The sequence below is a fragment of the Variovorax sp. 10N412 genome, from assembly GCF_056394985.1.
The window spans coordinates 1-55,286 of the sequence record NZ_JBFTIO010000005.1 but is presented as its reverse complement, the minus strand read 5'-3'; the positions used below and the strand labels follow the sequence as shown (position 1 = coordinate 55,286).

The 55,286-nt window shown below is 66.3% G+C and carries 57 protein-coding genes (1 of these 57 running past the window's edge); 21 read left to right on the top strand and 36 right to left on the bottom strand.

Features of this window, described 5'->3' with window-relative positions:
• On the bottom strand, positions 1-572 hold the 5' portion of the coding sequence (locus tag AC1DJH_RS14310; protein ID WP_472116020.1) for a LysR family transcriptional regulator. Its footprint begins 352 nt before the window's first position; the window shows 572 of its 924 coding nt (coding positions 1-572); it begins with the start codon at positions 570-572; its stop codon lies off the left edge, out of view.
• Between the two features lie 93 nt (positions 573-665).
• On the opposite strand from AC1DJH_RS14310, the gene AC1DJH_RS14305 reads away from it, so the two are divergent.
• The 3 genes from AC1DJH_RS14305 (at position 666) to AC1DJH_RS14295 (ending at position 2,376) form a co-directional block, all read left to right on the top strand.
• Entirely contained in the window at positions 666-1,091 is a 426-nt protein-coding gene (locus AC1DJH_RS14305; RefSeq protein ID WP_435441771.1) for a (R)-mandelonitrile lyase, read from the top strand.
• A gap of 81 nt (positions 1,092-1,172) precedes the next feature.
• Positions 1,173-1,625 (top strand): (R)-mandelonitrile lyase, encoded by a 453-nt coding sequence (locus AC1DJH_RS14300; RefSeq protein ID WP_472116163.1) that lies wholly within the window; start codon positions 1,173-1,175, stop codon positions 1,623-1,625.
• A gap of 49 nt (positions 1,626-1,674) precedes the next feature.
• Positions 1,675-2,376, top strand: a complete 702-nt coding sequence (locus tag AC1DJH_RS14295; RefSeq protein WP_472116166.1) for a carboxymuconolactone decarboxylase family protein — start codon at positions 1,675-1,677, stop codon at positions 2,374-2,376.
• Positions 2,377-2,824: 448 nt separating this feature from the next.
• Here the strand turns inward: AC1DJH_RS14295 and AC1DJH_RS14290 are convergent, their stop codons facing one another.
• Together AC1DJH_RS14290 and AC1DJH_RS14285 are read right to left on the bottom strand one after the other, a co-directional pair.
• Complete coding sequence (locus AC1DJH_RS14290; RefSeq protein ID WP_472116023.1) at positions 2,825-3,487, bottom strand: tRNA-uridine aminocarboxypropyltransferase; 663 nt, start codon at positions 3,485-3,487, stop codon at positions 2,825-2,827.
• Between the two features lie 174 nt (positions 3,488-3,661).
• Positions 3,662-4,306, bottom strand: a complete 645-nt coding sequence (locus AC1DJH_RS14285; protein ID WP_472116025.1) for a hypothetical protein — start codon at positions 4,304-4,306, stop codon at positions 3,662-3,664.
• Positions 4,307-4,501: 195 nt separating this feature from the next.
• Between AC1DJH_RS14285 and AC1DJH_RS14280 the strand changes: the two genes are divergently transcribed.
• Entirely contained in the window at positions 4,502-6,295 is a 1,794-nt protein-coding gene (locus AC1DJH_RS14280) for an ATP-binding response regulator (protein ID WP_478186112.1), read from the top strand.
• A 175-nt stretch (positions 6,296-6,470) separates the two neighbouring features.
• Entirely contained in the window at positions 6,471-7,016 is a 546-nt protein-coding gene (locus AC1DJH_RS14275) for a hypothetical protein (protein WP_472116031.1), read from the top strand.
• Positions 7,017-7,613: 597 nt separating this feature from the next.
• Here the strand turns inward: AC1DJH_RS14275 and AC1DJH_RS14270 are convergent.
• Both AC1DJH_RS14270 and AC1DJH_RS14265 read right to left on the bottom strand, forming a co-directional pair.
• Positions 7,614-8,102: a hypothetical protein gene (locus AC1DJH_RS14270; RefSeq protein WP_478186111.1), complete on the bottom strand. Its 489-nt coding sequence runs from the start codon at positions 8,100-8,102 to the stop codon at positions 7,614-7,616.
• A 113-nt stretch (positions 8,103-8,215) separates the two neighbouring features.
• The gene (locus tag AC1DJH_RS14265) at positions 8,216-8,590 is read right to left on the bottom strand and encodes a hypothetical protein (RefSeq protein WP_472116036.1); all 375 of its coding nucleotides are present in this window, start codon (positions 8,588-8,590) and stop codon (positions 8,216-8,218) included.
• A 267-nt stretch (positions 8,591-8,857) separates the two neighbouring features.
• On the opposite strand from AC1DJH_RS14265, the gene AC1DJH_RS14260 reads away from it, so the two are divergent.
• Positions 8,858-9,148 (top strand): DUF1330 domain-containing protein, encoded by a 291-nt coding sequence (locus AC1DJH_RS14260; RefSeq protein WP_435485434.1) that lies wholly within the window; start codon positions 8,858-8,860, stop codon positions 9,146-9,148.
• Positions 9,149-9,291: 143 nt separating this feature from the next.
• Positions 9,292-9,492, top strand: coding sequence for a hypothetical protein (locus tag AC1DJH_RS14255; RefSeq protein ID WP_472116042.1), 201 nt, complete (start codon positions 9,292-9,294; stop codon positions 9,490-9,492).
• On the opposite strand, the gene AC1DJH_RS14250 is transcribed toward AC1DJH_RS14255, so the two are convergent.
• Positions 9,489-10,328 carry a tRNA-uridine aminocarboxypropyltransferase gene (locus tag AC1DJH_RS14250; RefSeq protein WP_472116044.1) on the bottom strand — a complete coding sequence of 280 codons (840 nt, stop codon included), beginning with the start codon at positions 10,326-10,328 and terminating at the stop codon, positions 9,489-9,491. The genes AC1DJH_RS14255 and AC1DJH_RS14250 overlap by 4 nt on opposite strands.
• Positions 10,329-10,414: 86 nt before the next feature.
• Positions 10,415-11,302 (bottom strand): LysR family transcriptional regulator, encoded by an 888-nt coding sequence (locus tag AC1DJH_RS14245; protein WP_472116046.1) that lies wholly within the window; start codon positions 11,300-11,302, stop codon positions 10,415-10,417.
• A 96-nt stretch (positions 11,303-11,398) separates the two neighbouring features.
• On the opposite strand from AC1DJH_RS14245, the gene AC1DJH_RS14240 reads away from it, so the two are divergent.
• The gene (locus tag AC1DJH_RS14240) at positions 11,399-12,736 is read left to right on the top strand and encodes an aspartate aminotransferase family protein (RefSeq protein ID WP_472116049.1); all 1,338 of its coding nucleotides are present in this window, start codon (positions 11,399-11,401) and stop codon (positions 12,734-12,736) included.
• A 31-nt stretch (positions 12,737-12,767) separates the two neighbouring features.
• On the opposite strand, the gene AC1DJH_RS14235 is transcribed toward AC1DJH_RS14240, so the two are convergent.
• From AC1DJH_RS14235 to AC1DJH_RS14225, 3 genes are read right to left on the bottom strand one after another with little or no spacing between them, the layout of a single operon-like run.
• Positions 12,768-13,175 (bottom strand): VOC family protein, encoded by a 408-nt coding sequence (locus AC1DJH_RS14235; protein ID WP_472116052.1) that lies wholly within the window; start codon positions 13,173-13,175, stop codon positions 12,768-12,770.
• Positions 13,172-13,663, bottom strand: coding sequence for a helix-turn-helix transcriptional regulator (locus AC1DJH_RS14230; RefSeq protein WP_435485428.1), 492 nt, complete (start codon positions 13,661-13,663; stop codon positions 13,172-13,174). Before AC1DJH_RS14230 ends, AC1DJH_RS14235 begins: the two co-directional genes overlap by 4 nt.
• A 28-nt stretch (positions 13,664-13,691) precedes the next feature.
• Positions 13,692-14,585 carry a LysR family transcriptional regulator gene (locus AC1DJH_RS14225; RefSeq protein WP_435485427.1) on the bottom strand — a complete coding sequence of 298 codons (894 nt, stop codon included), beginning with the start codon at positions 14,583-14,585 and terminating at the stop codon, positions 13,692-13,694.
• A 141-nt stretch (positions 14,586-14,726) separates the two neighbouring features.
• On the opposite strand from AC1DJH_RS14225, the gene AC1DJH_RS14220 reads away from it, so the two are divergent.
• On the top strand, positions 14,727-15,935 hold the full coding sequence (locus AC1DJH_RS14220; RefSeq protein WP_472116054.1) for an MFS transporter: 1,209 nt from the start codon (positions 14,727-14,729) through the stop codon (positions 15,933-15,935).
• A 128-nt stretch (positions 15,936-16,063) separates the two neighbouring features.
• Here the strand turns inward: AC1DJH_RS14220 and AC1DJH_RS14215 are convergent, their stop codons facing one another.
• A complete protein-coding gene (locus tag AC1DJH_RS14215; protein WP_472116056.1) occupies positions 16,064-16,258 on the bottom strand; it encodes a hypervirulence associated TUDOR domain-containing protein in 195 nt (64 codons plus the stop codon).
• A 206-nt stretch (positions 16,259-16,464) separates the two neighbouring features.
• Between AC1DJH_RS14215 and AC1DJH_RS14210 the strand changes: the two genes are divergently transcribed.
• Positions 16,465-16,911: an SRPBCC family protein gene (locus AC1DJH_RS14210; RefSeq protein ID WP_472116059.1), complete on the top strand. Its 447-nt coding sequence runs from the start codon at positions 16,465-16,467 to the stop codon at positions 16,909-16,911.
• Between the two features lie 39 nt (positions 16,912-16,950).
• On the opposite strand, the gene AC1DJH_RS14205 is transcribed toward AC1DJH_RS14210, so the two are convergent.
• The 7 genes from AC1DJH_RS14205 to AC1DJH_RS14175 all read right to left on the bottom strand — a co-directional run bounded on the left by AC1DJH_RS14205 (position 16,951) and on the right by AC1DJH_RS14175 (position 25,880).
• Positions 16,951-18,162 carry a DUF1501 domain-containing protein gene (locus tag AC1DJH_RS14205; protein ID WP_472116061.1) on the bottom strand — a complete coding sequence of 404 codons (1,212 nt, stop codon included), beginning with the start codon at positions 18,160-18,162 and terminating at the stop codon, positions 16,951-16,953.
• Between the two features lie 296 nt (positions 18,163-18,458).
• Entirely contained in the window at positions 18,459-20,024 is a 1,566-nt protein-coding gene (locus tag AC1DJH_RS14200) for a DUF1800 domain-containing protein (protein ID WP_478186306.1), read from the bottom strand.
• A 32-nt stretch (positions 20,025-20,056) separates the two neighbouring features.
• Positions 20,057-20,542, bottom strand: a complete 486-nt coding sequence (locus AC1DJH_RS14195) for a hypothetical protein (protein ID WP_478186110.1) — start codon at positions 20,540-20,542, stop codon at positions 20,057-20,059.
• 124 nt (positions 20,543-20,666) lie between these two features.
• The gene (locus AC1DJH_RS14190; protein ID WP_472116068.1) at positions 20,667-21,341 is read right to left on the bottom strand and encodes a DsbA family oxidoreductase; all 675 of its coding nucleotides are present in this window, start codon (positions 21,339-21,341) and stop codon (positions 20,667-20,669) included.
• A gap of 50 nt (positions 21,342-21,391) precedes the next feature.
• Positions 21,392-22,807, bottom strand: coding sequence for an MFS transporter (locus AC1DJH_RS14185; protein ID WP_472116071.1), 1,416 nt, complete (start codon positions 22,805-22,807; stop codon positions 21,392-21,394).
• Between the two features lie 48 nt (positions 22,808-22,855).
• Positions 22,856-24,739: a bifunctional sugar phosphate isomerase/epimerase/4-hydroxyphenylpyruvate dioxygenase family protein gene (locus AC1DJH_RS14180; protein WP_472116073.1), complete on the bottom strand. Its 1,884-nt coding sequence runs from the start codon at positions 24,737-24,739 to the stop codon at positions 22,856-22,858.
• 160 nt (positions 24,740-24,899) lie between these two features.
• The gene (locus tag AC1DJH_RS14175; RefSeq protein ID WP_435495122.1) at positions 24,900-25,880 is read right to left on the bottom strand and encodes a Bug family tripartite tricarboxylate transporter substrate binding protein; all 981 of its coding nucleotides are present in this window, start codon (positions 25,878-25,880) and stop codon (positions 24,900-24,902) included.
• A gap of 148 nt (positions 25,881-26,028) precedes the next feature.
• On the opposite strand from AC1DJH_RS14175, the gene AC1DJH_RS14170 reads away from it, so the two are divergent.
• The 4 genes from AC1DJH_RS14170 to AC1DJH_RS14155 are packed head-to-tail and all read left to right on the top strand — an operon-like array spanning position 26,029 to position 29,744.
• The gene (locus tag AC1DJH_RS14170; protein WP_478186109.1) at positions 26,029-26,586 is read left to right on the top strand and encodes a VOC family protein; all 558 of its coding nucleotides are present in this window, start codon (positions 26,029-26,031) and stop codon (positions 26,584-26,586) included.
• Positions 26,579-28,075 carry a bifunctional 3-(3-hydroxy-phenyl)propionate/3-hydroxycinnamic acid hydroxylase MhpA gene (mhpA, locus tag AC1DJH_RS14165; protein ID WP_472116079.1) on the top strand — a complete coding sequence of 499 codons (1,497 nt, stop codon included), beginning with the start codon at positions 26,579-26,581 and terminating at the stop codon, positions 28,073-28,075. The genes AC1DJH_RS14170 and mhpA overlap by 8 nt, the downstream gene beginning before the upstream one ends.
• A 27-nt stretch (positions 28,076-28,102) precedes the next feature.
• The gene (locus tag AC1DJH_RS14160; protein WP_435440006.1) at positions 28,103-28,858 is read left to right on the top strand and encodes an IclR family transcriptional regulator; all 756 of its coding nucleotides are present in this window, start codon (positions 28,103-28,105) and stop codon (positions 28,856-28,858) included.
• 37 nt (positions 28,859-28,895) lie between these two features.
• Entirely contained in the window at positions 28,896-29,744 is an 849-nt protein-coding gene (locus AC1DJH_RS14155) for a fumarylacetoacetate hydrolase family protein (RefSeq protein WP_472116085.1), read from the top strand.
• Between the two features lie 20 nt (positions 29,745-29,764).
• On the opposite strand, the gene AC1DJH_RS14150 is transcribed toward AC1DJH_RS14155, so the two are convergent.
• From AC1DJH_RS14150 to AC1DJH_RS14125, 6 genes are read right to left on the bottom strand one after another with little or no spacing between them, the layout of a single operon-like run.
• A complete protein-coding gene (locus AC1DJH_RS14150; RefSeq protein ID WP_472116088.1) occupies positions 29,765-30,529 on the bottom strand; it encodes an alpha/beta fold hydrolase in 765 nt (254 codons plus the stop codon).
• The gene (locus AC1DJH_RS14145; RefSeq protein ID WP_478186108.1) at positions 30,526-31,779 is read right to left on the bottom strand and encodes a multidrug effflux MFS transporter; all 1,254 of its coding nucleotides are present in this window, start codon (positions 31,777-31,779) and stop codon (positions 30,526-30,528) included. The genes AC1DJH_RS14150 and AC1DJH_RS14145 overlap by 4 nt, the downstream gene beginning before the upstream one ends.
• Positions 31,776-32,243: a carboxymuconolactone decarboxylase family protein gene (locus AC1DJH_RS14140; protein ID WP_435485411.1), complete on the bottom strand. Its 468-nt coding sequence runs from the start codon at positions 32,241-32,243 to the stop codon at positions 31,776-31,778. The genes AC1DJH_RS14145 and AC1DJH_RS14140 overlap by 4 nt, the downstream gene beginning before the upstream one ends.
• Positions 32,240-33,454: a 3-carboxy-cis,cis-muconate cycloisomerase gene (gene pcaB / locus AC1DJH_RS14135; protein ID WP_472116093.1), complete on the bottom strand. Its 1,215-nt coding sequence runs from the start codon at positions 33,452-33,454 to the stop codon at positions 32,240-32,242. The genes AC1DJH_RS14140 and pcaB overlap by 4 nt, the downstream gene beginning before the upstream one ends.
• A 16-nt stretch (positions 33,455-33,470) precedes the next feature.
• Entirely contained in the window at positions 33,471-34,304 is an 834-nt protein-coding gene (locus tag AC1DJH_RS14130; protein WP_472116095.1) for a shikimate dehydrogenase family protein, read from the bottom strand.
• Positions 34,305-34,331: 27 nt separating this feature from the next.
• Positions 34,332-35,255 (bottom strand): shikimate dehydrogenase family protein, encoded by a 924-nt coding sequence (locus AC1DJH_RS14125; RefSeq protein ID WP_472116098.1) that lies wholly within the window; start codon positions 35,253-35,255, stop codon positions 34,332-34,334.
• A gap of 197 nt (positions 35,256-35,452) precedes the next feature.
• On the opposite strand from AC1DJH_RS14125, the gene AC1DJH_RS14120 reads away from it, so the two are divergent.
• From AC1DJH_RS14120 to AC1DJH_RS14090, 7 genes are all read left to right on the top strand, one after another.
• On the top strand, positions 35,453-36,259 hold the full coding sequence (locus tag AC1DJH_RS14120; RefSeq protein WP_478186107.1) for an IclR family transcriptional regulator domain-containing protein: 807 nt from the start codon (positions 35,453-35,455) through the stop codon (positions 36,257-36,259).
• 73 nt (positions 36,260-36,332) lie between these two features.
• The gene (locus AC1DJH_RS14115) at positions 36,333-37,337 is read left to right on the top strand and encodes a Bug family tripartite tricarboxylate transporter substrate binding protein (RefSeq protein ID WP_472116101.1); all 1,005 of its coding nucleotides are present in this window, start codon (positions 36,333-36,335) and stop codon (positions 37,335-37,337) included.
• 26 nt (positions 37,338-37,363) lie between these two features.
• A complete protein-coding gene (locus AC1DJH_RS14110) occupies positions 37,364-38,029 on the top strand; it encodes a response regulator (RefSeq protein ID WP_435485405.1) in 666 nt (221 codons plus the stop codon).
• Between the two features lie 108 nt (positions 38,030-38,137).
• Complete coding sequence (locus AC1DJH_RS14105; protein ID WP_472116172.1) at positions 38,138-39,547, top strand: sensor histidine kinase; 1,410 nt, start codon at positions 38,138-38,140, stop codon at positions 39,545-39,547.
• 13 nt (positions 39,548-39,560) lie between these two features.
• Positions 39,561-40,574, top strand: coding sequence for a Bug family tripartite tricarboxylate transporter substrate binding protein (locus AC1DJH_RS14100; protein WP_472116104.1), 1,014 nt, complete (start codon positions 39,561-39,563; stop codon positions 40,572-40,574).
• Positions 40,575-40,703: 129 nt separating this feature from the next.
• Entirely contained in the window at positions 40,704-40,874 is a 171-nt protein-coding gene (locus AC1DJH_RS14095; protein ID WP_435485403.1) for a hypothetical protein, read from the top strand.
• A gap of 188 nt (positions 40,875-41,062) precedes the next feature.
• Positions 41,063-41,704: an FHA domain-containing protein gene (locus AC1DJH_RS14090; RefSeq protein WP_472116107.1), complete on the top strand. Its 642-nt coding sequence runs from the start codon at positions 41,063-41,065 to the stop codon at positions 41,702-41,704.
• Positions 41,705-41,713: 9 nt separating this feature from the next.
• On the opposite strand, the gene AC1DJH_RS14085 is transcribed toward AC1DJH_RS14090, so the two are convergent.
• The 12 genes from AC1DJH_RS14085 to AC1DJH_RS14030 all read right to left on the bottom strand — a co-directional run.
• A complete protein-coding gene (locus AC1DJH_RS14085; RefSeq protein WP_472116110.1) occupies positions 41,714-42,862 on the bottom strand; it encodes an ATP-binding protein in 1,149 nt (382 codons plus the stop codon).
• A 123-nt stretch (positions 42,863-42,985) separates the two neighbouring features.
• Positions 42,986-44,212, bottom strand: coding sequence for an ROK family transcriptional regulator (locus AC1DJH_RS14080; RefSeq protein ID WP_478186106.1), 1,227 nt, complete (start codon positions 44,210-44,212; stop codon positions 42,986-42,988).
• On the bottom strand, positions 44,205-45,002 hold the full coding sequence (locus AC1DJH_RS14075; RefSeq protein ID WP_435485399.1) for an ATP-binding cassette domain-containing protein: 798 nt from the start codon (positions 45,000-45,002) through the stop codon (positions 44,205-44,207). Before AC1DJH_RS14075 ends, AC1DJH_RS14080 begins: the two co-directional genes overlap by 8 nt.
• The gene (locus AC1DJH_RS14070) at positions 45,002-45,964 is read right to left on the bottom strand and encodes an ABC transporter permease (protein WP_472116116.1); all 963 of its coding nucleotides are present in this window, start codon (positions 45,962-45,964) and stop codon (positions 45,002-45,004) included. Before AC1DJH_RS14070 ends, AC1DJH_RS14075 begins: the two co-directional genes overlap by 1 nt.
• Positions 45,965-45,990: 26 nt before the next feature.
• Complete coding sequence (locus AC1DJH_RS14065; RefSeq protein WP_472116118.1) at positions 45,991-47,028, bottom strand: substrate-binding domain-containing protein; 1,038 nt, start codon at positions 47,026-47,028, stop codon at positions 45,991-45,993.
• 480 nt (positions 47,029-47,508) lie between these two features.
• Positions 47,509-47,865 carry a hypothetical protein gene (locus tag AC1DJH_RS14060; protein WP_478186105.1) on the bottom strand — a complete coding sequence of 119 codons (357 nt, stop codon included), beginning with the start codon at positions 47,863-47,865 and terminating at the stop codon, positions 47,509-47,511.
• A 141-nt stretch (positions 47,866-48,006) separates the two neighbouring features.
• On the bottom strand, positions 48,007-48,402 hold the full coding sequence (locus AC1DJH_RS14055) for an Imm50 family immunity protein (RefSeq protein WP_435485396.1): 396 nt from the start codon (positions 48,400-48,402) through the stop codon (positions 48,007-48,009).
• 78 nt (positions 48,403-48,480) lie between these two features.
• The gene (locus AC1DJH_RS14050; RefSeq protein ID WP_472116124.1) at positions 48,481-48,771 is read right to left on the bottom strand and encodes a hypothetical protein; all 291 of its coding nucleotides are present in this window, start codon (positions 48,769-48,771) and stop codon (positions 48,481-48,483) included.
• Positions 48,772-48,973: 202 nt separating this feature from the next.
• Positions 48,974-49,429, bottom strand: a complete 456-nt coding sequence (locus AC1DJH_RS14045; protein ID WP_472118006.1) for an SUKH-3 domain-containing protein — start codon at positions 49,427-49,429, stop codon at positions 48,974-48,976.
• 388 nt (positions 49,430-49,817) lie between these two features.
• On the bottom strand, positions 49,818-50,444 hold the full coding sequence (locus AC1DJH_RS14040; RefSeq protein ID WP_472118009.1) for an RHS domain-containing protein: 627 nt from the start codon (positions 50,442-50,444) through the stop codon (positions 49,818-49,820).
• Positions 50,431-50,907: a hypothetical protein gene (locus AC1DJH_RS14035; protein ID WP_472118012.1), complete on the bottom strand. Its 477-nt coding sequence runs from the start codon at positions 50,905-50,907 to the stop codon at positions 50,431-50,433. Before AC1DJH_RS14035 ends, AC1DJH_RS14040 begins: the two co-directional genes overlap by 14 nt.
• Positions 50,904-55,286 (bottom strand): RHS repeat-associated core domain-containing protein (locus tag AC1DJH_RS14030; protein ID WP_478186104.1); only part of this gene is annotated, 4,383 nt, incomplete at its 5' end. The genes AC1DJH_RS14030 and AC1DJH_RS14035, both read right to left, overlap by 4 nt.

Here is a 55,286-nt window from a genome sequence, read left to right as displayed (position 1 = left end):
CGGTGTTCGGTCAGGTCCTGCGGCTTCTTCGGCGATGTCTTGCCCGCCAAGTACTCAGGGGAGGCAGCCACCGACATCCGCATGTCGGGCGAAATGCGCACGGCCACCATGTCCTTGTCGATCCGGTCGCCGACTCGCACGCCGGCGTCGAAGCGCTGCGCCGCGATGTCGGTGAAGCCGTAGTCGACGCTGAACTCGATCTGGATGTCGGGGTACTGCTTGAGCAAGGGCATCAGGCGCGGCCAGAGCGCGGTGCCGATGGCGTGGTCGTGTGCGGTGATGCGCACCGTGCCGGCCGGCTTGTCGCGCATCGCGCTGAGCTGACCTAGTTCGGCCTCGATCTCCTGCAGACGCGGCGCCACCGTGTCGAGCAGGCGCGCGCCGGCTTCCGTGGTCGAAACGCTTCGGGTGGTTCGCGTTAGAAGCCGCACGCCCAGCCGCGCTTCCAGCGCCAACATCGCGTGGCTCAACGCCGAGCGCGAAAGACCAATTTGCGCTGCCGCTCGGGTGAAGCTCCGCTCGCGAGCGACCACCACAAATGCTTGCAGATCGTTCAGGTTTTCTTTGGCCATTGGTGATTGATTTGCACAAGTGCATGCTGATTTTGCAGTCTTCTCGGAAAACCGGCGCAGAAATACAGTGGGGCGAATGCAAAGGCCACTCCTATGAAACTCATCCGTCCCGGCACTCAAGCATCCGCCAAGGGCCCTGCTGAATGCTTCACTGGCTCCGTCCGCATCGACTTGCTGAACAACCCGCCGCCGCCTGCGCGCACGTCGTGCGCCAGCGTTACCTTCGAGCCCGGTGCGCGTTCGGCTTGGCATACCCATCCACTGGGCCAGACACTGATCGTCACGGCGGGCTGCGGGTGGACCCAATGCGAAGGCGAGCCGATCGTAGAGATTCGTGCGGGAGATGTCATCTGGTGCCCGCCCGGCCACAAGCACTGGCACGGCGCGACCGCCACAACTGCGATGACGCACATTGCCGTGCAGGAAGCGCTCGACGGCAAGAACGTTGAATGGCTGACGCACGTTACCGATGCAGAGTATTTCGCAGGCCCGGCGGCCACTGCGACAACGCATGGCTGAGCTATTTCGTTGAGCTGGTTTCAGATCAATAAGGAGTCCCATTTGAACCACCGTCTTCGCGCCTTGGGCGCATGTTTTTGGATGGCGCAGGCCTGCGCGGCTTACGCCGTGGAACCCGCCGTGCCCATCACAGCCCAGCAGATTTTTCGCGCGGGAGCCACGCCATCCGTGGCTGGTCCTGAGGCGACCTTCACCGGTCGCGTCAGGGTCGATCAGCTCTGGCCCGCCACCAGCGGGATTACCGCAAGCGGCGGCTACGTTACTTTTGAGCCGGGTGCACGTTCTGCGTGGCACACCCATCCTGCCGGACAGCGGCTGGTCGTCATTTCAGGTGCAGGCCGCACACAGGAGTGGGGCAAGCCCGTTCAGGAGCTACGAGCCGGGGATGTCGTCTGGTGCCCGCCGGGTGTGAAGCATTGGCACGGTGCATCGCCTGCAGTGGCGATGACACATCTTGCGGTGACAGGAATGCTCGATGGAAAGAACGTCGAATGGATGGAGAAAGTCAGCGATGAACAGTACACAACACGTTAAGCGCTTCTCGAAGCTTGCCCTCGGCCTGGCAATCGGCGCTGTGGCCATGATGGAGCATGCGCCCTCGCATGGACAGACCTCAGCGGCGACGCAGCGGGAGTCTGCGTCCGAGACCCTCTCAATGCGCCAGCAGGCCATCGTTCCGATCGCGGCGTTCGGCGCTTCTGGTGACATGGCCCGGCTCGCTATCGCGCTCGATCAGGGCCTGGACGCCGGGTTGACCGTCAACGATGCGAAGGAAGTGCTCATACAGCTCTACGCCTACGCAGGATTTCCGCGCAGCTTGAACGCTTTGAACGAACTGATGAAGGTCGTCGAAGCACGCAAGCAACGCGGCATACAGGATGCACAAGGGCAGCTGCCTGGAAGGCCCATTCCAACCGGCGAAGCGCTGCTCGCGGCCGGCACCGCGAACCAGACCAAGCTGCTGGGCGGTCCCGCAAAGGGCGCCATCTATGACTTCGCGCCAGTGGTGGATCAGTACCTGAAGAGCCATCTGTTTGGTGCCATCTTCGAGCGCGATAACTTGGATTGGCAAAGTCGCGAGCTCGCAACCGTCGGGATGTTGTCGGCGTTGCCGGGGGCTGACGCGCAACTGCAGGCACACATGGGCTTCAGCATGAATGTGGGCATCACGGCGGGCCAGCTGGATCAGTTAACGAAGGTATTGGCCGCGAAGGTGGATGGGCAAGCTGCAACGCGGGCTCACGATGCGCTTGCGCGCCAACTGGCGTCGCGGACAAAGAGCTGAGTGAATCGTTGAGGTTGGTTTGTAGCAAGGATGGAAATCGTCGCTCTGCATGCGCTACCCCGAGCAGACCGTCATCCACCTTGAAAAAGTATCTATCGCGCTTCCATTTCGCCGGGCGCGTGCAAAGCGTTTAGCTGCAACGGCTGCTTTGCAGGGCGGAGCAGCCTTTCGCTGGCGGACTTCGGGCGGCCGCAATCGCTGCGAAGCAGCGCTTCGGCGAGGTCCAGCAACGGACCGCCCCGGGCCCTGCGCCGCCGGCAGTGCTCTGGCTAGAGTCGGGCATGAGAGGCCATCCAGCAAAGTTCTGGCACCAGTCATCCGATAGCAACCCATATCCGAACTTGACTGCTTTCCGGCGTCCGACCGGAGCAACCTGATGTCCCAACCGGCCCGGTGGCGTCGACTCCCTTCGACTCCAGTCGGCCAAAACCAGCGATTGGCTGGTCACCTAAATGAACCCCGCAACCCTTGGTCGAGGGCAGGACTTGTCAGTTTGCGCGTTTCGCTGCCCGCCAGCCTGCTCCAAGTACTCTACAAACCCGTCGAAGGCATCCAACAAGGGCTGGAACCGCGCCGCACCGCCTTCCAGTTGGCCCAAGGCGTAGCAGGTCGCCTCCAGCGTGGACAGTTGGTCAGGCCCATGGGCTTTGCGGATACGGTAGTGCGAAGGCGGCAGGTTGCGCAGCGCCAAGCGGGGCAACTGTTGCAGTGGCGGGCTTTGGTAGAGCATCTTTCGGCTTTTGCGCCAGGTGCCGTCCAGCACGACCAGACGCAGGCGCGACTGGGCTTGCAGCCACTCGCGCGGTAGCGGGGGCTCAACCCGCAGGTCCGGCGCGGAATCTTGCAGACTGTCCGGGTACAGCAGCAGCGTGTGCTTGCCGTCCACCGGCCACACCGGCACGGCAAATGCCTCACCCACCACCAAGCGGCAGTGCGCCAAGCTGAGGTGCAGCAGGCGGGCGCTGCCTTTGGCCTGATGTACCTCCATCGGGTGCTGCAGCACCAGTACCTCCACCGCGTGGGCGGTGGGCGCGACCCAGCGGCAAATGCAGGCGCTGAGCGGGCGCAGGCAAGCGGTGCACTGGGGGCGTGGAACTGAAGCGGCGGACATGGCCGGATTTTATTCAGCGTGCCTGGCTGGGCAGTGCGTGAAAGGAGATGTCTCATAGCTTTGGCGCGACGACCGGCCGCTTTGAACAATGTCGGAAGACCGCATTGGCACTGAGCAGTCATGACTAGCGGCCGATAGCAGCCATCGTATTTTCGCGAGAGGCGCGCCGCGTTATCACGCGATGCTGCTGCGCTGCAGGCGTTCCGTACCCCCAGCCGAGATGTCTTCGAACACAGAATCAAGCGCAGCAAATACTTCCCAACGGTCCGTCCCCAGGTGCTGCGCAGCTTTGTCGATTACAAGAAGCTCCAGTTCCTCCTCTCGCTTGCCTTTCCATAGCTTGTCAGCAAGCGCAACGGAGAGCTCTTCCAATCCCAGACCGGGGCTGCGCCATGCTGCGTGAGATACACAGCACTCGGCTATCTCGACCTGAACATCGTTCTCAAGCATCAACCGCTTGCCTTCGGCTTCATGGAGCGACCCGGGTCCGCTCATCTCCTCCGGATGCAGAATCTTTCCGGCGTCGTGGATTGCCACGCCCAACTCAATTCGTTTTGCATCGACGTCTAGCCCCAATTTTGCGTAGCGTTCCACGAGCATGTCGGCGGCTTCTCCAACCAATTGAACATGAAGCAGCAACCGCGGAGGAGCACCAAGCCGCTTCAGCAGTTGATATGCATCTGTGCGACTGCGCAGCATTTTCGGCTTGACTTGATAGTTGAGTTTCCGCTTCGCTGATCGGGACACCTTGTGGCGGCACGGCGAACGACGGGTTCTCCGCGGCGACGCGTTCGCGCCGGAAAAGCGGATATTTTTCATAAGTACGGGTTTGAACCTTTAGCCTACGGCACGGCCAGTTGCTCCAGGGCAAACTGCGCACCGCTGATGAACGTCGGGTCCTGGCCCGTCAGTTGCCTTCCCGCGTCAGCCCCCAGAATTCTGCAGCACCACGCCACCAACAGGTTGGATTGCACTCAAAATCTGTGCGTTCCTGCGCTTTCCGCCGACCTTTCGTTGAACACCACCACCATCGACACGTCCAGCAGCCTGCGAGTGCTGCGCGAGCATCTTTCCTCGGCCTATGCGTCGCGCAACGCCGGCGTGTGCGGTCATCTCTGCTTCACCTTCATCGGCGGCGCGATGGGCTACTTCTATTTGAAGTTGCCCATGGTGCTGCCCTTTGTGGCGATGCTTGTCTTCGCGAACCTGTACGTGCTGTGGGCCCCGCGCTGGCATCCCGAGGTGCCACTGGCCGATGGACCGCGTTGGGCGCGCAGGCACACCCTTCAGATGATCCTGATCGGCGTGGCCACCGCACCCGTGCCCTGGTTCTTCGTATCGACGCAAAACCCGGAGGTGACGGCCCTGATGGCCATCCTGATCATGGTCGGCTGCGGGCTTGCCATGCAATCGTTGTGGCCCATGACGGCCTCGCTGTTCGGCTATGGCATTCCGATGATGGGAGGACTGATTGGTGCGTTGCTCTGGCACAGCGATGGCGTGAACCTGTTCCTGGCAGCCGTGGGCACGGCCTATTTGCTGTTTGCGCTGCGCCGCGGCGTCTTGCAGCACAAGCAGCTGACCGATGCGCTGATCCTGCGCTTTGAGAACGAGTCGCTCGCAAGCCGCCTGACAGAGCAGATCGCGGCGACCGAGCGCGCCAGCGTGGAGAAGACGCGCTTCCTTGCGGCCGCCAGCCACGATCTGCGCCAGCCCCTGCACGCCATCGCGCTGTTCGGTGCGGCGCTGCAGAACGCGCTGCATGATCACCCCGAGCACCAGAACGCCGAGCGGCTCATGCGCTCGGTCAATGCGCTGGGCCACTCGCTGGACACCATGCTCGATGTCTCCCGCCTCGACGCCGGCGTGATCACCCCGGACATCCGGCCCGTCGCGCTCGACACGCTGCTGGTGTCGCTCAACCATGTTTTCCTGGCGCGTGCAGAGCAGGCGGACCTGCAGCTGCGGGTACAGGCCAGTGGTGCATGGGTTTACAGCGACGCCCAGTTGCTGCAGAGGATGCTCTCGAACCTCGTTGACAACGCGCTCAAGTACACGGTGCGCGGCGGCGTCATCGTGCGCGTGCGCTCGCGCGGCGAGCGCCTGTGGATCGAGGTGCGCGACACGGGCATCGGCATGGCGCCCGAGCAGCTGGGCCGCATCTTCGAGGAGTTCTACCAGATCAACAATCCGGAGCGCGATCGTGCACGCGGCCTCGGTATCGGCCTGTCCATCGTGCAGCGGCTGTCTCGGCTGCTCGATCATCAGGTTCAGGTGCACACACGCGTGGATCGCGGCACGCGCTTTCGCGTGCACCTGGCGCCAGCACACCCCCCGCCCGACACGTCACCCGGCCCGAGGCCGAGCACCCCGCAGCAAGGTGGATTGCCGCGCCGGATGCCGCCCCAGCCTCCGACGCCGGCCTTGGCGCGGCGTGTGCTGCTCATCGACGATGAGGCCGAGATCCGCCAGGCGATGAGCGAGTTGTTGCGCGCATATGCATTCGATGTACAGGCGGTGGTCGACGAGGGCACGGCGGCCATGGCACTGTCTCAGGCGGAAGCCGAGGGGCGAGCGTTCGAACTGCTGCTGTGCGACTATCGATTGGCCGACGGTGGCAGCGGACTCGATGTGGGCCTGCGCTTGCGTTGGCGCAATGGCACGCGGATGCCGCTGCTGCTGATCACGGGGGAGACCGCGCCCGAGCGCCTGCAGCGGGTGCGCGAATCCGGTGTCCCCGTGCTGTTCAAGCCCGTGAACGCAGACACATTGCTGGATACCATCGACGCGGTGTTGAAGAGGGTATGAATGCCGCAACCCAAGTTGACCGAGGACACCCAGCCTTGGCAGCCCGGTGCCAGCCTTTCAGGGCGTTCTTGTCAGGTACCAAGCTGATGAATGGCCGCCCTGGTGCGTTTGCCGAGCTTGATATACAGCTCGACCGCTTGATCGTTTGACAGTCGCTTGCCGAACCTCATCTGCCATGAAATATCTACGCCATCCTCTTGTTTTTTTCGCCGCGGTCGCGTGCACCCACATTGGCGCTCAAACGACGGGCGCCGCACCGCAGGCATCCATTTCTGAGTCCAATGCCGCCGTGTTCAAAGCTTGCGCCGTCGCTCCTGCAGCGAAGGGAGCGTGCCCGCTCGATGCGGTCTTTGGGCTCTTCAAGCTCGCGCCCAACAACGACGTGCTGGACTTCAAGGTTTCGAAAATCGTACCGCGGACGATCAACCAAAACTACGGTTGGATCCTGAAACTCAACCAGAAATCTGGCAAGGTCCGCGTTCTCGAACGCGCGACATTGCCGCAGACCCCGAAGACGTGGGGCAGCGGTGGCCAGCCTTACGGCACGTCAGCGGATCGCAAGACCATTTCGCTGGACGTGACCCTGACCATCTACGACGGCACCATTTCGAAGTCTTGGGACGTGGCCGATGGCGATCCTGCCGGCCACTACCTGATCAGCGCCTACGTCGAAAACGCCGATCCGGTGCAGTTCGAGTTTGATGTCATCGATCCAAAATGACCAACTTCCGTCGGCATGAGCAGATCCGTTTGCGCAGCGATCAGGTGGAACCAGAGAGAAGTTCCTTGGCCCGAGCCAACAATTCCTTGGTCGTCTTCTTGGCTGGCGTCGATCCGCTGTCTTCCCGGCGAGCCGCTCGACGACAAGTCGGTGCCCCATTCCAACGGCGATCTCCAGCAGCTCCTCCTGGGGCGGATGGATCACTGTGTAGTCCGTGTCGACTTCCGCACACCGTGACACGGCTTCATCGAAGAGCCGCTCAAAGCGGTCCGTATCGTGCCGGGCGTTCAACAGCAACTCGAAGTAAGCCCACTCCACCATATGCCTGTCGTTCGGAACACCTTGCGCGGCCCAATCGAAGGCGATGGCCTGGCGCAGCAGCGGCTCTGCCGTCTCGATCTCCGCTGCACGATTGAATGCGATGCGCGCGGTCGCCAATAGCGAATGCCGAGAAAGGCGCGTCGGCTCTCTCTTTGATCAGTGCGCGCGTTGCGTCGTGGTCAAAAGTCGGCAGGTTCATTGCTGGACAAAAAAAAGCGGGAGAAGAATCGTGCCGTGACCGTGCAGGTCTGCCAGTGGCCAAGCCCACTCTGCGAATCAAACGTCCAGCTTGTACGGATAGCGCTCTGCCAAGCCCATCGACAAACTGTTCATTGCCAAAGCAATTTCGCCAACGTTCGGGATGCTGCCCGTACATTGCTCCACCTGTGCCATCAGGTCGGCCAACTGGAGCCATTGCATGAAGTCGATACCCATATCGATCCCCTGCGCACTGGTTCCCTGGTCGTGGTCGAGAAACGCAACCCTGGAGGCGAATTCCGTTCTCCTCAGAAGCCACGCATCGCCAGTGCCTGAGGCGCCGATAACCCACCAGGTCTTCCCAAGGTCAATCATTGGATGATCTCTGCCAGCGGTCTCTTGCAGCATCTGCGCCAGATTCAGCAGCACGAAGTCCCCCGCGATTTCCTGCGCGCCAACGAAGTCGGCCAATGACAGATAGTCGGCGGGCAAGCATGCCGCAAGTACTTCTCGAGACTTCCGCGAAATGGTGACGGATGCGCGGTCGCGCGAACTCAGGTCCGCCACGATGTGGCTACTGGGACGTATGACCAACAAACTTGAAACCCCCTCATGTGATTGTTCCGATGATGCTGCCATTCGGGTCTGGCCGCTTTCAGCCGGTGGTTCAGGCCCGGCACTCAGTGGGCCTGAGGGTCGAAGTAGGCCTCCCACGACAGCCGCGAAGGTTGGAGGCCCTCGGCCCTTCGGAAGGAAGCCATGGCTTCCTCGTCTGCGCCGCAGTTCATCTTTGCCACCCCCAGATTGAAGTACGTATTCCGGTCAGTTGACCCGAGTTCAACCGCGCGCTGTAGGACGGATGCCGCCTTTTTGTGTTCGCCCCGGTCGCAGAGCACAGCGCCCAGGCACGTCGCCGCAAGGACGTTGCCGGGGACTTCAACGAGCGCCCTCGCGAGCATCGCTTCTGCGGAGGTCAGGTTTTCCTCCCACTTGTCAGGCTCCTTCCAGGCCTCCTGGACAAGCGACCGACTGGCCGAAATGATGTGCAAGTTCATGTGGGTTGAGGCTTTTCGCGGGCGGCGTCTTCGGGTGGCCGCGTGCGAGAACTTTCTTCAAAATCCATGCAGTGTTCCATGCACTCTTATCCTCGCCAAGCCATGTCGTCGAACGTTTGATGGTGGCGGCATCCTGCCGCACGTGCGCCAACGTCAGCGCCTCTCAAAACCGTTCTTCACACCGAAGATGCTGTGCCGAGCTTGCGACAAATCAAGACACGCGGCACAGTCACGTTTTTACCTTCAGCGCACCGAAGAGAAGATCAAATGCCAAAAGCCTACTGGGTCAGCGCGTATCGCGCAGTCAACGATTCCGAAAAACTTGCCGCTTATGCAAAGCTGGCCGGCCCGGCACTCACTGCCAACGGCGCGCGCTTCCTGGCGCGCGGCGAACCGTCCAAGGTCTATGAACTCGGCGTGATGCAACGCACCGTACTGATCGAGTTCGACAGTGTTGAACAAGCAGTTGCCGCACACGACAGCCCGGCATACCAGGCCGCATTGGCTGCACTGGGCGACGGAGCCGACCGCGAGATTCGCATCATCGAAGGCGTTTGAGTGGCAGGAGCGCGACGCTCCCCCTTTGAGTACCCGCGGGCAGCAGAAGCTTTCGCCAAGGCGCGCTTGCAAGACAGTGGGCCCGCGTCTCTCGTTTCCCCGCTGCTGGTCTACATACCGCCGACATGCGCGAGAGCAGCGCCGTGGCCCAGTCTGTACTGGCGCACGAGCGTCGAGTCGCCATGAACGTCGACAGCTCGACTTCGGAGTGCGACCAACTGAACGCCTTGATCGCCTCGATCGACGCCGCGGCCCGCCAGCCGCAGCCGCCGTTCGAGCAGGACCGGCTCAAGGACCAACGCAGGCACGCACACGACCGCCGATTCGCGCTGCGCTGCGGCTAATCCCCCGCGGCCAGGCCCCGCGCGTCGGGTTCGGCGTGCGGATCATCTGCGGCGCGCAATGGCAGCACACCCGAGACCTCGCGCAGCCGCTTGTGCGCAGCCCCCTCCCACGCGATGGGCTGCTGGTTCTTCGCACGCAGGTAGTGGTGCGTGAACACGGCCAGGTAGGCCTCCAGTGTTTGCGCGGCGACGTGCTCGCCTGCCAGGTCCATGCACAGGGCCGCCACCTCGCTGGTGCAGAAGTGGTCGTCGCGCCCGGAGCGACGCAGCTGGTACTGCGTGATCTGCTCCGGCTGCAGGCTCAGCACGGGCAGCGGATCGAGATACGGGCTTCTGGTGAACATCTTGCGGGCCTCGCCCCACGTTCCGTCCAGCAGGATGAAGAGCGGACGCTTCGCGGGCTCGCCGCCGGTAGGGTCGGCGGGGTCGGCGGGGTCGGCGGGGTCGGTGGAGTCGGGCAAGGGCACGGCATGCACCACGCGCTCGGGCGCCGCGTACTGCCCCGGAAACACCACGTACGGCTGCCACTGCGGGTCGCCCAGCAAGGCCAGCAATGCGGGGTCGGTCTCGGTGCGCGCCCAGCCGAAGGCGAAGGTGTCGGCGACCACGTCGGCGATCAGCCAGCCCGTGTTGGTCGGCTTGAGCGGCTCGATGTCGGCCATGAGCAGGCACACCCCCGCGCGCGTGGTCAGCAGGGGCCGCAAGGCACACATGCAGTGGCTGGGCACCAGCCGGCAGCCGGCGCAGCGCTCGCGCTTGAAACCGCCACGGGCAAGAAAGGGCTTGGCGCTTCGCGCCAGGCGCGCGGCGCGAAGAAGGGAGACGGCGTGGGGCATGCAGTGATTCTCGGCGGTGTCTCAAAGCGGGTTGGCGGCCGAAAACCGGCCCGCCCCGCCGCGTTGCGTCCGAACAGCGCCAGCGGCTAGGCAATCGCGGGAGGGCCAGCCTCGGGAAGAAAGGTCCTGACATGCGCCGCGAAGGCAGCCGTCAACGCGGTCGGCTCGTCACGAGCGAATGCAAGCTTGACCCCGACGCCCGGCAGATCGGGGAACCCCTGCGCCGACGTCAGGATCTCCAAGTCGTCGGGAACGGCGGTTCGCGTCAGCACGATGACGGCCAGGCCGGAGCGCGCCATGCCGACCAGGCCCGACAGGCTGCTGCTGGCATAGGCGAGCCGATAGGCGCGACCCGCGGCCTCCAGCGCCTGCCTGGGCAGCAGATGGTCGAGTGCATCGGGCGCGCCCAGCGCCAGCGGCAGCGGATCGATCGACGCGGCGGCGCCGCCGCGCTGCGTCACCCAGACCAGAGGCTCGTGGCGGATCACGTCGCCACCCACCGCACCGCCCGTCTCGGCCACCGACACCGACACCAGCGCCAGGTCGACCGCACGCCGGGCCAGCAGCTCATGCAGGCGGGGTGTCGGCGCGCACATCACTTCCAATTGCACCCGCGGGTGCAGGCTCGCAAAGCCTTGAAGCAGGTACGGCAGGAACACGACGGCATAGTCGTCCGGGCAACTGAAGCGCAGCACGCCCGACAGCTGCTCGCCGCGCAGTTCGGCCAGGGCTTCGTCGTGCTTGCGCAGCAGTTCCCCCGCGCGCACGAGCAGCCGCTCGCCGGTGGCAGTGAGCGTCACGCCTCGCCCGGTGCGATGCAGCAGCGGTTGCGCCACGATGCCTTCGAGCCGCTGCATCTGCATGCTGAGCGCCGACTGCGTGCGCCCCACGCGCAGCGCAGCCTGGCCCAGCACGCCGGTCTCCGCGATGGCGACAAAGCTGCGAAGCAGGTCGATGTCCAGGGATTGGCTCACGGGATGAATTCTCCTGATAGCTGAGTTCAAAACAATTCGCTTCCCGGCGCGGGAGGTGCTGCGTAAGGTGCGTCATTTTGATCGGGAAGCATCGACATGAGCAGGAACAACGACCCCCAGTTCTGGCAGCAGGCCCAACGGCACCTGGTGCGCTACGGCGGCAGCTTCGAGCCCCTGATCATCGAGCGTGCGCAGGGCTGCTTCGTCTACGACGCGGACGGCCGGGGCATCCTCGACTTCACGTCGGGGCAGATGAGCGCCTTGCTGGGGCACTCGCATCCGGACATCGTCGCGGTGGTGTCGGAACACATGCGCACGCTTGACCATCTCTTCAGCGGCATGCTGTCGCGCCCGGTCGTCGAGCTGGCCACGCAGATCGCGCGGCACGCGCCCGCAGACCTGGAGCGCTGCCTGCTGCTGAGCACGGGCGCCGAGTCGAACGAAGCGGCCATCCGCATGGCCAAGCTGGTCACGGGCCGCCACGAGGTGGTGGCGTTCACGCAGTCGTGGCACGGCATGACCGGCAGCGCGGCGGCGGCCACCTACAGCGCGGGCCGCAAAGGCTACGGCCCCACGGCGGCCGGCTCGTTCGCAATACCGGCGCCCAACGCCTACCGGCCCCGCTTCACGACGCCGGACGGCGCGCTGGACTGGCGCCGCGAACTCGACGACGGTTTCGAGCAGGTCGACCGGCAGTCGACCGGCGCGCTCGCCGCGTTCATCGCCGAACCCATCCTCAGCAGCGGCGGCATCCTCGAACTGCCGCCGGGCTACATGGCGGCGCTGAAGCACAAGTGCGAAGAGCGCGGCATGCTGCTGATCGTCGATGAGGCGCAGACCGGCATCGGCCGCACCGGCCTGATGTTCGCCTGCGATCGCGACGGCGTTGCCCCCGACATCCTCACGCTTTCCAAGACCCTGGGCGCGGGCCTGCCGCTGGCCGCGATGGTGACGACCGCCGCCATCGAAGAAGAGGCGCATGCGCGCGGCTTCCTGTTCTATACGACGCACGTCTCCGACCCGCTGCCCGCGGCAGTCGGCCTGAAAGTGCTGGAGGTGGTGGAGCGCGACGGACTTGTCGAACGCGCACGCACCGCAGGCGAGCGCCTGGCGCAGGGGCTGCGAAGCTTGCAGCAACGCCACGAGTGCATCGGCGATGTGCGTGGGCGCGGCCTGCTGCTCGGGCTGGAACTCGTCACCGATCGAAAGACCCGCGAACCGGCCTTCGAACTCGGCGAGGCCATCACGCGCGAGTGCATGCGGCTCGGGCTGAGCATGAACATCGTGAAGCTGCCGTCGATGGGCGGCGTGTTCCGCATCGCACCGCCGCTGACGATCAGCGACAGCGAGCTCGACCTTGGTCTGGAGCTGCTCGACAAGGCGATAGACACTGCCGTGCGAGCGGCGCCGCGCGCACGGCAATCCGTCGCATAGCAGCAGGCAAGGCCGACCGGCCGCGCGCCGGTCAGCGGCGCGCCTGGATCATCTTCCATCCGTTGCCCGACGGGTCGCGAAAGCCGGCGTCCACCGTGCCGTAGCGCTCCGTCGGCTCCTGCGTGAACTCCACGCCCAGCGCCAGCATCCGGTCATGGGCGGCGCGGCAGTCGTCCACGGTCAGCACCAGCGGCGGCATGGCGCCCTTGGCCACGATGGCACGCACCGCCTGCGCCGTCGCCGCATCGAGCGCCGGCGGCCCGGGCTTGAACAGGCCGAGCTGGAACGACGGCTGCTCCGGGTGCTGCACAGTGAGCCAGCGATAGTCGCCGTTGCCCACGTCCGTGTGCACGCGAAAGCCCAGCTTGTCTACATAGAACGCGAGCGCTTCGTCTTGATCGCGCACGTACAAACCCACCACTTCAATGCCCTGCATCATGGAATCTCCTGTTGTTCGGGCTCGTTTGTACCGTCCGTTGCCTGGCGCCGCTTCTCCGAAACTGCGGTCCTGAGGTCGGGCCGGCGCGCGGCGCTGACGATGCAGGCCGGCACGCGGGCGAGCGCGTGCGCGGTCGCCCGCCCGCCCGTGCGCACCGCGCTCGGGCTGCTTCCGGTGATGTCGCGAAAGGTGCGCCCGAAGGTGCCCAGGCTCGCCCAGCCCGTGTCGAAGGCGATGTCGGTGATGGACAACTCGGTTTCGCGCAGCAGCGTCATCGCCCGCTCGATGCGCCGGGTGAGCAGGTACCGGTGCGGCGGAATGCCGAAGGCCTGCTTGAACGATCGCGCGAAGTGGGCCTCTGAAATGCCGCTTGCCTGCGCCAACCGCTGCACGGGCCATTGCTCGTGCGATGCGGCGTCCATTCGGTCTTTCGCGCGCAGCAGACGGCGCAGCACGTCGGGGTCCTGGGGGGCGGGGGCTTCGCTCATTTGGCAGTGAATCCTTTGGGGCGCGGGCTCAGGCGGTGCGCTCGCGCAGGCGCGGCGTCACGAAGTCCAGAAAGGCGCGCAGCTTCAACGGCAACGGCGCCTGTCCGGTGTGCACCAGGCTGACAGGCAAAGGCGCCGACTCGAACTCGTCGAGCACCACGCGCAGCGCCTGCGCGCGCACGGCATCCGCGACCTGGTAAGACAGCACGCGTATCAGTCCGACGCCCAGCGTTGCGGCCGCGATGGCCGCCTCCGCCGTGTTGACCGTCAGCCGCGACTGAACGGGCACCGACAGCTCGGACTTGCCGGCACCGAACACCCAGGCGCGCATGGACGCAAGAACTTCGAAGGTGATGCACGCGTGCGCCGCAAGGTCCTGCGGCCTGGCCGGCACGCCGTGCGCCGCCAGATAGGCCGGGCTGGCGCAGACGACGCGCCGCACCGTGCCGACGCGCGTTGCCATCAGCGTGCTGTCGGGCAACTGGCCGATCCGTACCGCCGCGTCGGCGTGCTCGTCCATCAGATGCACGACGCGGTCCGTGAGCATCAGGCTGACGCCGATCTGCGGATAGTGCGCGAGAAATTCCGCGACCACGGGCACGACGTGCAGGCGTCCGAACATCTCGGGCGCCGTGACCACCAGTTCGCCCTTGGGCGAGGCGTACTCCCCCGTCGCGGCGCGCTCGGCTTCGCCGATTTCCTCGAGGATGCGCCGGCACGCCGCCACGTAGGAGATGCCGGCTTCCGTCAGCGACAGCTGCCGCGTCGTGCGGTGGAGCAGGCGCGTCTTCAGGTGCGCCTCCAGTTCCGCCACCTTGCGGCTGACCGTCGCCAGCGGCATGTCGAGAAAACGCGCGGCGGCCGACAGGCTGCCCGCATCGACGACGGCGACAAGGATGGACATCGACTCGAGACGGTTCATTCGCGGCTACCAAATTTCGGAAGAATCATTCTCGATCTTGCAGGATTCTCTCGGCACGTGCAAACAAGTAACTTAGGGCATCGCTCTCTCCGGAGCGCGGCATCCCGCCGCAACCGGAGGCACACATCGAAGGAGAACGCCGTGAGCAGCCCGTTCATCACACCCGCCAGTCCGCCAGCGCCCGTGGTCGCATCGCGCGGCAAGATCCTCATGATGGCGATCATCGCCGGCGCGGTGATCACCAACATCTACTGCACCCAGCCGATCCTGCCGCTGATTGCATCGGGCATGGAGGTGGACGTGGCAACGGTAGACCTCGTCGCGGGCTCGGCGCTGCTCGGCTTCGCCGTGGGGCTGGCGTTGTTGCTGCCGCTGGGCGACCGCTTCGACCGCCGCAAGCTGGTGCTGGGCCAGATCGCCGGAGCCTTCGTCTTCGCCGCGGCGGCGGCGCTGGCGCCCGGCATCTGGTCGCTGATCGCGGCCTCCTTCGCGCTGGGCATCGTCAGCTGCGTGCCCCAGCAGCTGGTGCCCTTCGCGGCCGTCATGTCGCTGCCCGGCGAGCGTGGGCGCTCGGTCGGCACGGTCGTCAGCGGCATCATGGTCGGCATCCTGCTGGGCCGCACGATCAGCGGCGTGGTGGGCGCGGCCTGCGGTTGGCGCGCCGTCTACGGCCTGGAGGCGGCGTTCATGGTTCCGGTGTGGATCGCGGCCGCCAAGCTGCTGCCGCGTGGCGTGCCGAGCACCGACCTGTCCTACGGACGCCTGCTGGCCTCGTTGTGGCCGCTGGCCCGCGATCACCGCGCGATTCGCGAATCGATGATGGTGCAGGCGCTGCTGTGGGCCTGCTTCAATGCCTTCTGGGTCAACCTGGCGGCGCTGCTGGCGAGCGGCCCGTGGCACCTCGGCAGCGCCTGGGCAGGCGGCTTCGGCATCATCGGCGCGGCCGGGGCCATGGCCGCGTCGCTCGGCGGCCGCGCCACCGACCGGCTGGGATCGCGCAGCGTCATCGCAGCCAGCATCGGCATCGTGACGGTGGCCTTCCTGCTGCTGGCCGGCGCGGAGTCGTCGCTGGTGTTCCTGGTGCTGGGCGTCATCGTGCTCGACATCGGCGTGCAGTCGGGCCTGGTGGCCAACCAGACCCGCGCCTTTGCCGTCGATCCGAAGGCGCAAGGCCGCATCAACAGCCTGTACATGACCGCCACGTTCTCCGGCGGCGCCCTCGGCGTGATGGCCAGCGGCTGGCTGATGGCGCGCTACGGCTGGAGCGGCATCGTGGTCTTCGGCCTCGTGCTGGGAGTCGCCGCCGCCGTGGTGCATTGGGTGGGCGCGCCTCGCCAGGCACGGCGCTGATGGAGCGCACTCGCGGGATCGTCAGCCACATCGACAAGAGCGGCGCTTTCTCTTGCACGCCGGTGAGCGGATTGCGCATCAGGAGCTGGCTGTCAAACCCAACCCCGTCTATGCGCTCAGCACTTCTCTCACGCGTGGCGCTTCAAAGCAGAAGCCTTGTGGATCGCGGTCTTGCCCGTCTTGTCGCTCTTTACTTCGAATTGCGGCGCGGCGTCGGAAGCCTTCGCGACATGGCCTTTCACGCGCGCCGACTTCGTCACCTTGCGCACCACCTTGCCGGTGGTTTCGCCTTGCGGCGTCTTCCAATCGACGGCATCGCCCACTTTCGGCTTTGTTTGCATGACAGCTCCACAGCGCTACATGTGCAAATGCACAAGGCAAAACTATCTGCGGCTGCGTCCACGCATGTAGGTAGAAACCGCTTCTTCACCGGAGCTGTACAGGAACCTAGTATTGCGGCACGCCTGTTGTCGACGGGCTCGTTCGACGCCCACCGGGGGTCATCTTCTGTTCCTGGGAGAAAACATCCATGGCTACCAACACCGTGCGTCTGCACCGCGTTCTTCGCGCCCCGCCCAGCCGGATCTACCGCGCGTTCACCGAGCCCGGCGCGTTCGAGCGCTGGCTCCCGCCGTTCGGGTTCACCGGCAAGGTCCACGCCATGGAGCCCGTGGTGGGCGGCGCCTGGCACATGTCCTTCACCAACTTCGGTACAGGCCACAGCCACTCGTTCGGCGGGACGTATCTGGAACTGGTGCCCGACGCGCGCATTGCCTACGACGCGACCTTCGACGATGCCAACCTTCCCGGCACCATGAAGACCACCGTGAGCCTGACACCGGTGTCCTGCGGCACTGAAATTTCCATCGTGCAGGAAGGCATTCCGGAGGTGATTCCAGCCGAGATGTGCTACCTGGGCTGGCAGGAGTCGTTCGTGGCCTTGGCGCAGTTGGTGGAGCCGAACATTCCGGGGTGAGGGCGCACGGGGCCGGCGCCCGCGCCCGCGCCCTTCAATTCAAACCAACTGCAGATCCTTCGGCGCGACGCCGTCGAACACGCGCGCCAGCTGCGCCGCCGACAGCCCATACATCCGCTGGAACAGCCCGCCGAACACCGCCCGGTATTCATTGAGCACCGGGTAGTCGCGGTTCTGGAACAGCGTGGCCTGCGTCAGCGCCTGCTGCTCGCCGACGATGCGCCCGCCGGCCTGCGCCGAGAGCCCGCCGCCGAGCACCCAGTAGACGGTGCCGTGCCCGTGGTCGGTGCCGCGGTTGCCGTTCTCGCGGAAGGTGCGGCCGAACTCGCTGATGACGACCACCACGGTCTGGCGCCAGGCGTCCTCACCCATCTCCTGCGCGAAGCCGGCCACGCCGCGGCCCAGTTCCTCGAAGCGGTTGGCGAGGTAGCCGGTGGCTGCGCCCTGCCCCACGTGCGTGTCCCAGCCGCCGACGTCGACAAAGCCCAGGTCGAAGCGGTCGCGCATCAGCAGCGCCATGCGGCGCGCGACCAGCTCGAAGCCCTTGGCGGTCATGGCGTTGCGGCTGGCGGCGTCCATCTCGGCCTGCACGGCGCGCATCACCTCGTCGCGCACCTGGAAGCCTTCGGCCACCGGCTGGGCCAGCGCGGTGTTGCGGTACATGGCCGCAATGACCTGGCTTTGCCGCGCGTCGATGCCCGAGCGTGCATTGCCCGCCAGCGCCATGTTGGCGGCCTTGGCCTTGCCGCGCATCGAGATCGGCAACTGGTCGGTGAAGGCGATGGGCGACACGTCGGTGACGGGCCCGGCGCCGAGCACGCCGGCCAGCCGGTTGAGGAAGCCCGAGCCGTAGTCGCGGCGCTTGTCGAGCGCCTGGCCGAGCTCGATGGAATCTTGTGTCTCGAAGTGGCTGCGCGTGAGGTCGTCGGTGCCGGCGAAGGCGATGAAGGCGGCTTGCTTCTGCTGGAACAGCGGCATCACGCTTTGCGCGAGCGCGGGGTGCAGGCCCCAGTTGCCGTCGAGCGGCAGCGCACCGTTGGGCGTGCCGGGGCGCGCGATGGCGATGTTGGGGCGCGAGGCGTAGTAGAAGTCGCTGGCGGTGGGCACGAGCAGGTTGCTGCAGTCGTACGCGCCGCGCAGGAACACGACCAGCAGCTTGGCGCCTTCGGCCGCGGGCGCGGCCATGAGCTGGCCGGCGGCGCCTGCGAAGGGAGCGGCGGCCATGAGCCGCAAGAGTTCTCGACGTTGCATGACGATGTGTCCTTTGTTCTTGCCTGCCTTGCTCCTTCCCCCTTTGGGGGAAGGTTGGGATGGGGGCACGGCGGCGTTTGCTTTCACTGCAGCGCTTCATCGAACGCCGCTTGCCCCCACCCCTGCCCTCCCCCAGAGGGGGAGGGAGAAATACCTGCCTTGCTCCTTCCCCTTCCGGGGGAAGGCTGGGATGGGGGCGCGGCGGCGTTTGCATTCGCCACAGCGCTTCATCGAGCGCCGCTTGCCCCCACCCCTGCCCTCCCCCAGCGGGGGAGGGAGAAAAACCAAGACCAACCTCAGCGGCGCATGAGCTCCGGCGACGCCAGCAGGAAGGTGTTCCACTCCTGCGGATTCTTCGCCTGCGCCAGCGCCTCGCGCGTGTCCGCGCTCAAGCCGCCCTGCATCGCACGCACCGCGCGCGACTCGGCCAGTTGCGGAAAGGCGGGCTTCTCCAGCGGCGCCTTGTCGTCCGCGCGGAACAGCACCGCGCCGTTCGCGCCGATGGCGCGCGCGATCTCGAAGCGCGTGTTCATCTGCCCCGCACTGGCCCAGGCCGCCTCGTTCAGCGGATAACCATCGGGCGTCTCGTGGCCATACAGCGGCTCGCCCATGCGGTTGATCCAGCCGAGCATCGGGTTCACGTTCAGCACCACGCGGTCGTCGTACGCGAGCCGCACGCCGGCCATCACGTAGTGCACCGGGTCGCGGAACTTGCGGCCCAGCGAGGCCGTGAACTCGGGCGACTCGAACAGCGCCTTCAGCGTGACGGCGATGTCGCCGTCGCTGCCCGTGAAGGCCGCGGCCATGCGATCGACCAGCACCTGCGGCGGATCGTCCGACACGAAGTACACGGCCAGCTTGCGCGACACGAAACGCGCGGTGGCCGGCGCGCGCGCCAGGCGGTCGAGCGCCTCGTCGGCCTCGGCCAGGCCGCGGCTCTGCATCGGTTGCCCGAGCAGCGTTTTCGGCCCGTAGACGTGCCGGTTCGGGTTGAACTCGAAGAGGCCCTTGCGCACATAGTCGGCGCGCAGCGCGGGCCGCACGTTCGGCGGCGGTGCATCGAGCGGCTGCATGTTCACACCCACGCCGGTGAGCACGCGCGCCAGCTCCTGCACGTCGGCCTGCGAATAGCCGCTGCCCACGCCCAGCGTGTGCAGCTCCATGAGCTCGCGCGCGTAGTTCTCGTTGATGCGGTTGGCCGCGTTCTGCGCGTTGTCCAGGTAGCGCAGCATGGCCGGGTGATGCAGCGTGGCGCCCAGCAGGTCGCGGAACTTGCCGAGCGCGTGCGGGCGAATGGCGTTCTCTTCGTAGTCGCCCACCATCGCGCGCAGGTTGTCCTTGCGCAGGTTGACGTTGAAGTGGTTCATCCAGAACCACGTCATCTGCTCCTGCAGCTGGTTGGGCGAATACAAAGCGCGCAGCACGAAGCGCGTCTGCGCCTCGCGTGCGAGGTCGTTGAGCTGCTGCTGGTAGGCCTGCCGTGCGGCCTTCTTCTGGTCTTCGTCGGGCAGCGCATCGGCGGCCTTGCGCTGCGCGTCGAGCCCGGTCACGAGCTGGTCGAGCGGGGTGCGCGAAATGGCCATGGCGTCGATCTGCGCCTGCGCGGCAGCCGGCAGCGGCGCGGGGCGCGGGTTGAGTTGGTCACGCATCCACAACGACAGCCCGCGCTGCGCGAGCTGCGCGTCGCTGCTGGCGTTGGCGCCCCAGCTCACGCGGTCGAGCCAGCGCAGGCGCGTGGCTTCGTTCACGGGTGCCGAGGGCAGCGACACCGACACCAGCGGCCGCCGCTCGCCCGGTGCGCTCGCGCAGGCCGCGAGCAGGGCCAGCGCACACGCGCCAAGCGCCATCGACGCGCGGCGCATGGCGAAGCGCGAAGCAGTGACGGGCACCGCCCTCACTCCCTGCGCATGTCGTGGTGGCGCACATCGCCGATGGCGTGCTGCGCGGTGGCGAGCGCCAGATCGACGTGCGCCAGTCCGCGTTGCTGGAACGGCCGCGAGCGCGGGTCGTCTTCTTCGCGCGCCACGTCGGAGCGCACCTTGCGCAGCAGGTCGGCCGCCACGTGCAGGCGGCCTTCGCGCGGCAGCCATGCGTCGGTGGGCTCGCGCCATTGCACGGGCTTGCCGTCGAGCCACGCGGCGTGCTGCAGGTCGCCGATGGCGGCATGGATTTCGTCGACCACCACCTGCTCGTCGCGCGAGACCTGCCCGTCTTCGGGCCGGCGGTGCTCCACCTGCCACGCAGCGGTGCGCAGGTCGGACAAGGCGTGCAGGTAGAACGGATGCTTGCCGTATTCGTCGGCTTGCGCGGGCAGCGAGACCGCCGCCATGAGGGCAAGGGCGACGGCCGAGGCGGCCATGAGGCCTTTCTTCTTCATCATCTTCGGGGCTCCTGAGGGTGACAGCAAATTCAAGGATGCCTCCTCAACCGCTGAAACCCGCGCCGCGTTGACGCTCTTTACCTTCGTAACGCTGCGCAAAGATGACGCCGTGGCGCCCTCGAAGTCAGGCCACGGACAGGCTCGCCGGTGCAGCGCCGGCAATCTGCCGCAGCGCGCGCTCGAACACCTCGACGGGCTGGCCGCCGGAGATGAGGTGCTGGTCGTTGATGATGATCGCGGGCACCGAGTGGATGCCCGCGTCGGTGTACATGCGCTCGCGCTCGCGGGTTTCCTGCGCGAACTCGTCGCTGTTCAATATCTCGCGGGCACGCGCTGCGTCGAGCCCCGCTTCGGTTGCCGCGCGCACCAGCACCTCGGGGTCGGAGGGGTTCTGGCGGTCGGTGAAATAGGCCTTCAGCAGCAGCTTCTTCAGCGCCGCCTGCTTCGCCGGGCTTTCCAGCTCGGCCCAGTGCAGCAGGCGATGGGCATTGAAGGTGTTGTACACACGCGGGCGGCCTTCGGGGCTGAACTCGAAGCCGACGGCGGCGCCGCGCTGGCGGATCATTTCGCGCGACTGCGCCTGCTGCTCGCGCGTGGAGCCGTACTTTTCGTTCAGGTGCTCGAAGGTGTCCTGGCCTTCGGGCGGCATCTGCGGGTTCAGCTCGAAGGGCTGGAAGTGCAGCTCCGCGGTGACGTCGGGCGCCACCCGCCGGATGGCCGCTTCGAGGGAACTCAGGCCCACGGCGCACCAGGGGCAGGACACATCGGAGACGAAATCGATCTTGAGGTGGGAGGTCATGGCGCCATTCTTCACGGCCCCCCAACCCTTGGTGCGCGAAAGGTTTTCGCTCAGGCGCGGGCCGTGGCCTTGGCCATGCGGGCGTCCGACAGCGTCTGCTCGCGCAGGCGGTGGTATTCCTGCTTGTCCACCGGCACGGCGTCGGGGTTGCCCAGGTCCTTCATGTGGATGCGGTACGTTTCCCGCGCACTCATCGCCGCCAGCGCCGCAAGAATGGTCACCGCGAAGGAGATGGCGCCCACGGTGAGCCACACGTTGGTCGAGCCCGGAGGCGCGACGGCGGCGAACAGGGCCGGCAGCAGCGCGGTGATGGTGGTGCCCACGTTCTGCGAGATGGCCATGGCCGACACGCGGTTGCGGGTGCGGAACAGCTCCGGATAGAAGCTCGGGAAGGTGGCGTTGTAGCCCTGGTACACGATGCCCCACATCAGCAGCGACATGCACACGGCCAGCGGCACGTTCCGGATGCTGATGGCATACAGGTAGGCAAACGACAGCAGGCCAGAGGCCAGCGCGCCGACGATGATGGGCGGGCGGCGGCCGATGCGGTCCGACAGGTTGCCCACGAACGGAATCACGATCACGGCGAGGATGTTGCCCAGCACCGGAATCCACAGGTACACGTCCTTCTGGAAGCCGATGCCGTAGGCGGCCTGCACGGCATAGGCCGCGCCGAACACCGTGGCCACCACCGGAATGACGTTCATCAGCGCCATGCACACCACGCGCAGCATGTCGGCCCAGCTGTCGGTGAAGGCCTGGACGATCGGCGCCTTGGCCACTTCGCCCTTCTTGTCGACTTCGGCAAAGGCCGGTGTTTCGTCCACTTCGCGGCGGATGATGTAGCCGGCCACGATCACCAGGAAGCTCAGCAGGAACGGAATGCGCCAGCCCCACGAGTTGAAGGCGTCTTCAGGCATGTAGTGCGCCAGCGGCAGGAACACGGCGGCCGCCAGAATCTGGCCGGCCTGTACACCCTGCAGCGTGAAGCTCGCGAAGAAGCCGCGACGCCCGAACGGCGCGTGCTCGAGGATCATCGAGCTCGCGCCCGAGATTTCACCGGCCACGGCAAAGCCCTGGATCAGGCGCAGCAGCACCAGCAGCGCGGGGGCCAGCAGGCCGACCTGATCGTAGGTCGGCAGCAGGCCGACGGCCACGGTCGAGAAACCCATCAGGAACATGCACAGCACCAGCACCTGCTTGCGCCCGTGCGTGTCGCCCCAGTGGCCCAGCACGAAGGCGCCGATGGGGCGCGCGACGTAGCCCACGCCGTAGGTCGCGAGCGACGCGATGATGGCGGTCTTGGGGTCGCCCTTGGGAAAGAAGATCTGCGGAAAGATCAGCGCCGCCGCGGTGGCGTAGATGAAGAAGTCGTAGTACTCCAGCGCCGAGCCGATCCAGCCGCTTGCCGCGGCCTTCTTCGACTGGTGCCTGCCTTGCGGCTCATGGGCTGTGTTGGTGGCCATGTGTTGTCTCCAGTGTTGACAGGTAAGTAATCAGAAAAACCCGGCGAATCAGTCCTGCGCCTGCGACGCCATGCGCGCCGGTGCATTGAGGGCACCGTACGCGTCGTAGCTGCCCACGCGCTGTACGACCTCGAAGAACAGTCCGCCCTCGAAACTCTCGGTGTAGATGTGCAGGTAGTCGCCGGCCGGCGACCGGTCGAACAGCACGCCCGCTTCGCGCATGCGCACCAGCAGCTCCGGTGCGAGGTCGATGCGCGTGGCCAGGTCGTCGTAGTAGTTGTCCGAAATGGGCACGAAGCGCGTGCCGTTGGCGCGCAGTTTCGCGGCCGAGGCGAAGATGTCCGCGCAGCTCAGCGCGATGTGGTGCACCGCGCCGCCGCCGGTCACGCTCAGCGTGCGCGCGGTGCGGGTGCGCTGGCTCAGCGACACGTTCAGCACCAGCCGCAGGCTGCGCTCGGCGTTGGCCACGCCGCGGCTGCGGATCAACCCGAAGGGGTCGGCCAGCTCCAGGCTTTCGCCCGGTTCGAGCCCCAGCACGGCTCGGGTGAACAGCACCCAGGTGTCGAGCTGGTCGAGCGCCAGGCCCAGGGCCACGTGGTCGATGCGCTGCAGGCCGGCGTCGTTTACATCGGTGCCCGCGTCTTCGAGCACGAAGTCGGCCTCGTACAGGCCGTTGGCGCCCAGCGCCTCGGGCACGAAGTGAATCAGGTTGCCGCCCGGCGCGACGATGGCCGGCACGCGCAGCTCATTCGGGCCGACCGGGCTGTCGTGCCGCTGCGAACGCATGGCGGTGGCGCGTCCGACGGCCGCGAGCGGGTCGTCGCAGCGCACGCCCAGCGCGCACACCGAGGTGCCGTGCGCGTCGAAGCGCTGCCGCGCGAAGGAGTCGGGCTGGGCGTTCACGATCAGGTTGATCTGGCCCTGGCGGTACAGCGTCACGGCCTTGGAGCGGTGCTGGCCGATGCGGCGAAAGCCCAGCTGCGAGACCACGGTGTGCAGCGTCGGGGCCGAGGCCTCGTCGGCCGCGAATTCGATAAACGACAGGCCCGACAGCGCCGGTGCCGGCGGCGGGTTGAACAGCTCCACGCGCTGCGGCTGCACGGGCTCGGCGGCCGCCATGCGCTGGCGCGCTTCGCTCTCGAGGTACAGCAGCGAGCGCATCGCATCCACGGCGGTACGGCGGTTGGGCGTCTCGCGAAAGATGTCGTTGAAGATCTCCAGCGACAGCGGCCCGGTGTAGCCCGCGCGCAGCACCTGCTCGAAGAAGCCGATGACGTCGAAGTCGCCCTGCCCCGGAAACGAGCGGTGGTGGCGCGCCCACTGCAGCACGTCCATGGCCAGCAGCGGCGCATCGGCCATCTGCAGGAAGAAGATCTTGTCGCCCGGAATGTCGGCGATGCCTGCCGGGTCGTCCTTCAGCGAGAGCGTGTGGAAGCTGTCGAGAATCAAGCCCAGGTGCGCGTGGTTCGCCTGCTTCACGATGTGCCAGGCCTGGCCGTACAGCGAGGTGTGGCGTCCCCAGGCCAGCGCCTCGAAGCCCACGCGCAGGTTGCGGCGCGCGGCGCGCTCGGCCAGCTCGTGCAGTTGCGCGGCGGCCCGTGCCGGGTCGTTCACGGACAGCGGCGACGTGTTGGAGCAGCACAGCACCAGCGGCGCTCCCATGGCTTCCATCAGGTCGAACTTGCGCTCGGCACGCTCCAGGCTGCGGCGGAACTGCGGCTCGGGCATGGCCTCGAAGTCGCGAAACGGCTGATACAGGTCGATCGTCAGGCCCAGGTCGGCCGTGATGCGGCGCAGGTCGCCGGCAGTGCCCTTGAAGTTGATGAAGTCGGCCTCGAACAGCTCGATGCCGTCGAAGCCGGCGGCCGCGACGGCTTCGAGCTTCTGGCGGAGGGTGCCGCTGAGCGATACGGTGGCGATGGAGCGGTGCATGGGGTGGACTTTAAAAACACCCGGCCCGCGCCACAATCTATTCAGAGGCCCGCTGATCGATCAGCGATCAAATACGTCCGTTAATCGCACGTAATACGGGATACACCTAGGATCCCGGGGGCTGGGGTGATCCGGCCCGGCCACCCCCGGGCCCCAGCCTTCAGTCGAGTTTGACTTTGGCGGCACTGATCACCTTGCCCCACATCGCACGGTCGGCGTCGATGAAAGCCTTGAACTCGGCAGGCGTGTTGCAGCGCAGTTCACCGCCGTAGTCGCGCCACTTCTTGATGAGCTCCGGCGAAGTGCAGGCCTTCTGCATCGCGGCGTTGACCTTGTCGATGATGGCTTTGGGCGTGCCGACCGGCGCCAGGATGCCCTGCCACGCGATGGGTGCGTAGTCCGGCAGGCCCGACTCGGCAAAAGTCGGCACGTCGGGGAAGCTTGGGTGGCGCTCCTTGCCGGTGATGGCCAGCAGCTTGAGCTTGCCCGCGCGGATGTTGCTGGCCGCGGCCGGCAGGCCGTCGAACATGAGTTGCACCTGCCCTGCGATGAGGTCGGTGTACGGGCTGCTGCTGTTGTAAGGCACCAGGTTGGTGGCAACGCCCGCGGCGGCGTTGAACCATACGGCCGACAGGTGCGAATAGCTGCCGATGCCGGCCGTGGCCACGTCCATGCTGCCGGGCTTGGCCTTGAGCGCGGCGACGAGCGCGCGCTCGTCCTTGACCGCGATGCCCGGCGTGGCGACGAGGCCGGTGTTGAGCACGCCCAGCAGGCTCACGGGTGCGAAGTCGCGCTCGGCGTTGAAGGGGAGTTTCGAATAGAGATGCGGCACCACCGACAGCGAGCTGGTCGTGCCGATGTAGAGCGAGTAGCCGTCGGCCGGGGCCTTGGCGGCGACCTCTGTGCCGATGATGTTCGACGCGCCGGGGCGGTTCTCCACATAGAAGGTCTGGCCCAGGATGCGGGTGAGCTCGGCCGCGATCTCGCGCGCATTCGCATCGGGCCCGCTGCCCGCCGGGAAGGGGGCAATGATGCGCACCGCCTTGGTCGGGTAGTCGGACTGTGCCCACGCACTTGCGCCCGCCGACACGCACAACGCGAGCGCCATGCAGCGGCCAAAAGCCAAATTTCTGAATTTCATGGATTGTCTCCTGGTGTGATTTCATGTGTTCGAAACCTGCTCGAATCATACAAACATACCATCTATTGTCAATATGTGAGAATATTGATATTCTTTCATTGAATCGAGCCAGAACGGGCTCGGGCTTTTTCGCATGGAGACAAAACCGATGCTCGACCAGACCCCATCCGACCTGCAGTTCAGCCATATCGGGCTTTATGTGACCGACCTGCCCCTGATGGCCGGCTTCTACAAGCAAGCGCTGCGCTTCACGCAAACCGACGCCGGCGACCTGGGCACGGTGCAGCTTGTGTTCCTCAGCCGCGACCCGCGCGAGCACCATCAGCTGGTGCTGGCCACCGGGCGGCCCGCGGACATGGGCTTCAACGTGGTGAACCAGATTTCGTTCCGGGTGCCCGACATCGCCACGCTGCGCCGGTACCACGACCGCATGCTGGCCGGGGGCGCGAGCGACATGCACCCCGTGACGCACGGCAACGCCGTCTCGGTGTACTGCCGCGACCCCGAAGGCAACCGCCTCGAACTGTTCATGGACACGCCCTGGTACTGCGACCAGCCGCTGCGTGAACCCGTGGACCTGTCGCAGCCCGACGAGGCGATCCTTGCGCAGGCCGAGGCCATCGCCAAGCGCCTGCCCAGGTTCATGAGCCGCGCGCAATGGCAAGCCGACGTGGCGCGCCGCATGCAGGAAGACCAGCGTGACTGAGCGCGCCGTGCACGACGTGGCCATCGTCGGCCTGGGCCCGACCGGCGCGATGCTGGCCAACCTGCTGGGCGCGGCGGGGCTGTCGGTGGTGGTGCTGGAAAAAGAGAGCGGCATCTTCGCGCTGCCGCGCGCCATTCATTTCGACGGCGAGGTGCTGCGCATTCTTCAGGGCGCGGGGCTGCGCGACGCGGCGCTGGCCATCGCGCGGCCCGGCGAACAGGGCATGCACTTCGTCAACGGCGCGGGCGAGACGATGCTGATTCGCGGCGGCGCCACCGCACTGGGGCCGCACGGCGGCGCCAACAACTACTACTTTCACCAGCCGCAGCTCGAGGCGGTGTTGCGCGAAGGGCTCGCGCGCTTCCCCAATGTCGATGTGCGCCTGCGCCACGAAGTCCTGAGCGTCGACCAGGACGCCGACGGCGCCGTGCTGCAGGTGCGCGACCTCGAGGCGGACCGCACATCGAGCGTACGCGCCCGCTACGTGGTGGGCTGCGACGGCGCGCGTTCCCCCGTGCGGGCGCGAATGGGCAGCCCCATGACCGACCTCGGCCTGAAGCAGCCGTGGCTGGTGTTCGACGTGGTGCTCGAGCAAGACGTCGCGCTGCCGCAGCACACGGTGCAGCACTGCGACCCGGCGCGACCCATGACGTATTGCAACGTCGTCGGCAACCGCCGACGCTGGGAAATCATGGTCCTGCCCGGCGACGACCGCGAAGCGATGCTGCGGCCCGAGGCGCTGTGGCGCCTGGTCGCGCCGTGGCTGCGGCCCGACCAGGCTCGGCTCGAACGCGCTGCGATCTACACCTTTCACTCGGTGATCGCACAAGGCTGGCGCAACGCCCGCCTGTTGCTGGCCGGCGACGCCTGCCACCAGACCCCGCCCTTCCTCGGCCAAGGCATGTGCGCGGGCATCCGCGACGCGGCCAATCTCGCCTGGAAGCTGGAAGCCGTGCTCAGGCACAAGGCTGCGCCTTCATTGCTCGACACCTACGAGTCGGAGCGCGCCCCGCACGTGCGCGCCCTGATCGAACTGGCCGTGCGCCTGGGCAACATCATCCAGACCACCGACCCTGCACTGGCCGCCGAGCGCGACGCCAGGTTTCGCACCGGCCGCCCCGAGATCTTCGAGCTGCCGCCGCAGATGCTCGGCGCGGGCGCGTTCGACGCCACGCCCGGCACACCCGCCGGGCGGCCCTTTCCGCAGCCGCGGCTCGACGACGGCCGCCTGCTCGACGAAGCGCTCGGCCCACGCAGCGCCGTCATCGGCCATGCGCGGGCGCTGGCCTGCGCGGCACCCGCCACGGCCGAGCGGTGGCGCCGTGCCGGCGCCGTCGTCATCGACCGCCCCGACGCGTCGCTGAGCGCCTGGCTGGCAAGCAATGAAGCCCAAGCGGTGATACTGCGGCCCGACCGATACATCGTCGGCGTTGCGCGCACGGGGCTCGATCTGGATCGCATCTCGCAATACCTTCCCGCCGCGCCATGAAGTTCAAACCATTCGGAAGGAATTGGCGTGCCGGAAAAATCCATGTCCAGCCTGGGCCGCATGCTGGCCGTGCTGGACCTGTTCGACGACAGGCACCTCACGCGTACCGCGGACGACATCGCCGTGCAGCTCGAGGTGTCGCTGCCCACGGGCTACCGCTACGTGCGGCTGCTGCTGGAGGCCGGGCTGCTGCAGCGCGTGGAAGATTCGCACTACGCACTGGGGCCGCGCATCATCTTGCTGGACCACTACATCCGCAAGGCCGACCCCGTGCTGCGCGAAGGCATTCCGGTGATGCGCGAGCTGGTCGCGGCCACGGGCTTCGATTGCGTCGCCTCGGGTGTGTTCGGCATGCAGGTGCTGGACACGCACCGCGAGATGGGCAGCACGCCGCCCACGCTGTCGTACGGCCGCGGCCGGCCGCGCCCGCTGTTCCTGGGCGGCGCGCCGAAGGTGCTGCTGGCCAGCTTCACACCGCCGCAGCTGCGCAAGGTGTTCGATGCACGCCAGGAAGAGGCGGTGCGCAGCGGCCTGCCGGCGGAGTGGAGCGACTTCCGCAAACACTACGCGGCCATCCGCAAGGCGGGCCACTACGTGTCGATCGGCGAGCTGGAGCCGCAACTGGCGGCCGTCGCCGCGCCGATTCCCAAGGCCGACGGGGGTGCATGGGCCGCGATTTCGCTGGTCTTCGACACCGCCCGCCTGTCCATCGTCGACCTGGACAAGCTGGTTCAGCTGATCACCGAAGGCGCCGCGCGCATAGGAGGTCGACTGGCCCGGTAAACCGTTTCTTCAACCCCACCGCCCTCGGAGGCACACCATGAAACTCATCAGCTACCAACACAACGGCCAGGACAGCTACGGCGCCGTGCTCGGCGAACGCATCGTCGACCTGCGCGAAGTCTTCGGCGCACGCGCCACGGACCTCAAGGCGCTCATCGCCGCCGGACTGCTCGGGGAAGCGGCGCAGGCCGCGTCGAGCGCCAAGACCACGCTGCCGATGAGTGAAGTGACGCTGCTGCCGGTGATTCCCAACCCCGGCAAGATCGTGTGCGTGGGGCTGAACTACGGCGACCACGTGCGGGAAACGGGGCGCGAGATCACCGAGAAGCCGACGCTGTTCCTGCGCGTCGCCGAATCGCAGGTCGCGCACGGGCAGGACATCGTCATGCCGCCCGAGTCGGGCAAGCTGGACTTCGAGGGCGAGATCGCGATCGTCATCGGGCAAGGCGGGCGGCGCATCGACGAAGCGCACGCCTGGGACCACATTGCCGGGTACGCCTGCTACAACGACGGCTCCATTCGCGACTGGCAGACCGCCACGCCGCAATGGACCGCCGGAAAGAACTTCTGGCGCACCGGCGGCTTCGGCCCCTGGCTGGTGACGAGCGACGACATCGCGCACGGGCAGGTCATGACGCTGGTCACGCGGCTGAACGGGCAGGAAATGCAGCGCACGACCACCGACAAGCTGATTCACAGCATTCCGCGCCAGATTGCGCACATTTCAGCGTTCATGCCGCTGGCGCCGGGCGACGTGATCGTCACCGGCACGCCGGGCGGCGTGGGGGCCAAGCGCACCCCGCCCGTGTGGATGAAGCCGGGCGACGTGGTCGAGATCGAGGTCGACGCCATCGGCATCCTGCGTAACGGCATTCGCGCGGAGTGAGCGCGACAGCGCTTTCTTAGTTAAAGGCTGCGCCAGAAATCGATCAGCAGCTGCGTGAACTCCACCGGCCGCTCGGCCGCGCTCACGTGCGCAGCGTCGATGGTGGCCAGGCGCGCACCCGGAATGGCTGCCACCATGGCCTCGGACATGGCCAGCGGCGTGGCCTCGTCCTGCAGGCCGCCGATGACCAGCGCGGGCACCGCGATGCGGCGGTTGCTCTCGCGAAAGTCGATGGCGGCCACGGCGTTGCAGCTCTCGATGTAGCCCTGCGCGTCGGTGCGCACCAGCGTGTCGTGCAGCACCTTGGCGGCCACCGCGCCTTCGGCCGTGCCCGCGAAGGCCGGCGTGAGCCAGCGCGACACCGCGCCGGGCGCTATGGCGGCCACGCCCTTGGCGTTTACCGTGTCGGCGCGCGCGCGCCAGGGCGCCTGGTCGGGGTAGTGGGCCGACGAGTTGGCGATGACCACGGTCTTCAGCAACTCGGGGTGCCGCACGGCCAGCGCCTGCGCGGTCATGCCGCCCATCGACAGGCCGACGAAATGCACCGGCTCGCCACCCGCCTCGCGCGCGATGAGCTCGGCCGCATCCTGCGCCAGCGTCTCGATGCGCAGCGCGCCGGGCACCACGTCCGATGCGCCGTGGTTGCGGTGGTCGTAGCGCACCACGGTGTGGGCGCGCGACAGCAGCGCGGCCACGGCGTCCCACATGTGCAGGTCGCAGCCGAGCGCATGGCTGAGCACGACGATGGGGCCGTTGCCCTCGCGAACGACGTTCAAACGGGTCATGGTGTGGTTTCCTTTGTCGGATGTGCAGGGTGTGCAGCAGGTTGAAAGTGTTGCAGGCGCGGCAGCCAGAAGAACGCAATGGCCATCAGCACGCAGCCGGCCAGCAGCATGGGCACGACCATCGGCCAGGCGCCGTGGGAGTAACCAGGGTCGACGAACAGCGCGGCAATCTGCCCCACGCAGAACGCGACCATCATCATGCCGAAGCCCGACCACGACACCGCCCGCCCCGCCAGGTGCGGCAGGTCGCCCACGGCACCTGCCTGCCCGCACGGTTGATGGATGCCGTGGCCCAGGCAGTACACCGCATGGCCCACCAGCAGCGGCACCGCGCTCAGCGGCAGCAGCAGGCAGCCCAGCGCCTGGATGACGGGGCCGGCCAGGCTCAGCGATGCGCCCAGCCGCACCGTGCGCACCGGCCCGTAGCGGCGCAGCAGCGTGCGGCACATGGTGGTGCTGAAGATGTAGACCAGCGAGCCGCCCGCCGGGATCCACCCGTACCACGCGGGCGACCAGCCCAGGTAGCCGATGTAGACCATGGGCGACAGCAGCAGAAAGCAGAACAGGCCGCCGTAGGTGGTCGCGGCCAGCGAAGCCCAGGCACGAAACGAGCGGCTCGCGAACACGGCGCGCGTGCTGCCGCGCGGCGCGGACGATTCGCCGCTGCCCTGTGCGAACGGCCGGCGCGTTTCGCCGAAGGAGCGCCAGCACAGCGCGAGCAGCACCGAGGCGTAGAGCGCCATCGCCACCATCACCCAGCGCCAGCCCGCCCCTTGCACCAGCCAGGCGCCCAGCAGCGGCGCGGCCAGGCCGACCACGCCCAGCCCCGTGAGGCCGCGCGCCATCACGTGCGGGCCTTCGTGCGCGGGGTACAGGTCGCGCACCGCCGCACGCGAGCACACCAGGATGGCCGCCATCGAAAAGCCCTGCAGCGTGCGCCAGCCCGCGAGCAACGCCACGCTGCCCGCGAACGCGCCGCCCAATGCGGCCAGCACATAGCAGGCGAGCCCCGCCAGCAGCACCGGCCGCCGGCCGAAGCGGTCGGCCAGCGGGCCGCACAGCAACTGCGCAAAGCCGAAGGCCAGCACGAACAGCGTGAGGCTGGTGCTGGCCGAGCCGAGCTCGCTGGCAATGGCCGGGAGCGCGGGAAGATAGCTGTCGGTGGCCACCGGCTGCGCCGCGAGCAGCAGCGGCAGCAGCAAGGTGAAGCTGACGTCGAACCGGCCCTTGCGGGCGACCGGCGCGCTCACCGGGTGGCGGGTTGCGGTGACGAAGCGGCGGCCAGCAGGCCCTTTTCGCGCAGGATGTTCGTCGCAATGCCGAAGGCATGGTTGGCCACGGGCACGCCGCAGTAGATGGCGGCCATCATGATCACTTCCTTGATGTCTTGCGGCGTGAGGCGCGACTCGGGCGGGCCGTCGAGCGCGGCGCGCACGTGCATCGCGAACTCCTCGTACGCGTGGATGCCCAGCATCATCGACAGCACCATGTAGCGGCGCGTCTTGTCGCCCAGCGCGGGGCGGCCCCAGATGTCGTTCCAGGCATGGCGCGTGATGAGCTCCTGGAACTCGGCGTTGAACTCGTTGCGGTTGGCGAGCGACTTGTCGACCCAGGCGTCGCCGAGCACGCGGCGGCGGTTGAGCAGGCCGGACTCGTAGCCTTCGGCGGGCATCTCGGAGGCCGTTGGCGCGGCGGGAAATTCGGGGGCGGTCATTGCGAGAGTTCCTTGTGTTCGGTGAGCCGGGCCTGCAACGCCTTCACTTCGGCGAGCGCGGTCTGTCCGGCATAGTGGGCGAGCGCGGGGTCGAACCATTCGTCGGCCGCGTCGCGCGGGAGTTCGGCGCGCAGCCGGTCGATGTTGGCGCGCATGCGCGCGGCGTCGACCTGCAGGCCGGGCAACGCACCCGCCATGGCGCGCGTGCTGCCGTGCGCGGACATCAGCAGTTGCGGCCATTCGGCCAGCTCGGCCTGCCAGGCGCCGAGCGCGCGTTCGTGTTGTTGCGGCATGGCGCCGAGCAGCGCGGCCACGCGTTGCGGCGCGCGGTGCGCGGCGGCGATGGCCACCATCGAGGCCACCGGGTTGCGCTTGTGCGGCATGGCCGACGAGCCGCCACGGCCGGGCTCGCTGGGCTCGGCCACTTCGGCCACTTCGTACTGGCCGAGCAGCGCGATGTCGACCGCGATCTTGCCGAGGCTGCCCGTCATCAGGCCGAGCTCGCAACCCAGCGCGACCCACTCGTCGCGCTGCGTGTGCCACGTGGCGCCGGGGTCGCCCAGGCCCAGTTCCTTGGCCATGCGCTTGCGCACGGCCGCGCCCTGCCCCTTCATCTGCGCGAGCGTGCCCACGGCGCCGCCCAACTGCAGCTGCAGCGCGTGCCTGGCAGCCTCGCGCAGCCGGATGCGGCTGCGCACCAGCGGCGCGGCCCAGCCCGCGCACTTGAAGCCGAAGCTGGTGACCGAGGCCGGCTGCATCAGCGTGCGCGCGAGCATCGGCGTTTCGGCGTGCGTGACGGCCAGCCGCAGCAGCGCGTCGGCGGCCTTGGCCAGGTCGGTCTCGATGAGCGCCACGGCCTCGCGCGTGACCAGCGACATGGCGCTGTCGATCACGTCCTGGCTGGTGCTGCCGAAGTGCACGAAGGGCGCGGCATCGGCATTGAACATGCCCACGGCATCGCGCAGCGCCTTCACCAGGGGAATGGCGACGCTGCCGGCACGCCCGCTTTCGCGCACGATCTTCGGCACGTCGAACAGCTCGACCTTGCAGCTGCTGACGATGGAGTGCGCAGCACTCTCGGGGATCAGCCCCTCGGCGGCCTGCGCCCGCGCCAGCGCGGCCTCGAAGCGAAGCATGGCGTCGACGAAGGCGCGGTCGCTGAAAGCACCGAGCGTTTCGGACGTGGAGAGAAAGCCTTCGAAAATACTCATGCGGACACCTGCTCTTTCAATACTTCAATTGGGCCACGGCGCGCAATTCCTCCGGGGACGCTGTGCCGAATCCGAAGAATTCCAGGTACGCCGGAATCATCTCGAACAGCATGTCGGTGCCCACCTGCACCTGGCAGCCCTTGGCCTTGGCGGCCAGCAGCAGCGGCGTGAACTCGGTCTTCATCACGACCTCGCCGACGAAGGTGCCCGCATCGATGCGATCCACGTCGAAGGGCAGCGGGTCGCTCTCCTTCATGCCCAGCGGCGTGGCGTTGACCACCACGTCGTAGCCGGCCGGGTCCTTCGAACCTGTGGCGACCTTCATCTGCGGATAGTGCTCGCGCAGCCGCGCGGCCAACGCGTTGGCCGAGGCCTCGCTCATGTCGAACAGCATCAGCTCGGCGGCGCCGGCCGCCGCAATCGATGCGGCAATGGCCGAGCCCACGCCGCCCGTGCCCGACACCAGCACGCGCGTGCCCTTGAACAGGCGGCCCTTGCGCTCCACGCCGCGCACGAAGCCCGCGCCGTCGAACTGGTCGCCCAGCAGCGTGCCGTCGGGGCGCTTGAGAATGGCGTTGCACGCGCCCGCCACGCGCGCGGTGGGTGTCACCTCGTCGACCAGCGACATCGTCGTGACCTTGTGCGGCATGGTCACCAGCGCGCCGCGCAGGTTGCTGAACCTGAAGATCTGCGGCAGCGAGGCCGCGTAGTCCTCGGGCTTCACGCCCATGGGCACCACCACCGCGTCGATGCCCTGCTTGTCGAACCAGGGGTTGTAGATCATCGGGGCCTTGAAGGCCTCGGTGGGAAAGCCCAGGTGGGCGATGAGCGTGGTCTTGCCGGAAATCATGTCGTTCGTTTCGTTGAAAGATGAGGCTCAGGCCACGCTGGGCGAGTGATAGCGCAGGGGCTGCGCAATCTCCGCTTGCATGGCCGGCGGGTAGACGATTTCGCGCAGGAAGTTCGCGTCGGCCTGCAGCGCGGTCGCTGCATCGAGGTGGCCGAAGTAGCGCAGGTAGTGCGGCATCTGCTGAATGAGCATTTCGAAACCCGCCTGCGCATTGAGCCCGCGTGCGCGCGCCGCGCGCACCAGCGGCGTGGGCTGGTTGCGCAGCAGGATGTCGAACAGCGCGGCATGCCCGTCCATGCGCGTCACGTCGACCGGCAGCGCGTCGCCTTCGACCAGGCCCAGCGGCGTGGCGTTGATGACCAGGTCGTAGCCCTCGGGCGCATTGCTCTCCACCGCGACCACCGTCGCGTCGAAGAAGGCATTCAGCTTGGCCGCCACGCCGGCCGCCTTGCCGGCCGCGCTGTCGAAGAAGGCGATGTGCTCCGCGCCGTTCACCGTGCCGCCTTCGGCCAGCGCCACGCCGATGGCCGCGGCGCTCACACCCGCGCCGAGGATCAGCACGCGCTTGCCGCGGAAGGGAATGTTGCAGCGGTCCAGCGCGCCGATCAGGCCTTCGCCGTCGAACAGGTCGCCCTCGAGCTGGTCGCCCTCGGTGCGGCGCACCACGTTGACCGAGCCCGCCACGCGCCCGAACAGGCCGCAGCCGTCGAGCAGGTCGACCACCAGCGGCTTGTGCGGCGGCGCGATCACCATGCCGCGCACGTTGCGCGCCAGGAAGGCCGACTTGAAGAACACCGCGAAGTCGCGCACCGGCACCTGCATGGGCAGCAGCACGGCGTCGATCTCGTAGCGCTCGAAGGCGGCGTTGAACATGCGCGGAAGCCGCACATTGCGAACCGGGTCGCCCGGAATCAGGTACGCCTGGGTGCTGCCGCGGATGGAATGGCTCATGTGCTTGCTTCCGTTCGTCAATCGCTCGTTTCGAGGCCGAATGCCTCGCTTTATAGACCCTTCGCCTCACCCTTGCTGCCTTAGGGAGCTTCAAACGTGCGATTATCGAACTACAGAAATCGATCATCGTTCAATTTGAGGGTTTTCAGGGGTGCCGCCGGCACCCATCGCCCCTCTACCGAAGGCACACTTCCGCCATGACGAAGGACAGCGAGGACCTGGACAAGGACGACGCCGCACCGCCCGCGGGGCTGGACAAGCGCGACTGGATCGCCGGGCTGGAGCGCGGCGTGAGCATCATCGAGGCCTTCGACGACGCCAACCCGCGCCTCACCGCCAGCCAGGCCGGCCAGCGCACGAACATGACCCGCACCGCCGCGCGGCGCTACCTGCTCACCTTGCAGCACATGGGCTACGTGGCGAGCGACGGCAAGCTCTTCTGGCTCACGCCGCGCGTGCTGCGGCTGGGGCAGTCGTACCTGGAATCGGCCCGCCTGCCGCGCGTGGTGCAGCCCTTTCTGCAGCGCGTGGCGGCCGGCACCAACGAGTTTGCGTACCTGAGCGTGATGGACGGCGACGAGGTGGTCTACATCGCGCGCAACGGCCCCAACCGCAGCATGAGCACCGGCTACGTGCTGGGCGCGCGCGTGCCGGCGCAGGTGACGGCCTCAGGCATGCTGATGCTTGCACTGCGCAGCGACGCCGAACTCAACGAATGGCTGGCGACCAAGACGCTGACCGTGTTCACCTCGCACACCATCGCGAGCATGGAGCGCATGCGGCTGGAGCTGGCGCGCATCCGGGCACAGGGCTGGGCGCTGTCGGAGCAGCAGCTCGACCTGAACTCGCGCGGCATCGCCGCGCCGCTGCGCGACCGGCACGGCACGCTGGTGGGCGCGCTGAACATCACGATGCCCATGGGGCATGAGAGCTCGGAAGACGCGGTGGCGCGGGTGTTGCCGGTGTTGCGGGAGACGGCGCAGGCGATGCGCAACCTGATCTGATGCACTGACAGCATTCCGACAGCATCCACAGTGCAGGATGCGCACTTTCCCCAAAAAGACGGAGACACGCACCATGTCGGAACCCTTCCTGAACGACGCACACACCCGCCGCCACTGGCTGCAAGCCGGCGGCGCCCTCACCCTGGGCGGCCTGCTGCCGTCGCTGGCCTCGGCGCAAGAGACCTGGCCCAGCAAGTCCATTCGCTTCGTCGTCCCCTTTGCCCCCGGCGGCAGCTCTGAAATCGTCGCGCGCTCGACCGCCGCCGAGCTCTCGCGCACCCTCGGCCAAAGCGTGTTCGTCGACAACAAGCCCGGCGCGGCCGGCAACATCGCCATGAGCGAGGTGGCGCGCAGCACCGACCAGCACACGATCATCCTCGGCCACATCGGCACGCTGGCGGTCAACCCGTACATCTTCGCCAAGCTGCCCTACGACGCCAACAAGGACTTCAAGCCCGTGAGCCTGCTGGCCAAGGTGCCCAGCCTGTACGTGGTGCACCCCGACGTGCCGGCGAAGAACCTCAAGGAGTTCATCGCCTACGCCAAGTCCAGGCCCGGCAAGCTCAGCTACGGCTCGGCGGGCAACGGCAGCGCGGGCCACCTGGCCTTCGAGTACCTGAAGATGACGGCCGACGTGTTCATGCTGCACGTGCCCTACCGCGGCACCGGCCCGATGGTGACCGACCTGCTCTCGGGCCGGCTCGACGCCTCGGCCATCGGCGCGGCGGCGATCATTCCGTTCATCAAGGCGGGCAAGGTGCGCTGCATCGCGACCGGCTCGGCCAAGCGCCTGGCGCAGTTGCCCGACGTGCCCACCGTGGCCGAGCAGGGCTTTCCGGGCTTCGAAATGACGCAGTGGTACGGCATGCTCGCGCCGGCCAACTTCACGCCGGCCAACCTGGCCAAGCTCTCGGCCGAGACCATGAAGGCCGTGAAGTCGCCCGACTCGATGCAGCGCCTGTCGGCCGACGCGGCCGAAGCCGTCGGCGGCACGCCGGAGCAGTTCGCGCAGTTCATCACGGCCGAACAGACCCGGTGGCAAAAAGTCATCGCCCGGGCAAACATCAAACCAGACTGAGCGTTCCAGGCCCTAGCATCGGCGCCATGCGCATCCTGCTGGCCGAAGACGAACACACCCTGGGCACCTGGCTCTGCAAGGCACTGGAGCATGCGGGCATCCAGGTCGAATGGGTGGACGACGGCCGCCTGGCCGACCGGGCGCTGCAGCAGCGCGAGCACGACGCGCTGGTGCTCGACCTGGGCCTGCCGGGCATGGACGGCCACACGGTGCTGCAGCGGCTGCGCGAGCGCGACCAGCGGCTGCCCGCGTTGATCCTCACGGCGCGCGACTCGTTGAGCGAGCGGGTGGCCTCGCTCAACGCGGGCGCCGACGATTTCCTCGCCAAGCCTTTCGCACTGGCCGAACTCGAGGCGCGCCTGCACGCGCTGGTGCGGCGCGCACGCGGCGTCGAGCATCCGCGCCTGGCCTGCGGCGCGCTGGTGTACGACGGTGCACGCAAGCACTTCACGCTGAACGGCGAGGCGCTCGCGCTCTCGCCGCGCGAGCTGGCCGTGCTGCGCGTGCTGGTGCAGCGCAGCGGCGAGCCGCTGTCGAAACAGCAGATCCTGGAGCGCGTGTTCTCCGACGACGAAGAGGTGCACCCCGAAGCGGTCGAGGTGTTCGTCTACCGGCTGCGCAAGCGGCTGGACGGCAGCGGCGTGCGCATCGTCACGCTGCGCGGCCTGGGCTACGTACTGGAAACCGACTGACATGGGCTCACCCCCAGGCTTCGCGCACTTCGTGTCGCGTCTCCTCCCACCTCGCCGGGGGCAACACCGGCGGCGCGGCGGAGCCACGGCGTGAGCCGCATTGCGCGCATGCGCCAGAGGCTCAAGCGCGCGAGCCTCTGGCAGCGCCTGGCGCTGCTGCTGTTCCCCGCGCTGCTGCTCGTGACCGGCATCGAGCTGTGGATGACGCGGCACGACGCGCTGGCCGCCGCCAACGCGGCCTACGACCGCTCGCTGCTGGGCGCGCTCAAGTCCATCGATGCCAACATCTCCACCGCCTCGGGCGGCCTGTCGGTCGAGCTGCCGTACACGATGTTCGAGTTCTTCGAGCTCACGGCCAGCGGGCAGGTGTTCTTCCGCGTGGCGACCTCCGACGGGCTGGTCGAGCTGGGCAGCGCCGACCTGCCCGCGCCGCCCGCCGAGCTCGCCATGGGCGTGCCGGCCTTCTACGACGCCACCTACTTCGGCGAGGCCGTGCGCCTGGCGGCCTACCGGCGCGACCTCGACCGCGCGCCGGCGGGCAGCACCGGGCGCAGCGTGCTGATCCAGGTCGGAGAAAGCACGCGCTCGCGGCAGGAGTTCAGCGCGCGCTTCGTGCGCAGCGCGGCGCTGCGCGACGGGCTGGTGCTGGCGATGCTGCTGTGCGGCACCGCGCTTGCGCTGGCGGCTGCCTTGCGGCCGTTGTCGCGGCTCGCGCGCGAGGTGCAGGCCCGCACGAGCGACGATCTCACGCGCATCGCCGAGACCGACCTGCCCGCCGAGGTGCGCCCGCTGGTGGCCGCGGTCAACCAGCAGATGTCGCGCACGCAGGCGCTGGTGACGCAGCAGCGCCAGTTCCTGGACGACGCCTCGCACCAGCTGCGCACGCACCTCACCACGCTGCAGATGCAGGCCGACTACGCGCGGCGCGAGCAAGACCCGGCGCAGGTGCAGGTGGCGCTCGATGCGCTGGGCACCGAGATCGGCCGCGCCACGCGCAGCGCGCAGCAGCTGCTGGCGCTGGGCCGCAGCGACACGGTGTCGGTGGAGCCCGCCGCCTTCGACATGGCCGCGCTGCTGCGCGAAGTGGCGCTCGACCTGCTGCCGCTGGCGCGCGCCAAGCGGATCGACCTGGGCATTCATTCGCCCACGCCCGAATTCCGTGCTGTGGCCGACCGCGGCCTGCTGCGCGAAGCCTTGAGCAACCTGGTCACGAACGCCATCACGTACACGCCGGCCGAAGGCACGATCACGCTCTTTGCGGCGGGCGACGCCGCAGGCTGGAGCCTCAACGTCGAGGACGACGGCCCGGGCCTGAGCGACGAGGAACGCACCGCACTGGGCCAGCGCTTCCGGCGCGGGGCGCGCGCGGGCAAGGGCGGCTTCGGGCTCGGGCTGGCCATTGCGCGCTCGATCGCGCAGCGGCACCAGGGCGAGCTGCGGCTCGAAGCGCGCGAGGCCGGGCGCGGGCTGCATGCGATCATCTGGTGGCCGCGCACATCGGCTCCCACCGCCACCTGACGCGACTGCCGCCATGCCCTTGCAGACCTCCCGCCGCCATGCACTTCGCACGCTGTCCGCGCTGCTGATGCCCTGGCTCGGCACGCGCGCGCTGGCTGCCAACGACCCTTCCGAAGACGCCGCCGACTGCGTCATTCCCGCCAAGGCCGGCGGCGGTTTCGCATTGACCTGCGCCCTTGCGCGCGATGCGTTGCAGGCCGTGCGCCCCGCGCGTCCGCCGCTGGGCCAGCGATACCTGCCCGGCGGCATCGGCGCCGTCGCGTTCGACCGCATCGCCACCGGCCAACTCGGCGGTCCCGGCACGCTGGTGGCGTTTTCGAGTGGCTCGCTGCTCAACCTGGCGCAGGGCCGCTTCGGCCCGCACCCGCCCTCGGCCGTGCGCTGGGTCGCCACGCTGGGCACCGACTACGGCGTGATCGCCGTGCACCGCGACTCGCCCTACAAGCGCCTGCAGGACCTGGTCGCCGCGCTGCGGCAAGACCCGTCGCGCATTGCCTTCGGCGCGGGCGGCACCGTCGGCAGCCAGGACTGGGTGAAGGCCGCCCTGCTGGTGCGCGCGGCGGGGCGCGACCACAAGGCCATGCGCTTCGTGTCCTTCGAAGGCGGTGGCGACGCATTGAGCGCGTTGCAGGGCAGGCATGTCGATGCCTTCCCCGGCGACGCGGCCGAGGCGCTGCAGGCCATTGCGGGGGGCGCGGCGGTGCGGCTGCTCGCTGTGCTGTCGGACCAGCGCCTGGGCGGCGCGCTCACCGGCGTGCCGACGGCGCGCGAGCAAGGCGTGGACCTGGTGTGGCCGACCGTGCGCGGCCTCTACGTGAGCGCGGACGTGCCGGAGCCGGCCGTGCACGCCTGGGCCGCCGCCTTCCGCGAAGCGGCCGCCGCACCCGGCTTTGCGGCGCTGCGCGAGCAGCATGGCCTGTACCCCTTCACGCTCACCGGCGCCGCGCTCGACGGCTACGTGCAGGCGCGCATCACCGCTTACCGGGTGCTCGCCGACGAGCTCGGTCTGCGCCGCTGGAAGCCCTGACTCGTCGGCTTGCCGACGCGAGCGGTCGGTCGCGGCGAACGTCGTGCAAGCGCGTCCATCCCCTGACGCTGACCCGCAATAGGCGCCCCGTCCCACGTTCGGCAGCCAGCGAGCGTCCAACCTGCGTGCATGACCGATCCACGCAATGTCGCGCACGACAAAAAAGTGCAGCAGGAAAAGAAACACCACGGCGAAGAAATCGCACCTGGCGCCATCCATGCGCCGCAGCCCGGGCAGAAGCCTGCGTTGAAGCATGAGGACGCAGAGCCTCCCGAGGGCGATGCCCCTGGATCGAACTGATCCTCCGCTCCCCGTCAGCCCCGGTTCCGGGGCTTTCTTTTCAGCGCGGGGGATTCGTCGGGCGACAGGGTTTCAAGCCCTGCGACTACACCGGACGTATACCTAAGCGCTCATTTTCCGATCAGCCCGGCGGGGCATGGTGCATTGCTTCGCCCGCACGGGCACAGTTGTCTTCACAGGAAATACGAATGCCGGAGCTGGTAATTTCAATCGGTGCCAACCTGTCGCAGGTGGCACTGGTCAAACGCCGTACGACGATCGGCCGCCGTACGGACTGCGACATCGTTCTCGACAGGTTGACCGTGAGCGCGAGTCATGCGGCGCTGCATTTGCGCGGCAACCAGGTGTTCATCGAAGACCTGGGCAGCACCAATGGGACCCTCGTCAATGGGGTGCCGGTTGTCCAGCAGGCGCTCGAGGACAACGACTTCATCGAGGTAGGCGGTTGTCAGATCCTCTTTCTGGACGCCGACGTCGGCACTGATAAACACGGCGCGGGCAGCGAGCCGACCGCGGCTCGGCCCATGCCCACGGAATTTGCACCGACGGAACCTGCCGAAGCCGGGACGCCGCGCGTGCCCGTGCTGCGCGTGCTGTCAGGGCAGGGGGAAGGCCGGGAGCTGTCGCTGCGCAAGGTCGTCACCACCGTCGGTACGCCCGGTGTGGCCGTGGCCGCGGTCACACGACGCCGGCAAGGCTACGTCGCTGCCAGCGTGATGGGTGTGGTCACGCTCAACGGCAAGCTGCTGGACACCGAAGCGATGCCGTTGAAAGAGCACGACGTAATTGAACTCGACCGGGCGACGCGCCTCGCATTCATCGAAGTGTGAATGCGCTTCTCAGGTCGGCGCTCTCGGCGCCGCAACGGCGCGAGGAATGCGGACCGAGAAACTCGTGCCCCCCGCGTCGGTCGACGCCACGTGGATCGAGCCACCGTGCGCCAGGACCGTCTCACGCGCGATGAACAGCCCCAGGCCGAGGCTTGTGCGCGGGCGCCCGGGCTGCTCTCCGTCGAGCGGCAGCTGCACCATCGCGCTGAAGATCGTCTTGAGCGATTCGGCCGGAATCGCGGGGCCGCGATTGGTCACGCAGACCAGCACGTCATTCGTTTCGCCGGCCACGTCGAGCTGGACGCTTGTCCCCTTCGCCCTGTACTGGGCTGCATTGGCGAGCAGGTTCACGACCACCTGTTGAAGCCGGACGTCGTCGAAATCGCCCGACAGGTCGCCGCGCGTGTTCAAGTCGAACACGCAATCGGGGTTTGCCGAAGACGCGTTGTGAAGGGCGGCCTGAACAATGTCGCCCATGTTCGCCGCTGCGGGTGCCATGGGCATCTTGCCGCCGAGTTGCGTACGCGAATACTCCAGCAGGTCGTTGACCATGGTCGTCATGGTGGCGGCGCTCCGCACCAGCCGCTTGCCGGTGACGGCGTTGCCGTCGAGGTTCTTCGACCGCTCCAGCAGCAGGCCGGTCATGCTGATGGCGGCCAGGGGCGTGCGCAAATCGTGGCCGAGGATGGCCAGGAAGCGCTCGCGCGTGTGGTTCGTGTGCTCGGAAAAGGTCATTGCCGACTCGGCCAGGGCCTCGTCCACCGCCTCGTTGAAGCGCGTCATTTCCTCCACGACCTCGCGGTTGAACTCCTCGACGGTGGGCAGCCACAGGCGCAGAACACTCGCACGCAGCGATCGAAATTCCGCCGTGAGCTGCGTCAGTGAAAAGCCGCTGACCTCCCGCAACGTGCCGTGGATCGCGGCAGCACTGTGAAAACTTCCCTCGTCATCCGCGTCACCATGCGACTTGGCCGTTTGCTCGGCCTTGCTCTGGAAGCTGTCGATGTCCAGTGCAATCGCCTTGATGATCTGGTGCGCGTGGTCGCGCAATGCCTCGCTGGTCATCAGGGTGGCGGCGGGCTTCAACGTCTTGGCAAAGGCCTCCCAGTCCACCAGGATGTCTTCGGCGCGCTCCGTGAGAAAGCGGGAAAGCTTCATGCATACCTAGTTTTTCGCCCGGAAACATTCATTCAGGCATTCGCCGGATCCTCCCGCCCCCCTTGCGAGTTCCACGTAGGACGAACGAGCCAACTCCGCTGGCGATTGCCTCACGCAGCTAATTCAGGCCGCCTTCAGGAACACCTCGTGGTCCGGCGCGAAGTTGACGTGCAGCGGCAGCATCGCGCCGCCCAGCGCACACGCCAGCGCTCCCGCCCTGCCGCCGTGCACCTGGGGGCGCCACAGGCCTTCCCAGTTGCAGCGGTCCAGCGCGGCGCGCGTGCGCTCCAGAAGGGCCTGCAGCAGCAGGCGCGACATCGAGCCGTCCACCACCACGTCGGCCAGGTCGAGCATGGCGGCGCCGCTCACGATGGCGTGTGCCAAGGCATGCGATGCGCTTTCGAGCCAGGCCTGCGTGCTGGCGACAAAGGGCGGCTGCAACGCCCGGTCGTCGTAGGCGGCCGTGGCGTCCAGGCCCTCGCCGGCCAGCCGTTGCTCCAGCTCCCACAGCGAGGCCTGTGCGATCAGCTGCGTCGGCAGCGCACCGCCGCTGGCCGGCGGCTGCATCGGCAATGACGCGAGGGCGCCCGCATTGCCGTGCGCGCCCGCATGCAGGTGCGAGTTGATGACCAGCCCGCCGCCCACGAAGGTGTCCACGAAGATGTACAGGAAGCTCTTCAGGTCGTGCCCGCGCCCGCTCACCAGTTCGGCCACGCAGGCGGCCACAGTGTCGCGCGCGAAGCTCACCGGCACGTCGGTACGCGCGCGCACCTCGGCGGCCAGGTCCATCTGGTTCCACAGGTCGGCCTGCGCCTTCGACAGGCCCAGCGTGCGGTGCCAGCCGCCCAGCTGGAACGGCGCGGCCAGCCCCGCGCCCACATTGCGCGCGGCCAGCGGCCCGAGCCCGTCGCGCAGCCGGTGGATGTGCTGCGCAATGGCGGGCAGCAACTCGTCCGCGTCGGGAAAGTCGTAGCTGATGGCGTGGCGCTCGCGCACCTGCGCGGTGAAGTCGATCAGCAGCCACTCGGCGCCGCGCCGGCCCACCTTGATGCCGATGGAAAACGCGCCGTCGGGGTTCAGCGCCAGCGGCACCGAGGGCTGGCCAATGCGTCCGCGCACGCGGCTCTGCTTGACGATGAGGCCGTCTTCCTCCAGCCGCGCGGTGATGAGCCCGATGGTCTGCGCGCTCAGCCCGGTGAGCCGCGCCAGGTCGGCCTTGGGCAGGCTGGTGTGAACGCGCAGTGCCTGCAGCACCGTGCGCTCGTTGAACTGGCGCATGCCGACCTGGTTCGAGCCGCGGGGCCGCAGCAGGTCGGGCATGCGCGCAGGTGCTGCGTCGGCATCAGGCATGCGCCTCCGCGGGCAGCTGATCGGCCGTCATCGCGCCGGTCATCACGGCGACCGTGTCGCTCATGCTGATCTTCTTCGGGTTGAGCACCGCCGCGCGCTTGCCCAGCCGCGCCACGTGGATGCGGTCGGCCACCTCGAACACGTGCGGCATGTTGTGGCTGATGAGCACCACCGGCAGGCCGCGCTCGCGCACCCGGCGAATCAGCTCCAGCACCATGTTGCCTTCCTTCACGCCCAGCGCGGCGGTCGGCTCGTCCATGATGACCACGTGCCGCGCGAAAGCCGCGCTGCGCGCCACCGCCACGCACTGGCGCTGCCCGCCCGAGAGTGTTTCGACCGCCTGTGTCATCGACTGGATGCCCACCTTCAGGTCGGCCATGCGCGCGGTGCTCTCGACCAGCATCTTCTTCTTGTCGAGCATGCGCAGCACGTTGCCCAAGAAGCCGGGGCGGCGCAGCTCGCGCCCGAGGAACAGGTTCTCGTAGATGGTCATGGCCGGGGCCACGGCCAGGTCTTGGTACACCGTCTCGATGCCCGCGCGGCGCGCGTCCAGCGGGTTGCGAAAGTGCACCGGCTTGCCGTCGAGCAGGATCTGCCCCTCGTCGGGCACCACCGCGCCCGACAGCGCCTTGATGAGCGAGGACTTGCCCGCGCCGTTGTCGCCGATCACCGCGAGGATCTCGCCCTCGCGCAGCTCGAAGTCGACGCCGTCGAGCGCCGTGACCTGGCCGTAGCGCTTCACCAGGCCCTTGGCCTGCATCACGATCTTGGGGTTGGCAACGGCGTTCATCAGCGTGCTCCCTTGCGCGAGAGCTGGTCCGCAGCCACCGCCAGGATGACCAGCACGCCCGTCACCAGCACCTGGTAGATCGACGACACGCCCATCAGCGTGAGACCGTTGCGGAACACGCCCACGATCAGCACGCCGATCAGCGAGCCCAGCACGATGCCGCGCCCGCCGAACAGGCTGGTGCCGCCGAGCACCACGGCGGTGATGGCGTCCAGGTTCTCCGTCTGCCCCGCGTTGGGGTCACCCACGCCCGTGCGCGCCACCGACAGCAGCGAGGCGATGCCGTACAGCACGCCCGCCGCCACGTACACGCCCAGCAGCACGCGCTGCGTCGGAATGCCCACCAGCCGCGTGGCCTCCGCGTTGTTGCCCACCGCGTAGATGTGACGGCCGGCGGCCGTCTCGCGCAGCACGAACCACGCGAGCGCGTACAGCGCCACCATCAGCACCGAACCCCACGCCACCTCGGCACTGCCGATGGTGAAGGTGGTGCCCAGGCCGGTGAGGCCGCCCGGCAGGTCGGTGATGGTCTGCGAAGACGAGTAAAGCTGCGTGATGGCAAACGCGATGTTCAGCGTGCCCAGCGTCACGATGAACGGCGGCAGCTTGATGCGCGTGACCAGCAGGCCGTTGAGCAGGCCGAACAGCGTGGTCACGCCGATGCCGCACAGGATGGCCAGCGGCACCGGCATGCCCAGTTCGGTGGCGAACTTGCTCATGATGATGCTGCCCAGCGCCATCACCATGCCGCACGACAGGTCGATGCCGGCCGTGAGGATGATCAGCGTCTGGCCGATGGCGATCACGCCGACCACCATCACCTGCTGAAGAATCAGCGAGAGATTGCCGCCGGTCAGGAACCGGTCGGACTGGGTCGCGAAGAAGACGCATGCGCCCAAGAGGGCCAGCCACGGCCCCAGGGCACCCCAGGGGATGTGGTGCGTTGCAGGTTTTGTCGCCATCGTTGTGTGCTCCCCGGGCTACGCTTTTACTTCTTGCCCCAGCACAGGTCGGCGCCGGTCTTGGTGTCCTTGCTGTCCACGCCCGCCACGCTCTTGCCGGCGATCAGCGTCACGCCGGTGTCGACGTAGCCCGAAGCCTTCTTGCCCGTCTTGGCGAACTCCACGCCCGCGGCCACGCCCATGGCGGCCATCTTCAGCGGGTACTGCTGCGAGGTCGCGGCGATGACGCCGGCGTTGGTGTCCTTGATGCCCTGGCAGCCGCCGTCCACCGAGACGATCAGCACGCCCTTCTCCTTGCCTGCGCGCTTGAGCGCGTTGTACGCACCGGCCGCGGCGGGCTCGTTGATGGTGTAGACCAGGTTCACTTCGGGCGCCTTCTGCAGGCAGTTTTCCATCGCGGTCTGCGCCTTGGCCTGGTCGCCGTAGCTGTCGGCCATGCACACGATTTCGGGCGCCTTCGACAGCTCGTTCGACTTGGCGTCGTTCGCGGCCAGGCCGAAGCCCTTCATGAAGCCGTTGTGGCGCTGCGCGCCCACCGGGTGGCCCGGCAGCAGGTCGAGCGCGACGATCTTCGCGGGCTTGCCGGCCATCGCGGCCTTGGCGTATTCGCCGATCAGCACGCCGGCCGTGTAGTTGTTGGTGGCGAACAGTGCGTCGGTCGCGTCCGGCGGATCGGCCGGGCTGTCGAGCGCGATCACCATCACGCCCTTGTCGCGCGCCTTCTTGATCGCCGGCACGATCGCTTTGGCGTCGCTCGGCGTGATCAGGATGGTCTTGGCGCCCGCCGCAATCATGTTTTCCATCGCGGTGATCTGGCCCGCGTTGTCGCCGTCGGCCTTGCCCGCGCCCGACAGCAGCTTGGCGCCGAGCTTCTTGGCTTCTTCCTGCGCGCCTTCCTTCATCTTCACGAAGAAGGGGTTGGTTTCGGTCTTGGTGACCAGGCCGATGACGGGCTGGTCGGCGGCGAAGGCGGCGGTGGTGGCGGTGAATGCGGCCGATACGGCCAGGGTCGTGGCGGCCAGGGCCAGGAGGGAGCGGGTGCGGCTGATGCTGCTGCGTTGCATGATTTTTGTCTCCGTGGGCAGGCTGGGGAAGTGGTGCCTGCGGGCTTGGGAACCGGATCGCGTTACGGCCAGGGGGCGCGGCGTCCGGGCGCAGGGGGACTATCGGCCAGCGGGAGGACTAAATCAAGTGGGTTTAGTTATCGGAAACCCGGGGGTTGGTAGCGGAACAATCCGTCGCGGGCGTCCTTCGCCAATGCCTCGGACTAACGCGAAGCAAGCAGATGCGTACGGACATAAGCCAGGCCTTGGATCCAAAAGGGATGCGACAAGTACTTGAAGCGTCGGCTCGGCGGCACTGAACAATTGCCCTTGCACTACAACTTGATTTTCAATTTCCCAATAGTAGCTATCGGCTTGCGCCAACGAAGCATCAAGCAACGAGCGCAATGCTTGCGGGATTCAGTCAGCAGACCCTTGAACCGTCTCGTAATTACCCCAGTCAAAATTAGAAACAGCAATGGACGCAAATTCGATCATCATTTACGCGACGGCATTGGTCGCAGCAAATTTTTCGAAAAAGACCTGAGTATCATATTTTCGATCCGATCGCGAGAAAGACCAATACTCTGCAGGAAAGAAGTACCCTTTTTCCAAGAATACCTCCAATTGATGATCTGCATACTCGATTACATCGCCACTCAATCGCAGCAGCAATTTGCCTTTACCCCTTTCAAGGAGATCTGGATTCTCCGCACGAAGCTCGATTTGCGCGCGCTCCAGATTTTCACCCGAATAGCAAAAACAGTCGACGCGTTCAACAAGTGATGCGCAGTGAGCCAGCGCGGCAATTCGAGAGAGCAACAGTCTGGCGCCCTCGTCGTCGAGTGTGATCGTCAACTCATCCTTGCTCAACGGCCCAAAATTGAAAATTATCACCTTTAATCCCGAGAACAAGATGCCACGCCAAATTTAAATATCTTCACTTTATTGGCACGTATAGCCGACGCAAACACCATCGATCAATAATTAATTTGCCGCCTACGCAGTTCCGATACTTCCCGGAACCAGACTGTCGATCGAGATCCACTCGCAATCGAAGATCATCGAAAAACCTTCTATGCAATGCATGTGCACCGAGGCCAAGCCGTTGGAAGTTTGGATGCTGAGTCGACTCACTGTGTTCTTATGATCCCAGTCAGTCGCAACCAACTTTTTAACCCCGAGAAACGATACGCCCAGATAAATAACATCGTAGGCCCTGGCCCATCTGGCCGGGGGATTTCTCGGCCTTTTCTCGGTCATTAGTTTTATGGAAAATCTGGGTTCATCTCGCTTCAATAGTATTTCCAATACTTTTGAATCACTCAGGGGCGAAAAATCTCCATACGGCGCCAACAAAGCCTGAGGATTTAGGATCTTCTGGTAGTCATTCATTTTTTTAACTCGTACGAGTGGGCAACACAGCGCCTGCGCACGCCCTAGGCCAAGCTTGCTTCTCTAGTCACGCAGTGATCAGCGCACACGCATTTTTTCAGCAGCCAGAGGAAATGAGCTCAGAACAAAATCCACGGCCGCCTTGATATTTGGGAGCTTATTTCTAATATACGCATCATACATATCCACGGCTTCCTCGTATTTATCCAAATATTCATCAAAGCCTACCGCAACAGAGTCTTCAAGCGGCCTGATAAAGCACTCCCAATGAACCGTTTCGCCGGCGCGAATATAGTCACCCTGAACCCAATAGACCTTTTTTGATTTAACTATTGACTCAATTTTGTCAATTAATTCTGCGTCATCCATTTTCTTCCTTGCCAAAGGACAGTGGGTGGGGCGGCCCACAAAAATATCGCCACGAAGTATCGGAAACGGTTGTAATGTAGCCCCGTCTCTTCATCAAAATACTGCCCCTGGAACGGTATCGGGATCCACACCCCCGCCCGTCACCCCGCCCCGTTGATTGCCTCGCGCGCCTCCCCCAGGCCTTGCACCAAATAGACCCGTCTTACTCCGAGAGCTTCTGAAACTTACCGCCAAACATAATCTTGTCCAAAGCTTCTTCTACCGTTTTCCCCATCCTGCAAAAGTAATCGTCATACCCCCCAAAAAAGCCACCGCAATCGCCAATTAAGAACGTCAAATGCCCGGAATAGCCTTGCCCGATCGGAATTAACACCTCGCCGGCGAGTCGTTCATAATCTCCAACGATCCAAGCGCGGTCTAAGCGACGCGTAGCCGCGGAAGGATCAAAATGGCTTTCATCGGATAATTCTCCGCTGTAGGCGGGATGCACTAATTTAATACCTCCAAAAGATCCAGCAAAATCCAATGCTTCCCGAAATGTTTTGTAGCCATCTTTCTTCCAGTCAGATGCAAACTGATTCGTTTCGATCTTTCGCGCAGAATTCCAACCGAAACGCCCCAGAGCAGCAGTCAATTTTGGATTTAATTGATAAGCCATGATCTATTGCCTGTCAGAACCTTGAATTTCTTGAATGTCACCGAACAATTTTTACAACAGGGCATCGGCTCTCCTGACCTCGTGTAGACAGTAGCGACATCGAGGTCGACAATGGACGACCCATCTTTTAATGCTTTATTTTCCGCATGAATTTCCGCGCAATTGTTTGCGCCCCAGCTTTCCAACGAAGATGCTGGCATGCCAACTCCCAATTCTCCATTAATGTTTTTGAGTTTTGTTTCACTGGTTCCGGTATAGATCTTTCCGGTTCTACGGTTCACCATTGCACAAGTGGCTGTGGGTAATTTTCCGCCTATCGCCCTGAGCCTTGCTGCTTCTCGCTTTGCATCTTCAAGCGCATTGGGGCATCCCTTAGATCTTTGAAGCCCTAATAAGTCGATCCACTGGATCGGATTGAGCGCGTATTCATACGAATTTGGGGCCTCCAATAGGTTTGATTGGGTCGCTGGACGTGAATCTTCCGCTGTAAGGGTCGTAATACCGATACCGGTTGCAATGCAGCCCGTCTCTTCATCAAAATACTGCTCCTGGAACCGTATCGGGTTCCGCCCCCCGCGCGTCTCCCCGCCTCGCTGATCGCCTCCCGCGCCGCTCCCCAGGCCTTGTACTGCGCCGACCACGCAACCGCGCCTTCATGGTCCGTCAGCTCCTGCGGCGTGCCAAGGTGGTCGCATTGATAGAACGCCATCTCCTTCCTGTCGAACGCACGCGGCACCGCGCTGCTGCGCTGCTCGCCGTTCCACAGCGGGTCCTGCTCGATGTCGTAGACCCCGCCGTTCGCTTCCATCAGCGCCTTCGTATCCGTCGTCTCGCTCAGCGCCATCGCGCGCGCCTGGCGCACCTGCACCAGCGGCACGAACGAGCCGGCCTCGTGGATGTAGTGCACGCTCCAGCCGCGCTCGCCGCCCTCCTGAATCGCTGATTTGCTCTGCGTGCTCTCGAACCCGAGCAGGGCGCTGTCCCAGTCGATTGGCGCCGAATCACAGAGGATCAAGCAAATATTTCCGGGCGTACTTCAAAAACTCCATGCCCATTTCGGGGGCAAGCCGCTTAAGCAAGAAAAGATAGAACGGTAAGGGCGTTGGGCTTTCGTTTTCGTCCGGATTCCAGTCTGTGTCTTCATAGAAGCAGCAGACGGCGCATCGGCTCAACGCGGCCAGGGCCGGGTTTTCTTTTTCGGAACGATCGGACAACGCCCATAGCGCAAGCTTGCCCGGTTTGCGAAGCTCGTCGCTATTGCTTGCTTCAGAGCTGACAACGGCCTCCTGAAGTTGCTTAGCAATGAAGTTCAGCTGCGTCGGTGGGATCGCCTGATCGAACCGACCAGTCAAGATGCAAGTGCTTAGGAACTCGGCATACATCTTCATCATTCGGCCAAAGGGCACATGCCTGTCCGTCAGTTGCTCTTCGAGAGCATCAAGTTCGCTAATTTCTTCATCGGTGTACGGACCAATCATTCTTTCACTCCATCACAAACACCAAGCCGGCCCATGACAACCTTGCACGATTTGCAGTACGGCATCAACTTCCCATCATTTCTCACGGTCGTCGACGTACCTCCCTGAACGATGCCCCGAAGTTCGTCAACGCTAGAAGCATTGTGCGAATGCGCGATGCTGCTAAGCGCGTCGGGCTCGCCGCACCAAGGGTGTGTCTTGGACCTATCGTCTACTGGGATCTCGTCATACATTTCTTTGACCACTGGGTGCTGCGGCCCCTTTCCACCAGCTCCACCGCTGTATCCGACGACAGGTTCAGAAAGCTTCCCGCCTTCGATAGTGGTCCGCGTGCCTTGGTTGTTTGGCGTGATGCCTTTCTTTCGAGCAAGGCCCAAAGGATCGGTCCACGCTACCGGGTTGGGAGCAAATCGATGAAGATTTGAGCCGCCAATCAAGCCAATGGGATCCTTTGAAATGAATCGGCCTGCGCACGGATCGTAATACCGATACCGGTTGTAATGCAGCCCCGTCTCTTCATCAAAATACTGCCCCTGGAACCGTATCGGATTCCGCACCCCCGCTCGTCTCCCCGCCTCGCTGATCGCCTCCCGCGCCTCTCCCCAGGCCTTGTACTGCGCCGACCACGCAACCACCCCTTCATGGTCCGTCAGCTCCTGCGGCGTGCCAAGGTGGTCGCATTGATAGAACGCCATCTCCTTCCTGTCGAACGCACGCGGCACCGCGCCGCTGCGTTGCTCACCGTTCCACAGTGGGTCCTGCTCGATGTCGTAGACGCCGCCGTTGGCCTCCATCAGCGCCTTCGCATCCGTCGTCTCGCTCAGCGCCATCGCGCGCGCCTGGCGCACCTGCACCAGCGGCACGAACGAGCCGGCCTCGTGGATGTAGTGCACGCTGAAACCGTGCTCGCCGCCCTCTTCCACCGCTGATTTGCTCTGCGTGCTCTCGAACGCGAGCACATCGCCGTCCCAGCCGAACAGGGTGGTCGCCTCGCCCGTTCGCTTGGCGATGCGCCGCCCCAGCGCGTCGTACGCAAAGGTGGTGGTGATGCCGCTCGGGTCGGTGGCCGCGGTCATGCGGTTGAAGCCGTCCCAGGCGAAGACGGTGCGCCATCCGTTGCGCACGCGCTCGGTCATGTTGCCGCGTTCGTCGTAGCGGTAGCTGGTGCCGGCGTAGTTCTTCAGCAGGTTGTCCAGCAGCTTGCCAACTGCGCGCTGGTCCGGGTCTGCAGGCGTTGCGGGGTCGGCGATGTTGCCGGCCGGGTCGAAGGCGAACACCTCGCGGCCCACGCGGCTGTTGGCTTCGAGCAAGCGCCCGACCGGGTCGTAGCGGTAGCTGAGGTTGCCGCGACGGCTGTCGCCGATGCCCACGAGCTGGCCGGCCTTGTCGTAGCTGTAGCTGCGCTGGATGCCGGCCGCGCTCGCAGCCTCGACGGCGCCGGGCCTGGTGCGCGAGATCTGCTGTTCGAGCAGGCGCCCGGCGGGGTCGTACTTCAGGTGCTGGCTCAGGCCGTTGCCTTGCTCGCGCGCCACCTCGCGGTGCAGGTCGTCGCGCTCGAACTCCAGGATGTCCTGACCGTCGAGCAGCAGGCCGTGCACATGGCCCGATCCGTACGTGAGCCACTGCGTGACGTGGCCGTCGGGCCGCACGGTGGCGATGCGCTGGTTGAGCTCGTCGTAGCGGTGTTGCCAGACGGCCGTGCGCTTGCGTTCGAGGTAGTCGTGGTGCTCGCGCGTGAGGTTGCCGGCCGCGTCGTAGAACCACTGCAGGCGCGCGTCGCCGTTGGCGGCCTCGATGAGCCGGCCGCTGCGGTCGTAGCCGAAGTGCTCCGCCTGCTCGCCGGCCCTGCGTTCGCTCAGGCGCCCGAGCGCATCGAAGTCGAGCGCCGTGCGGTGGCCGGCTTCGACCACCTCGGCGAGGATGCCGGTGGTCGCTTCGTGGATGTACTGCGTGGTCTTGCGGTCGAAGCCGGTCTCTTCGAGCAGGCGGCCCGCCGGGTCGTAGCGAAAGTCGTAGCGGCTGCCGTTCTCGTTGTGCAGCTCGGTCAGGCGGCCCAGCAGATCCCATTGGTATTTGAGCGAGCGGCCTGCGGCGTCGGTGCGGCCGGCAATCAGCCCGGCTCGGGTATAGCCGTAGCGCGTGGCACGCCCGAGCGCATCGGTGTGTGTAAGCAGGCGGCCTTCGGCGTCGTGCACGAAGTGCTCGACGGTCTCGTCGGGCTGCACGACCTGTTCGAGCTGGCCGGCGGCGTAGCGGTAGCTGGTGGCGTTGCCCGCGGCATCCGTGGCCTTGGTGAGGCGGCCGCGCGCGTCGTATTCCCACTGGCTGGTCTTGGCGGAGCAGTCGGTGTAGCTGAGCAACTGGCCCGAGGGCGAATAGGCGAGCGACTTCACGCCGCCCTTCGCATCGGTGATGCGCACCGGCCGGCCGGCCTTGTCGTAGGCGTACTCGGTCTTGTGGCCCAGCGGGTCGATCTCTTCCGTCAGGTGGCCTTGCGCGTCGTAATCGCGCTTCCACACGCCGCCTTCGGCATCGAGGATGCCCGTCAGGCGGTTGAGCTTGTCGTACTCGAAATGCACGCGGCTGCCGTCGGCGCGCGTGTGGGTTTGCAGGTTGCCGTCTTCGTCGTAGGTGAAGTCGTCGGTGCTGCCGTCGGTGTGCACATGGCGGGTGATGTTCTTGGCGTCGTCGCGAAAGAACCATTCCTGCAGCTTGTCGGGGTGGATCACGCGGTAGGTGTAGCCCTGGATGTCGTAGTAGTGCCAGGTCTCGCCGCCCACTGCGTCGGTCACGTAGGTCAGGCGGATGTTCGGGTCCCACTCCAGCGTGAGCGCGAAGCTGCCGTCGTCGGACCACTCGCGAACCGCCTTGGCATCGGCGCCCGTGCCGTTGTATTCGAGGTTCATGCCGCGGCCGGTGCGGTCGGTGTAGCGGGTGACCAGATGGTGCGCGTAGGTGTAGGCCCAGCTCGCGCCGTCTTCGTCCTGTGCGGCGACGAGGTCGCGTTCCGCATCGTGCGTGTAGGCGGCCAGTTGGCGCACGACCTGGCCGTCTTTCAGCTCCCACAGCGACTGGATGAGCCCGGTCTGCGCATCGGGCTGCGTGCCCACGTGCGCCATGACGACCTCGCCCTGCTTGCTGACGATGTCGCTGAGCACGCGCTCGCCGGTCGACGCAATCACATGGTCGTAGCGCAGGCCGATGGACTTGCCGTCCTTCGCCTGCTGCGCCACGAGCCGGTAGTGCGGCTGGCGGCTGTCCACGCGCTCGTAGATCTCGCGCCATTCGCTCTGTTCGCCGGCGGGCAGCGGCTTGCCGAAGTCCAGCGCCAGCAGGCTCTCGCTCAGCAGCGAGATGCGGAGTTCCTCGATGGCATCGAAGTGGCTCTGCCCCACCTGCAGCACCGGATAGGCGTGGCTGCGGCCATCGGCCGCGTGGTACACGAAGCTGGCCTGCCCCTGGCGCGCACCGCGCACGGGCGTGGCAACGTCCACCCGCGTGCTGAACGGCGTGATCCAGCGTGCGCCGAGGCTGCCGCGGTCGAAAGCGTCGAGGTCGCTCGCATAGGTGCGCGACCACTCGATGGGCAGCGGCGCGGCGAGCGCGAAATCGGTGTGCGTGAAGCTCTCGTTGCCGGTGGCCAGGCTGATGGACTTGCCCACGCGCGGCAGGGCAGGGCAGGTCTTGCAGCCGCCCGTTCCCTGCGCCGGCGCCTGCCTGGTGATGTGCTCGAGCGGCTCACCGGGCTTGACCTTCTCGGCCTTGGCGCCGGTGTTCGGCGACAGCATCGCGTGCTGCTTGCCCTTCCTGCGCAGCAGCGCGTCCATGAGCTTGTGCAGCAGCCACATGATGCTGGCCTGCGTCTCCTTGTTGGCCAGCGCCGACAGTTGGCTGCGCAGCTGCCGCTTGAAGTCGAGCATCTGCGAAATCACGCCGTCCACCCGGCTGGCCACGCCCGCGGGCAGTTGGCTCGCGGCCGTCTTGGCAACGTAGTTGGCCGACTGCTTGGTGTAGCGCACGGCCGTGCCCCACATGCGGCGCCAGGTGCTCTCCGTCTTCGGGTCATGCACGCGGGCTTCGGCCGCGCCGGGCGTGGCCACGTTGAACAGGTCCTTCTGCCCCAGCACGCGTCGCAGGATGTCCACCAGGTTGTCGATGATCTTGTCGGCCAGGTCGGCGCAGCTCTTCAGGATGCCGTCGAGCTTGGCGATGGCACCCTCGATGAAGGTGTCCAGCTCGCCGGCGATGGTGGCGTTCAGGTGGCCCACCAGCGTGGTGACGATGGCCTCGCCCAGGTTGGACGCGGCGTTCTTCAGCTCCTGCCGCACCAGGTGCAGCGTGGGCCGCAGGCTCATGCGCGCGGCCGCCATGCTCGGCGG

Bases quoted from the DNA above. Each gene is read 5' to 3' on its own strand.
- AC1DJH_RS14200 (WP_478186306.1), bottom strand. From the start codon at position 20,024: ATGCGCCGCGCGTCGATGGCGCTTGGCGCGTGTGCGCTGGCCCTGCTC.
- AC1DJH_RS14230 (WP_435485428.1), bottom strand. From the start codon at position 13,663: ATGAGCGAAGCCCCCGCCCCCCAGGACCCCGACGTGCTGCGCCGTCTG.
- AC1DJH_RS14055 (WP_435485396.1), bottom strand. From the start codon at position 48,402: ATGAATGACTACCAGAAGATCCTAAATCCTCAGGCTTTGTTGGCGCCG.
- AC1DJH_RS14085 (WP_472116110.1), bottom strand. From the start codon at position 42,862: ATGAAGCTTTCCCGCTTTCTCACGGAGCGCGCCGAAGACATCCTGGTG.
- AC1DJH_RS14100 (WP_472116104.1), top strand. From the start codon at position 39,561: ATGCCCTTGCAGACCTCCCGCCGCCATGCACTTCGCACGCTGTCCGCG.
- AC1DJH_RS14305 (WP_435441771.1), top strand. From the start codon at position 666: ATGAAACTCATCCGTCCCGGCACTCAAGCATCCGCCAAGGGCCCTGCT.
- AC1DJH_RS14295 (WP_472116166.1), top strand. From the start codon at position 1,675: ATGGAGCATGCGCCCTCGCATGGACAGACCTCAGCGGCGACGCAGCGG.
- AC1DJH_RS14275 (WP_472116031.1), top strand. From the start codon at position 6,471: ATGAAATATCTACGCCATCCTCTTGTTTTTTTCGCCGCGGTCGCGTGC.
- AC1DJH_RS14180 (WP_472116073.1), bottom strand. From the start codon at position 24,739: ATGCACCGCTCCATCGCCACCGTATCGCTCAGCGGCACCCTCCGCCAG.
- AC1DJH_RS14105 (WP_472116172.1), top strand. From the start codon at position 38,138: ATGCGCCAGAGGCTCAAGCGCGCGAGCCTCTGGCAGCGCCTGGCGCTG.
- AC1DJH_RS14235 (WP_472116052.1), bottom strand. From the start codon at position 13,175: ATGATGCAGGGCATTGAAGTGGTGGGTTTGTACGTGCGCGATCAAGAC.
- AC1DJH_RS14045 (WP_472118006.1), bottom strand. From the start codon at position 49,429: ATGGCTTATCAATTAAATCCAAAATTGACTGCTGCTCTGGGGCGTTTC.
- AC1DJH_RS14120 (WP_478186107.1), top strand. From the start codon at position 35,453: ATGACGAAGGACAGCGAGGACCTGGACAAGGACGACGCCGCACCGCCC.
- AC1DJH_RS14115 (WP_472116101.1), top strand. From the start codon at position 36,333: ATGTCGGAACCCTTCCTGAACGACGCACACACCCGCCGCCACTGGCTG.
- AC1DJH_RS14210 (WP_472116059.1), top strand. From the start codon at position 16,465: ATGGCTACCAACACCGTGCGTCTGCACCGCGTTCTTCGCGCCCCGCCC.
- AC1DJH_RS14125 (WP_472116098.1), bottom strand. From the start codon at position 35,255: ATGAGCCATTCCATCCGCGGCAGCACCCAGGCGTACCTGATTCCGGGC.
- AC1DJH_RS14240 (WP_472116049.1), top strand. From the start codon at position 11,399: ATGAGCAGGAACAACGACCCCCAGTTCTGGCAGCAGGCCCAACGGCAC.
- AC1DJH_RS14035 (WP_472118012.1), bottom strand. From the start codon at position 50,907: ATGATTGGTCCGTACACCGATGAAGAAATTAGCGAACTTGATGCTCTC.
- AC1DJH_RS14185 (WP_472116071.1), bottom strand. From the start codon at position 22,807: ATGGCCACCAACACAGCCCATGAGCCGCAAGGCAGGCACCAGTCGAAG.
- AC1DJH_RS14075 (WP_435485399.1), bottom strand. From the start codon at position 45,002: ATGAACGCCGTTGCCAACCCCAAGATCGTGATGCAGGCCAAGGGCCTG.
- AC1DJH_RS14130 (WP_472116095.1), bottom strand. From the start codon at position 34,304: ATGATTTCCGGCAAGACCACGCTCATCGCCCACCTGGGCTTTCCCACC.
- AC1DJH_RS14065 (WP_472116118.1), bottom strand. From the start codon at position 47,028: ATGCAACGCAGCAGCATCAGCCGCACCCGCTCCCTCCTGGCCCTGGCC.
- AC1DJH_RS14080 (WP_478186106.1), bottom strand. From the start codon at position 44,212: ATGCCTGATGCCGACGCAGCACCTGCGCGCATGCCCGACCTGCTGCGG.
- AC1DJH_RS14095 (WP_435485403.1), top strand. From the start codon at position 40,704: ATGACCGATCCACGCAATGTCGCGCACGACAAAAAAGTGCAGCAGGAA.
- AC1DJH_RS14175 (WP_435495122.1), bottom strand. From the start codon at position 25,880: ATGAAATTCAGAAATTTGGCTTTTGGCCGCTGCATGGCGCTCGCGTTG.
- AC1DJH_RS14190 (WP_472116068.1), bottom strand. From the start codon at position 21,341: ATGACCTCCCACCTCAAGATCGATTTCGTCTCCGATGTGTCCTGCCCC.
- AC1DJH_RS14170 (WP_478186109.1), top strand. From the start codon at position 26,029: ATGCTCGACCAGACCCCATCCGACCTGCAGTTCAGCCATATCGGGCTT.
- AC1DJH_RS14300 (WP_472116163.1), top strand. From the start codon at position 1,173: ATGGCGCAGGCCTGCGCGGCTTACGCCGTGGAACCCGCCGTGCCCATC.
- AC1DJH_RS14110 (WP_435485405.1), top strand. From the start codon at position 37,364: ATGCGCATCCTGCTGGCCGAAGACGAACACACCCTGGGCACCTGGCTC.
- AC1DJH_RS14285 (WP_472116025.1), bottom strand. From the start codon at position 4,306: ATGAAAAATATCCGCTTTTCCGGCGCGAACGCGTCGCCGCGGAGAACC.
- AC1DJH_RS14050 (WP_472116124.1), bottom strand. From the start codon at position 48,771: ATGGATGACGCAGAATTAATTGACAAAATTGAGTCAATAGTTAAATCA.
- AC1DJH_RS14290 (WP_472116023.1), bottom strand. From the start codon at position 3,487: ATGTCCGCCGCTTCAGTTCCACGCCCCCAGTGCACCGCTTGCCTGCGC.
- AC1DJH_RS14260 (WP_435485434.1), top strand. From the start codon at position 8,858: ATGCCAAAAGCCTACTGGGTCAGCGCGTATCGCGCAGTCAACGATTCC.
- AC1DJH_RS14195 (WP_478186110.1), bottom strand. From the start codon at position 20,542: ATGATGAAGAAGAAAGGCCTCATGGCCGCCTCGGCCGTCGCCCTTGCC.
- AC1DJH_RS14140 (WP_435485411.1), bottom strand. From the start codon at position 32,243: ATGACCGCCCCCGAATTTCCCGCCGCGCCAACGGCCTCCGAGATGCCC.
- AC1DJH_RS14205 (WP_472116061.1), bottom strand. From the start codon at position 18,162: ATGCAACGTCGAGAACTCTTGCGGCTCATGGCCGCCGCTCCCTTCGCA.
- AC1DJH_RS14250 (WP_472116044.1), bottom strand. From the start codon at position 10,328: ATGCCCCACGCCGTCTCCCTTCTTCGCGCCGCGCGCCTGGCGCGAAGC.
- AC1DJH_RS14225 (WP_435485427.1), bottom strand. From the start codon at position 14,585: ATGAACCGTCTCGAGTCGATGTCCATCCTTGTCGCCGTCGTCGATGCG.
- AC1DJH_RS14155 (WP_472116085.1), top strand. From the start codon at position 28,896: ATGAAACTCATCAGCTACCAACACAACGGCCAGGACAGCTACGGCGCC.
- AC1DJH_RS14150 (WP_472116088.1), bottom strand. From the start codon at position 30,529: ATGACCCGTTTGAACGTCGTTCGCGAGGGCAACGGCCCCATCGTCGTG.
- AC1DJH_RS14265 (WP_472116036.1), bottom strand. From the start codon at position 8,590: ATGAACTTGCACATCATTTCGGCCAGTCGGTCGCTTGTCCAGGAGGCC.
- AC1DJH_RS14070 (WP_472116116.1), bottom strand. From the start codon at position 45,964: ATGGCGACAAAACCTGCAACGCACCACATCCCCTGGGGTGCCCTGGGG.
- pcaB (WP_472116093.1), bottom strand. From the start codon at position 33,454: ATGAGTATTTTCGAAGGCTTTCTCTCCACGTCCGAAACGCTCGGTGCT.
- AC1DJH_RS14090 (WP_472116107.1), top strand. From the start codon at position 41,063: ATGCCGGAGCTGGTAATTTCAATCGGTGCCAACCTGTCGCAGGTGGCA.